Raw genomic sequence first — 49,051 nt, 5'->3', positions numbered from 1 at the left:
CACCGGCCTGGCCATCCCCGCGCTGTTCGGCTACAACCGCCTGACCACGCGCAACCGCGAAGTCAGTGCTGACATGCGGGTGTTCGTCGACGAGTTCATCACCCGCCTGGCCGAGCTGCACGGCGAGGGCCAGGCCGGTGAAGCGGCGCTGCGTCCGGCCGGGCGCAGCGTCAACCCGTCGACCCCGGCGTGAGGAGGCAGCCATGGCATCCGTGAACAACGCCCAAGACGACGACGCCGACGCCGCGGTCGACAGCATCAACATCACCCCGCTGGTGGATGTGCTGATGGTGGTGCTGGTGATGTTCATCCTCACCGCCACCGCGCAGGTCTCCGGGATCCAGGTGCAACTGCCCAAGGCCAGCGCCACGGTGTCGCTGGCCCAGCCCAAGACCAAGGCGATCTCGATCAACGATGCCGGCCAGGTATTCCTCGATGCCTACCCGGTGACGCTGCAGGAGCTGGAGGACCGCCTGCGCAGCGAAAAGGCGCGCAGCCCGGATTTCCCGTTGATCGTGCGCGGTGACGCGGGCGTGCAGTACCAGAAGGTGGTCGAGGTGCTCGACCTGCTGCGCCGTCTCGAGCTGGCCCAGGTCGGGCTGGTCACCGGCAAGCCGAACCAGGGGTGAGGGCAGGCATGGAATCTAAAGCCAACTTCCGCCGCCTGCTGACCTGGGCCGTGCTCGCCGTCGCTGGCGCGGGCCTGGCCTGGCTGCTGTGGCAGTGGGCCAACGACATGGCCGGGGTGCGTCGCGAGGCGCCCAAGGTGCCGGCGATCATCCCGCTGCCGCCGCCTCCACCGCCGCCTCCGCCCGAGCCGCCCAAGGAGCCCGAACCGCCGGTCGAGGAAAAGATCGTCGAGCCGCAGCCGGTGCCCGAGGCCGAGGAGGTCAAGCCCGCCGAGGACGCGCCGGACCCGGCCCAGGACCTGGCCGACCCCATGCAGATGGACGGCGACGCCCAAGCGGGCGGCGACAGCTTCAACGTCGGGGCCGGCAAGGGCGGCGGCATGGCCGGTGGCGGCGGTGGCGGCCTGGGCAGCGGCACATACAGCCAGTACCTGGCCTATGCCTTCCAGCGCCTGCTGCGCGACAACCCCGAGCTGCGCAACCTGGTGTTCAACCTGCAGGCCGAGATCTGGCTCAGCGCCGCCGGCGAGATCACCCGTGTCGAGCTGCTGCGCGGCAGCGGCGAGCCGGAGGTGGACGCCCAGGTGCTCGCCGCCCTGCGCGGCGCCCGCGCCCTCGACCAGCGCCCGCCGGCCAACCTGACCTTGCCGGTGAAGATCGCCCTGCAGGGGCGCCGGCCATGAACAACGAAGCACGACTGACCCACAGGAGCTGCAAACCCATGAAGTGCCCAGTCAACCGATTGACCCTGGCGCTCGGCCTGCTGGCCGCCGCCACCGCGGTCGGTCCGGCCGTCGCCCATGCCGCGCCGTCGGAGAACGCGACCGTCAACCTGATCCGCCTGCTGGTGGAACAGGGCGTGCTCAAGCAGGACAAGGCCGACGCGCTGATCGCCCAGGCCGAGCGCGAGGCCCAGCAGGCGCGGGCTGTCAGCGCCGCGCCGATCGTCGCCCAGGCCCCCGCGGCCAACGGCGAGGTGCGCGTGCAGTATGTGCCGGCCATCGTCCGCCAGCAGATCCGCGACGAGATCAAGGCCGAGGTGATGAACACCGCCAAGCAGGAAAACTGGGCCGCGCCCAACACCTTCCCCGACTGGGCCTCGCGCATCAGCTTCGACGGTGACCTGCGCCTGCGCTACGAATCGCGCGGCTACGCCGACGGCAACAGCAACGAGATCGTCGACTTCGCCAAGCTCAACGACAAGGGCCCGTACGACGTCAACGCCAACAGCGGCTCGAACCTGCCGCCGCTGCTCAACACCCGCGAGGACCGCGACAGCCTCCTGCGCCTGCGCGCGCGCTTCGGCCTCAAGGCCCAGCTGGCGGACAACTGGGTGGCCGGCATCCGCGTAGCCACCGGCTCCAACAACAACCCGGTGTCGACCACCCAGAACCTCGGTGGCGGCTTCGGCAAGAAGGACATCTGGCTCGACCAGGGCTATGTCACCTGGACGCCCAGCGAGCGACTGACGTTGACCGGCGGGCGCATCGCCAATCCGTTCATGTCCACCGATATCCTCTATTCCCACGACCTCAACTTCGATGGTGTGGCGGCGATCTTCGACCAGCCGCTGAACCGCGACCTCAGCCTGTTCGGCACCGTCGGCGCGTTCCCTGTGCAGTACAGCGACGACAGCGCCAGCAGCAACGGCCTGGACAAGGAGGACAGCGACAACAAGTGGCTGTACGGCGCGCAACTGGGCGCGAAATGGGCGCTCAACGACCATCACCGCCTCAAGGGCGCGATGGCCTACTACCGCTTCGACGACATCGCCGGCGAGCGCTCCAGCCCCTGTGCGCCCTGGGATGGCCAGCCGGCCTGTGACAGCGACGAAACCCGGCCGACCTTCATGCAGAAGGGCAACACGGTGTTCCTGCTGCGCGATATCACGCCCAATCCGGCCAACCCGGCGGCCACGCCGCAGCCGCAGTTCGTCGGCATCGCCTCGGAGTTCGAGCTGCTCGACCTGAACCTGGTGTGGGACGCCGACTTGCCTCATGACTTCAAGCTGCGCAGCCAGGCCAACTACATCCACAACCTGGCCTACGACGAGGGCGACATGCGCAAGCGTTCGGCCGGCCAGCTGGCCAACAACATCGACGAGAACGGCAACATCAAGAGCGGCGGCGACGCCTGGATGTTGCAGTTCACCCTGGGCAACGCCCTGGACATGCGCAAGGCCGGCGACTGGAACCTGTTCGCCGGCTACAAGCGCATCGAGCCTGACGCGCTGCCGGACGGGTTCAACGACTCGAGCTTCCACCTCGGCGGCACCAACGCCAAGGGCTATTTCCTCGGTGGCAACTACGGCCTGGCCGACAACGTCTACGCTACAGCCCGTTGGTTGAGCAGCGAGGCAGTCTACGGCGCGCCGTTTGACATCGATGTGCTACAACTTGAAGTCAACACGCGTTTCTAGGGAAGGAGCACGGGCATGAACAAGGGAGTCTATCGCCATCGTTGCGCCTGGTTGATGCTGGCGCTGGGCGCAAGCCTGGCCGCCTCGGCGTCGGCCGAAACCCTCGAAGAGCGCCTGCGCACCCAGCTGCGCAGCACCACGCAACAGTTGCAGGCCCTGCAGAGCGAGCAGGCGCAGGCCAGCGCCGCCCGTCAGGCGGCGGAACAGCAACGCGACGCGGCCCTGGGCCAGGTGCGCGAGCTGACCGCGAAACTGGCCAAGGCGCGCGGCCAGAGCGAACAGCTCGCCGGCCAGCAGCAGGCCGTGCACAGCCAGGCTCAGGCGCTGGTGGCCAGCAGCAACGAACAACTGCACAAGTACAAGCAGGCCTATGACGAACTGCTGGGCATGGCGCGCGCCAAGGAAAGCGAGCGTGCCGGCCTGCAGGCACAATTGGCCGAGCGCGATGGCCAGGTGCAGCAGTGCCAGGCGCGCAACCAGCAGATGTACGGGGTGGCCAAGGAGATGCTGGCCGCCTATGAAAAGGTCGATATCGCCGATGTGATGAAGATGCGCCAGCCCTTTGCCGGCTCGGCTCGGGTCCGCTTCGAGGAGCTGGCCCAGGCCTATGGCGACAGACTCTACGAAAGCCAGTTCGACGCCCCCAAGGGCTTGACCCAGTGACGTTTTCTCAACGCAAGGAAGTAAGCACATGACCGAAGTCACCCTGATCGAAACCGTTAGCGCCGACTCCCTGACCAAGCTGCTGCAGGATGCCGGCTGCCGGGTCAATCGCACCGAGCAGAATGCCGTGGTGCAGTTGCTCAGCGCCAGCCAGGGCGTGGGTTACGCCGTACGTTTCGGCAACCGGGCGCTGAACCAGGACGGCGAGTTCCTCGATTTCACTTTCAGTTGCGCGCTGCGCATCCAGGGCGAGCTGCCCGCGGGCCTGGCCGAGCGCTGGAACGCCACGCGGCGTTTCGCCCGCCTGTCGGTGCAGGGCGAGTTCCTGGTGATGGAGAAGGACGTGGTGGTTGCCGACGGCGTCAGCGAGAAACACCTGCTTGGCAGCCTGTTGCTTTGGGATCGCCTGCTGCAGGAGTTCATTGTCTACCTGCGCGACTACAGCCGTAATGTCGCCGAAACGGCGCCCGAGCAGGTGGCCAGCGACGCGGTGAGCGCTTCGTGACGGCGCGAACCCTGTGGGCTGGCGCTGGCGCGCTGGCCGTTGTCGCAGTGGCGGTCGCCCTGGCCTTGCGCCCGGGCGACGAGCCGGTGGCGGCGGCGCGCCCGGCTTCGCCCGCCACCCTGGTGGCCACCGACAACGGCCCGGTGCTGGCGCGCCTGGGCGAGCAACAGGTGGGCAGCGGCGAGCTCAAGGCGCTGTTCGCCCAGTTGCCCGAAGAGTCCCGCGCCAGCCTGCGCGGCGACCGGCCGGCACTGGAGGCCTGGATCCGCGCCCGCTTGGCGGAAAAGGCCCTGTACCAGCAGGCCGAGGCCCAAGGCTGGCTGCAGCGTCCGGAGATCCAGGTGCAGACCCGCGCGGCCACCGAGCAGATCGTCTTGCGCGACTACCTCGACTCGGTAAGCAAGGTGCCCGACGACTACCCCACCGAAGCCGAGCTCAAGCAGGCCTACGAGGCAGGCAAGGCCGGGTTGCAACTGCCGGCACGCTATCGCCTGAGCCAGATCTTCCTGCGGGTGGAAAACCCCAAGGATGACGAGGCCGTGCGCAAGCAGGCCGCGGCCCTGGCCAAGCAGGCCCAGGCCGCGGATGCGGACTTTGGCGCATTGGCCCGCGAGCATTCGCAGGATGCCGGCACCGCCGCCAACGGCGGCGATACCGGCCTGCAGGCCTTGGCGCAACTGTTGCCGGAGGTGCGCGGGGTGGTGCCGAAACTCAAGGTGGGCAGCGTCAGCGAGCCGGTGCAGAGCGCGGCGGGCTATCACATCATCAAGCTGGTGGAACAGCAGCCGGCCCGGGCGGCGACCTTCGACGAGGTGGCCCCGCGCCTGCGCCAGGTGCTGCGTGCCCAGCGCCAGGAGCAGGTGGCCAAGGCCTATGTCGAGGGCATGTTCGACACTGCCACCCTCAGCATCGACGGCGCGGCGCTCAACCAGGTGCTGGAAAGCAGCCGCTAGCCGCCTACAACCATGGAAGAAGCGGGCCTGCCGACGCGGGCCTGCGGGAGGCGAGGGATGCCTATCGATCTGTCCCGGGGGCGAGCCCCTGATACCAGCGTGCCCGTCGTTCGCCCCCAGGTGCCGCTGGCCCTGGACGAACAGACTCTGAACTGTTTTCTGGTCACAGCGCGCTGCGGTTGTTTCATGCAGGCGGCGCGGCGGCTCAACCTCAAGCCGGTGGCCCTGCGCAAGCGCCTGGCGGCGCTGGAGGCACGCCTGGGCTACAGCCTGTTCGTCAACCGCAACAACAACCCGGTGCTCAGCCAGCAGGGCGAGCGCCTGCAGCAGGTGCTCCAGGCCCGCGAACCGGTGGTGCCACCGGCGCGGGAAGCCAGCGCCAGTGTGCGCCTGGCCGTGGCCGAACCACTGCTGCAGGACCTGCTGGGCCGCAACCTGATCAACTTCGTGCGTCAGCATGCCGGCATGCGCCTGGAGGTGGCCACGCTCGATGGCCGCCAGGTACCCGAGCAGGCCGCGGATGTGGCGTTATGGCTGGGCGACCTTGACCAGGGCGCCCACAGAGGCTGTTTTGCCGACACCACCGCCGAAGCCCTGGCCACCCTCGAGTACCTGCCGCATATCGCCAAGCGCTATGCCCGCGAGGCCAACCGCCCGACCAGCCTGGCGCACCTGCAGGACTACATGCTGGTGCAATGGCAAGGTGAGGTCGGAGTGCAGGCGTTGACGCCCTGGCAGGCGCTGTTGAGCACCCGCTCGGCCGGCGTGACGCAGATCCAGGACTACGAGATGTACTGCCAGCTGATCAAATGCAGCGCCAGTGTCGGTTTGCTGCCGCACTACGCGGCGCATCTGGATCGTGGCCTGCTGGCCTTGCCGGGGTTGTTCCGCGAGCCGATGCGCCGGCGCGTGTGGCTGGCGGTCGATGAGCGTACCGAAGCCGATCCGTTGGTGCAGGTGATGGTCGGGGCGATCCGCGCCGCGTTCGAGGAGCGCCGGGAATGGTTTGCCGGCCGTTAGGGTCAGCCGGCCTTGCGCAGCGTCAGATTGATCCGCCGTTCGCCCATGCGCGGATGCACGCCAGGCTTGATAGGCAGCACGCCATGAAAGCGCAGGCGGTCCTCGCCGCCCCACACCAGCACGTCGCCGTGGTTCAGCGGGATGCGTCGGGTTCGGTCCGAGCGCTGCAGCCCGCCGAACAGGAACACTGCGGGCAGGCCCAGCGAGATCGAGACGATCGGATGGGCGTGGTCCTGCTCGTCGCGGTCCTGATGCAGGCTCAGGCGGGTACCCGGCAGGTAGTGGTTGATCAGGCAGGCATCCGCCACGAAGCCGTCGAAACCGGCCTGGGCAGCTGCGCGCGAGGCCAGCTCGAGCAGCACCTGGGGCAGGGCGGGCCAGGGCTTGCCACTGACCGGGTCGGTGGCAGAGTAACGATAGCCGCTTGCGTCGCTGACCCAACCCAGCGCGCCGCAATTGCTCAGCGCCACGGCCATGCGCAGGCCGCCGGGGGTCTGCATGTGGCGAAACGGCGCCGCGCGCAGCACCGGGCGCAAGGCATCGAGCAGGGGCTCGAGTTCCGCCAGGGCGAAACCTGGCAGCAGCGTGGTGTGCGCGGCCAACTGCTGGGGGTGTGCGTCGAACAGATCGAGATCGGACTGGATCATGCCAAGGGCTGCTTGGGGGTGTCCGCACAGTGTATCGCGATGCCCCGGCGCGTGGGGCATCGCGAGCCACTGCGCCGCCTCAGAGGCTGAGGGTCAGGCTGACACTGACATTGCGCGGCTCGCCCGGCAGCACCCATGAACTGTTGTATGAGCGCTCATAGTACTTGCGGTCGAACAGGTTGTTGAGGTTCAGGCCCACGGTGACCTGCTCGCTGGCCTTGTAGTGCGCCAGCAGGTCGACCGTGCTGTACGAGGGCAGGGTGAAAGCGCTGCCAGCCTGACCGGAGCGCTCGCCGACATAGTTGAACGCCGCCCCCAGGTCCGAACCGCGCAGGGCGCCATTCTGGAACTCATACACGCCCATCACGCTGCCGCTGTTACGGGCAATGCCCAGCAGGTCGCTGCCCTTGGGCAGGCTGGCATCGCCCTTGGTGACCTCGGCATCGATGTAGGCATAGGCGCCGATCACCCGCACCGCCTCGCTGAGCTGGCCGCTGAACTGCAGGTCCAGGCCTTGGCTGCGCGCCTTGCCGGCCGCGATGCTCTCGCCCAGGGCATCGGTGGTGATGACATTCTCCTTGTCGATATGGAACAGCGCCACCGTGGCGCCCAGGCGGCTGTCGAACAGGTCGAGCTTCAGGCCGGTCTCGTAGCCGATGCCTTTCTCGGGCTTGTACACCTGCCCCTGGGTGCCGATGGTGTTGGGCTTGAACGAGGTCGAGGCGTTGGCGAACACGCCGACCTGTGGCGTCAGCTGGTACAGCAGGCCGACGCGGGGCGTGGCGACATCCTTGGCCTGGCTGTTGCTGATACCGCTGCTGCGGTTCTGCGAGGTCTGCTCGATGCGCTCCAGGCGTACCCCGAGCAGGCCGCGCAGGCGTTCGCTGAAGGCGATCTGGTCCTGCAGGTTGAGGGCATGGCTTTCGGTGCGTTCGAAGAAGTCATTGGCGCGGGTGAGGGCCGGCTTGGGCTTGCCGTATACCGGGTTGCGGATATCCAGGCCGTAGCTGGCCAGGGTCGCGCTCTGCGGGTACTTCTGGCTGTTGCGGTAGTTCTCGTATTCCAGGCCGATCAAGCTCTGGTGCTGCCAGCCGAGCAGCTCGAACTGGCCGTGCAGTTCGGCTTGGGTGATGTTGTCGTTCCACTCGAAGTCGCGCTCGCGGTAGAAGCGCGTGAGCGTGTTGCCGACCAGGGCCTGGGGCTCGGAGCTGTTGCCCTTCAGTGTGCCCTGGGTGTAGTGGTTGGCCAGGCGCAGCTTCCAGTTGTCGTCGAGGAAGTGCTCCAGGGCCAGGTCGACGGTCTGGTTGTCGTTGCGGATCTTGCCGTCGTTGGGCTCGCCCATGAACGCCGAACGCGGCACCGAGCCCATCTGGCCATTGACCGCCGGGATGCCACGGTCGAACACCGATTCGGTGCGGGAGAACTCGGTGTCCAGCAGCAGGCGGGTGTCGGGCGACAGCTGCCAGCTCAGCGATGGGCTGACGATCCGTCGCTCGCTGTTGACGTGATCGCGGAAGCTGCCGTTGTCCTCCACCGCCAGGTTGACCCGGCCCAGCAGGTTGCCTTGGCTGTCCAGCGGCGCGTTGGCGTCCAGCGTGCCGCGGTAGCGGTCCCAGCTGCCGGCGCTCAGGTTCACGGTGCTGAACGTCTCGGCCTGGGGGCGCTTGCTGACGATGTTGACCAGGCCGCCGGGATCGCCGCGGCCATAGAGGCTCGCGGCCGGGCCCTTGAGCACCTCGATGCGCTCGATGCTGGAGGTGTCGGGCGCGCTGTAGCTGCCGCGGTTGACGGCGAAGCCGTTCTTGTACAGCTCCCCCGTGGTGAAGCCGCGCACGCTGTAGTTGAGAAAGGTCAGGCCGCCGAAGTTGTTCTGCCGCGACACGCCGCCGGCAAAGTCCAGGGCGCGATCGATGCGGGTGCTGTTGAGGTCCTTGAGTACCTGGGCCGGCACCACTTCGATGCTCTGCGGGGTGTCGCGGATATCGGTGTCGGTGCGCGTGGCGGTGGCCGAGCGGGTGGCCCGATAACCCTGGACCGGGCCGTCGGCGCGCTCTTCGAGGTAGGCGTCGGTGATCGAGGTTTCGTCCAGTACCAGGGGTTGGGCCGCAGCGAGCGGTTGACCGAACAGGCCCAGGGTCAGGCCGGCCAGAAGGGGAGCGCGAGGGTTCAAGGGGGATCTCCGATAAATATGTAATAACATTACATTATCGTTCCATTCATCGCCAGAAAAAGATCTGAGAGGGCGGTTGTGTGATGAGAATGATTTGCGTTAACGTTATGTTATTACGTATCTGGAGGTTCTCATGCAAGTCCTGTCCTCACTCAAGCAGGCCAAGCGCCGTCATCGTGACTGCCAGGTGGTCAAGCGCCGTGGTCGGATCTATGTGATCTGCAAGTCCAATCCGCGGTTCAAGGCCAGGCAGGGCGGGGTGAAGAAAAAGCGCGGGTAGCCGTCAATGGCTGTCAGTCAGGCGAAAGGGGCTGCACAGCAGCCCCAATGACGCTACCGAAGAGTCCTGCGCAGGCGTCGCCAGCCCAGTACCACACCACTGAGGGCTATCACCAGGCCGCCGCTACTCAGGCCGATGATCAACCCTTCGCGCAACAGCGGCCGCGCCAGCAGTGGTTGCCAATCCCAACTGTGCAACAGGTTGAACAACCAGCGCCCGGCACGTTGCGCCCGGTCGTGGCTGGCCACCAGCGTGCCGCTGGCAGGGTCCAGGTAGGCCCATGTGCCCGCCGCGTCGGCGAAGCGCACGCGCAGCACGGGCAGTGGGCGCGACTGGGATCCGTACATGCTCTGTGGCTCGCGGGCGAAGTAGTGGAAGTCGTAGGCGCTTTGCCAGTCATCCTCCACCGTCACCCCGGGAGCCATCGCTTGCGCGGCCGCCAGCAGCCTTTCCCGGCTGAAGGTACGCGCCGGCGCGGCGTGCGCTTCAAGGATGCGGCTGTCGCCGTCGGCGCTGCGGGCCACTGCATAGGTGACGCCGGCCAGGCGTTGCCACTGCAGCTCCACTGCATCGAACCCTGTTTCGTCGCGCAAGCGGGCCAGGGCCGTGGCAATCGGCAACTGCAGGTCGGCGGCGCGCAGCGGCGCTTGCTGCAAGGCGATCTGCGAGCGGCTGTCGGTCACGCCCCAGGGGCGCATCGACATCAACCCGCTGAACACCCACAGCACCAGCACCCCACCGAACAGCAGCCCGCCGATGTGGTGCCAGCGCAACCAGCCGCCGGGGTACGGGCTGCACGATCCGCTACGGTAAGGCTTGCGCAGCCGCAGGCGCAGGATGCCCACCGCGATGCCCATGAGCGCCATCAGCGTGCCGAGCAGTGACAGGCCGATCACCAGGGTGCGCCAGCCATTGTCGAAGCCCAGGCCGCCGCGCAACGGATAGAGCCAGTGCAACCAGGCGCCGACCCAGTTCCAGGCGCGCTCACGGCCGCTCGCATCGCGCACCACCTCGCCGGTGCGCCCGGACAGGTACAGCCAGGTGCCGGCCGCATCGTCCACTTGCACCCGGTGCAAGGGGCGATCGCTGTCCAGGGCCCGGGAGTGGGTCCACATGTCCTCGTCCAGTGTGCCCTGGTAAGCCAATGCCGCGCTGCCGGCGTACTGCCGGGCATTGGCCAGGGCCCAGGCCGCGTCGGCGATGGCCAGGGGCTCGCCGTTGGCGGCATCGAGGGTGACGCGGCGACCGTCCGCCAGCTCCAGCAAATAGTACGGTTGCCCGCCCAGGCTGGTCAGGCGCAGCGCCTTCACCGGCTGCTCAGCCCATTGCGCCGGCAACTCGGCGCAGCATCCCGCCGGCAAGGCCGGCAAGGCCGGCAGGTGGGCCAGGCGCTCGGCCGTGGTCAGCTTGGGGTAGCCGACATACAGCATGACCACCCCGGAGACGAACCACAGCGCCATGAACAGGCAGGCGACGATGCCCAGCCAGCGATGCCACAGGTACAGCTGGCGTTTCAGGCCCATCAGTAGCGCCACTGCACAGCGACTTCCAGGCTGCGCGGCTCACCCAGGTAGTACTGGGTGTTGGTCTGGTGGATGAAGCGGGCGTAGACCTCGTCGGTGAGGTTGCGCAGGCGGGCGCTGAGTTGCACGTGCTGGTCCAGGTCGTGGGTCATCGACAGCCCGTAGACGGTGTACGAAGGCACCCACTGGGTGTTGGCGGTGTTGGCGTATACCGACGACACATAGCGGGCGTCGGCGCCGACCTGCCAGCCCGGCGCCAGGTCGTAGGTCAGCCAGAGGTTGGCCACCCGGTCCGGGATGTTCACCGGGGTCTTGCCCTTGCGCGAGTACACCACGCCGCCGATGGTCTCGTTGAACTCGTCGTATTCGGCGTTGACCCAGCTGAAGTTGCCCGCTGCCAGCAGCTTGGGCGTGACCTTGAACGACGCCGCCAGCTCGATGCCGGTGGAGGTCTGCTGGCCGGCCTGCTCGGTGGTGTTGGGCACGGTCGAGGAGGGCACCGAGATGTTCTTGCGCACGATGCGGTAGGCCGCCGCGGTGGCCGAGCCGCGCCCGTCAAGGAAGTCGAACTTGCTGCCCACTTCCACCTGCCTGCCGGTGCTCAGGTCGAAGTCGCCGACCTGGCTGATCGACGCGCCGGTGAGCGAGCCGCCTGGCGGTTCGGCCGAGGTGCTGTACTGGGTATACAGGCTGATATTGGAGGTCAGGTCGTAGACCAGCCCCAGGCGCCCGGTAAAGGCATCCCAGCGCCGATTCAGCTTGGCCCGGGTCACGTGGTCGACCACGTCGAAGTCGATATGGTCATAGCGCAGCGCGGTGACCAGCGACAGCTGGTCGGTCAGGCGGGTACGGTTCTCGACGAAGCCCGCAGTGGTGTCGGTATTGGTGCTGCGGCCCTTGGCGCGTGGCGCGTCCATGCCAGGAATGTCGAGGAAGTGGTCTGGCTGGAAACCGTTGGGGTCGATGCTGTCGAACGCACCCTTGGACAACGGGTAGGCGGTCTGCTGGTTGCGGTTGTAGTCCACGCCGAACGCCCAGTCGCTGGCCAGGCCGAACAGCTGGCCCTGGTGGGTCAGCTCGACGCGGTTGCCGTTGACCTCCTGGTCGTGGCGCTGGCGGTAGCCGCCGGAGCGGGCGATGGCGGTGTTGCCGGGGTTGTAGCGGTACACCTCGAGGTTGCGGTAATCGCGCTGGCCGTTGTAGTGGTAGAAGGTGTTGCGCAACTGGTTGCTGTCGTCGATGCGGTAGTCGGTGATCGAGCGCAGCCAGCGGGTGCGCTGCTCGTAGCGGCCGTCCTCGACGTTGTAGTTGTTGAAGCGATTGTGCTTGTCGATGTGCAAGGTGCCGACCGCCGGCTGCAGAACCGGCGTGCCCCAGTACGGACTGTCCTCTTTTTCTTCCAGGTACTCGATGGCCAGGGTGTGCGACAGCTGGTCGTTGATGTCGCTGAGCAGCGAGAAGGCCAGGTTGCCGGCCCCGTTCTCCTGGCGGTCGATATAGCCATTGGTGCTGGTGCGGCTGTAGTCGAGCCGCGCGTAGTGGCGCGGGCCGTCACCGCTGTTGAGCGCCTTGTTGAAGCCGACCGAGGTTTCCATCGTGTCGTAGCGCCCATAGCTGACGCGGCCCTCGAAGGTGTCCTCGTCGCGGTTGGCCAGTTTGGTGATCATGTTCAGGCTGCCGCCGACGGCGCCGCTGCCGTTGAGGAACGACGACGGCCCGCCGAGCAGTTCGACACGGTCGTAGATCCATGCCCCGACCGGGCGCCCGGCGGCGCCATACTGCAGGTTGATGCCGTTGAACAGCTGGCTGACCTGGGCGCCGTTGAAGCCGCGATACGACACGTAGCCACCCCAGCCGGGCGGTGCCGAGGCGTTGACCCCGGGCAGCGCGTTGGCGGCGTCCTGGAAGTTGCGCGCGCCGATGCGCTGCATGGTCTTGCGGTCGGCGACGCTGATCGAGGCGGGGTTCTCGCGGGCGCTGAGGTTCAGGCGTGAGCCGCTTTCGATGGGCCGGTCGAGGTCGAGGCTGGTCGCCTCCTTGGGTTGCTCGGCGGTGGCCGTGACGTTGCTGGCGGGCAGTGTGAGGGTGTCGTCCTGCGCCCAGGCGCAGGTTGCGCTGCCAACGAGCAGCGCCAGAGTGGTCATGCGGAACATGCAAGGCTTCCTGGCTGAAATCAATGAGCGCACGCCCGCTGCCGATCAGGCAGTTCGAGGGCGTGGCGATGTCAGAACGCGAGAAGCGAAGCGGGGGAGGCGCGGGGGTTGACCAGTGGCCAGCGCTGCTTGGGCAGCCGTGGCGCGGGTTGTCTGGGTAAGGGTTTGCTCGACTCTCCGGCGAGCAGGGCCAGCAAGCCGAAGAACACCGCCAGCAGGATGGCGCTGAACAGGCTGGCGATCACGCAGTCGCCGCCGGCGGGCAGCACCGGGTCGGTGATGTCCTGGTCGCCCTTGAACACGCCGCTGCTGTCGGCCGCGCACCAGGCGGCGTCGTCCAGGCCGGCCAGGCGCAGCCCGGCCATCTGCCCATGGCCCATGGCGCACAGCAACGAGCCGAACAGGATGCTGAAATACAGCACCCAGGCGACTTGCGATCGTGTGTGGCGGGCCAGCTTCATCGGCAAAGCTCGAAGGGAATAGGTTAGGCGTGCGGATTCTACAACTTTTGACACATCTGCCTAGAGTGAACGGCCGATAAAAAACATTCGAAACGATTCACCCGCCTCGCTTGACGCCTCTCGGCGCCAGGTGTTCTGATGCCGACCGATTTCAGGTGTCCCATGCCGCCGCGCATGGGGTGAAACGGGAAACCGGTACGCGCTTCGCGCCAGTCCGGTGCTGCCCCCGCAACGGTATGCAAGTGATGCCTTCGACAGACCACTGTGGCCCGCGTGTCATGGGAAGGTGAAGGCATCTTGTCTTGCGAGCCCGGAGACCGGCCTGGAATGTAGTAGGCAAACTCCTGCGGTGGGCGGGCATGGGCCGGTATTGGCGTGTGCGCGATCCGTGCTCCTGCGTGCTTCTGCGAAAGTCACTTTCGAGAAGAGCATGATTGCTGTGATTCACTCCCGACGTCGTTTCCCCAAGGCCCGGACCTTGTTCCTGGGCTGCCTGGCCAGCCCCCTGGCACTGGCCGAAAACACCCCCCTGATCCTCGACCAGCAGATCGTCGCCGCGCCGTCGGTGGAGTCGACCACGGTCGCCGCCATGGCTCAGTACGGCAGCAAGGTCGAGATCGTCAGCCGCGAGCAGATCGAGCGCGCCGGCCCCGGCGCCGACATCACCCGGGTGATGCAGATGTTCATCCCCGGCTTCTACGTCGCGCCGAAGAACGGCCCGTTCGACTACGGCACCTACTCGCTGCTCGGCGGGCGCAACGACGACACCCTGATCCTGCTCGACGGTGTACGCCTGAACAACCGCCTGTACGGCGGCCTGTACCTGGACACACTGCCGGCCAACGCGGTGGAGCGCATCGAGGTGCTCAAGGGCGGCCAGAGCCTGTTGTTCGGTACCCAGGCCGTGGCGGGGGTAATCAACATCGTCACCCGCAGCCCGCAACGTCGTCAGGCTTCAGGTGAGGTCAACCTGGGCCTGGACAGCTTCGCCGGCAGCAGCAAGGACGCCCGCGTCGAGCGGATCTTCAGCAATGGCTTCGGCGACCTGGGCCTGCTGGCCTATGTCAGCCACAACGTCTCCGACGGTTACCAGCCGTTTCGCAACCGCGACTACAGCGGCAACGTCAGCGACAAGAAGCGCGGCTACGAGGTGACCACCTTCGGCGGCAAGGCGATCCAGGCCTTCGGCGACGATGCGCGGCTGGAGCTGTTCTACCAGTACACAGACGCCAACCTCGATTTCGCCCGACCGGTGAACAATTACAAGACCACCAATGACCGCGTGCAGCAGATCGCCACGGCTACCTTCGAACAGCGCATCAGCGAGCGCCTGAGCTACTTCGTCAAGGGCCACGTCAACGACTGGGACACCCGCTACACCCGCATCAACAACCGCGCCGACGGATCCCGCGACGTGGTCAACCACAACGACTACTGGGGCTTCACCGATTGGGGCGTGCAGGCCGAGGGCAAGGCCGAACTCGACGGCGGCCACGTCCTGGTGTTCGGTTCCGACAACCAGTGGTTCAAGGGCCAGGACGACGTGCTGGTGATCGACGACAACAAGGCCCAGGCCAATGCGTTGTACGCCCAACTGCGTCCCAGGATCGAGGCCTTGCCCAACTGGCACCCGAGCCTCGGCCTGCGCCACGAGGCCATGAGCGGCGGCGACAGCGCCACCGTCGGCATGCTCACCTCGCTGTACGACCTGAACGACAACTGGCAACTGCGCGGCCAGTATGGCAGCGCCTACAAGCTGCCCAATGCCGAGCAGTTGTTCGTCAACGAGCCTGGCGACGAGATCGGCAACCGCGACCTCAAGCCCGAGAAGAGCCGCAATGCCGAGCTTGGCCTGGACTACCACGGCCTGCTGCTGGAGCGTGAATTCAGCGCCAGCGTCACCGTGTTCCGACGCAAGATCACCGACTTGATCACCCTGGACGGCAGCCAGTGGGTCAACGGCCAAGGGCAGGTACAGATGCGTGGCTTCGAGGCCGATGCGCGTATCCAGCTTGACGATCAATGGAGCCTGCAGGCCGACATGACCCGCAACCTCACCGAGTCGCGCACCGGGGCAACGATCAACGACGTGCCGAGTTTCTTCGCCCGTTCGCGGCTCGGCTACGAATCGGCGGACCGCATGTGGGGGGGCGGCGGCGCCATTCGCTACATCTGCGACGTGGTCAGTTCCAAAGGTGTTGACTACGGCCATTATTCGGTGGTCGACGCCGATGCCTACCGCTACCTGGACGGCGCCCGCCAGCACCGGCTGAGCCTGCTGGTGGAGAACCTGTTCGACCGCGACTATGTCACCAGTCGGGCGAGCAATGTCGACAACCTCGGGCGGCCGTTCACCAGCGAACTGCGCTACACCTACACCTTCTGAGGGCGTGAGCATGGACTACCAGCGCGTGTTGTTCGTCGGCCCCGGCCTGGGTGGCGGCTCGGCGGCCGAAGCTTTCGGCGCCGAGATTCGCGACCTGCGTGGCCACGAGGCGGGCCGGGATATCGTCGACACCCTGGAGGGTTTCGACGGGCTCTGGGCGGTGATCCGCGAGGCCCTCGACCAGGGCGTGGGACGCCTGCTGGTGGTGGACCTGGAACCCACCTCGGACAGCGCCTACCTGGACTGGCTGCGCGATGAGCTGGGGCGCCTGGCGCAAGCTCGGGCCGGCGTCTGGGTCACGGCCCAGGCCCTGGGGCGGCGCGGCCTGGATGCGCGAGTGGCCTGTGCCAGCATCGGTGAACCTGCCCGTCACCTGGCGTGCGACCAGGTCAACGCGGTGGCCAGCGACCCGGACTGGTCGCGGGTGCCCGAACATGCCCGCCAGGTGTTCCTCTGCACCGGCCCTCGCTGCGTGCGGCGCGGTGCCTTGCCGCTGTGGAAACGCCTGCGCCGGCTGCTGCTGGAGCGTGACCTGATCGAGACCCCGGGCGGCGTGCTGCTGACCCGCACCGGTTGCCAGTTTCCCTGCAACCTGGGGCCCGTGTTGACGGTGCACCCGGACGGCTGCTGGTATCGGGTACGTGATGATCGGGAGGTGGAGGAATTGGTGGAAACGCATCTAGAGGGCGGAAGGGTCGCCAAAGCACTGTTGATCAAGGGAGGGACGTGCGATGCGTAAAGCCTGGCTGCTGTCGATGGCCTTGTGCTGTGGCACACCGGCCCTGGCCGACAGCTATCGCAACTGCGGGCAGGACTGGCAACGGCCCGCTGCGGCGCCTGCGCGTATCGTCGCCCTCAACCAGCACGCGGCCGACCTGCTGCTCGCCCTCGGCGCGGGGCCGTCGATGGTCGGGGTGGCCTACCTGGACGACAACGGCGCCGCCTACAAGCAGGGCCGCTACCAGGGTGTGCCGGTGATCGCCCGGGAGTATCCGGCCAGCGAAGTGTTGTACGCGCAAAGGCCGGATCTGGTGGTCGGCGGATTCGCCACGGCCTTTGGCGATGGGATCACCTCGCGCAGCAGATTGGCCGGCAACGGGATTGCCACCTACCTGCTCGAGTCGGCCTGTAACGGCCACTCGCTGGACTACTACGGCCATGTCCGGCGTGACCTGACTGTGCTCGGCGAGCTGCTGGGCAGGCAGGCGAGGGCGCAGGCATTGATCGGGGCGATGGAGACCGACCTGGCGCAGGCCAGGGCGATCGCACCCAGCGGCAAGCCACTGTCGGTGTTCTACCTCGACAGCGAGGTGCGGGGGCTGGACAGCGAGGGCGGGCGGGGGTTCGTCACGCCGCTGCTGGCCGCCGCCGGGGCGCGCAATGTGCTTGCCGGGATCGACCAGTACCGCGTGACGATCAACCGTGAGGCATTGCTGAGCAGCGACCCCGACGTGATCCTGCTGGCCGACGCCCTGTGGTCGCCGGCCAGCCGCAAGCGTCAGCTGCTGACCCGCGACCCGGTGCTTTCGAGCCTGCGGGCGGTGCGCGAGAATCGCATGATCGATATCCCGTTCACCCAGCTGATGCCCACGCCGGCCAGTGGGCGCGTGGCCCTGGAACTGGCGCGGCAGCTCAGGGGGATGGCTGTTCCATAGCCGGCCTACTCGCCGATGACCAACTGACGCGCCAACTGGTTATGACGCTCCAGCACTTTTGGCAGGTCGACGGTAGTGATGCGCCCGTCCTGAACCACCACACGTCCGTTGATCACACTGGTGTCGACGTGGGTCGGGGTGCAGAACACCAGCGCCGCCAGCGGGTCGTGGAGGGCGCCGGCATAGGCCACATGGCCAAGGTCGAAGGCGACGAAGTCGGCGACCATACCCGTTGCCAGGGCACCGATATCGTCACGGTTGAGCACCTTGGCACCACCCAGGGTGGCGATTTCCAGTGCTTCGCGGGCGGTCATCGCATCCGGGCCGAAGCCGACCCGTTGCAGCAGCAAGGCCTGGCGTACCTCGCCGATCATGCTGGCGCCGTCGTTGGATGCCGAACCATCGACCCCCAGCCCCACCGGCACGCCGTGGTCGCGCATCTTGCGGATCGGCGCGATGCCCGAGGCCAGGCGCATGTTCGAGCACGGGCAGTGGGCGACCCCGGTGCCGGTGCGGGCGAACAGCTCGATGCCGTGCTGGTCGAGTTGCACGCAGTGGGCATGCCACACATCGTGGCCGACCCAGCCCAGGTCCTCGGCGTATTCGGCCGGAGTCATGCCGAACTTCTCGCGGCTGTAGGCGATGTCGTTGACGTTCTCGGCCAGGTGGGTGTGCAGCGACACGCCGTACTCGCGTGCCAGGACCGCTGCTTCGCGCATCAGATCGCGGCTCACCGAGAACGGCGAGCAGGGCGCCACCACCACGCGCCGCATCGAGCCATGGCTGGCGTCGTGGTAGTCCTCGATCAGGCGCTGGGATTCCTTGAGGATGTCGCTTTCCTTTTCCACCACCGAGTCCGGCGGCAGGCCGCCCTGGCTGCGGCCGACGCTCATGCTGCCGCGGGCGGCGTGGAAGCGCATGCCGATTTCCTCGGCGGCGTGGATGCTGTCGTCGAGCTTGCAGCCATTGGGGTAGATGTACAGGTGGTCGCTGGAGGTGGTGCAGCCCGAGAGGATCAGCTCGGCCATGGCCGTCTGGGTCGAGACCGCGATCATCTCCGGGGTCAGCCGCGCCCAGATCGGATAGAGGTTGGTCAGCCAGTTGAACAGTTCGCCGTCCTGGGCCGCCGGCACCACGCGGGTAAGGCTCTGGTACATGTGGTGGTGGGTGTTGACCAGGCCGGGGATGACCACCTTGCCGGTCATGTCGAGGATCACGTCGGCGTTTTGCGGCAGCGTTTCGCTGGGGCCGACCTGGCGGATCACGTTGTCTTCGATGTACAGGCCGCCGCGTTTGATTTCACGGCGTTGGCCGTCCATGGTCACCAGCAGTTCGGCGTTCTTGACTAGTAGGGTCTTGGGCATGTGTGTCCCCTCCCGTTTGGGATGTGTTTTCTGATTGTAGAGAGGCGCCTGGTGCATGGGCCGGGCGCACCAGGGCCGTCAGGCGCCGCGGCGTGGCCGGGCGTCGATGACAGGGGCGAACGGTTCACCGCGCACGTGCCAAGGCTGCGCCATGGCGGGCGCATTGGGCAGGTGGGCAGACGGTGACAGGGCGAATGCGGCAAGTGGCATTCGCGAAGGATGCCCGGTGAAGGCGGGCGGCAGTGGATGTCGCATGGCTTGAGCCTGTCGCAATACGCAACGGCGATGACCGTTGTCGTAGGCGCGAGGCAGTGTAAACAGAATTCGCTTGTTTTGTATACGATGGATTGTCTCGGCAAACCGGGGCCTGCAATCGCTTCGAAAAAGTGCATGCAGTTTTATATGGCGTCGTGCCACTATCGGGTTGTCTCGCTGCCAGCGGATATCTCGGGCCGGCACGTTCGCATGGGCTGATTACACTGTGGAAATCGCCACACGGGGAGTACCTGGGATGGGCTGCGTGTTGAGAGGGCAGGCTGGACGGGCGTCCGCTCGAGGTAGACGGCCATGAACAACCGTGGCCGGAGCATTTCCCTGCAATGGCTGGTGGCATTGGCGATCATGCTGGGCATGCTGGCGCTGGGCGCGGCCCTGGCCTGGCAAGCCTACCTGGGCGTGCGCCAGGCCCTGGTGGCCGCCGCCGGCGATGCCGCCCAGCAGGTGGGCCGGACCATCGACGAGCGCGCCCGACGCCTGGTTGACCCGGTGCAGAGCAGCATTCGTCTGCTGGCCTTCAGCCCGGCGTCGGATACGTTGGCCGAGCGTCTCGAGCAATTGCCGCAACTGGCCGAGAGTCTGCGTGCCAACCGCATGCTCAGCGCTGCCTACGTCGGTTATCCCAACGGTGAATTCCTGCTGGTCCGCCGTTTGCGCGACCCGCAATTATTGCAGCGCTTCGCTGCTCCGGCAGACACGGCGTTCCTGGTCCAGACCGTCACCCAAGGCGAGGATGGCACGATGCAGGGGGAGTGGCGCTTCTATGACGCGGAACTGACCCTGTTGCAGCGCCAGAGCAAGTCCGACTATCAATACGATCCACGCCAACGTCCCTGGTTCATCGAAGCGAGCGCGCAGCCTGAAACCGTGCTCACTCGCCCCTACGTGTTCTTCACCACCCGCGAGATCGGCCTGACCATGGCCCAGCGCAGTGCCCAGGGCACGGCAGTGATCGGCATGGATGTCTCGGTCAGCGACCTGGCCAGCGAGAGCCGCGACCTGCGCATTACCGCAGGTACCGAGATCGCCGTGGTCGACGACCAGGGCAACGTGGTGGCCTATCCGGACCTGCAACGGGTGGTCGTGCGCGAGGGTGAGAGCGTGCGCCTGTCGCGCATTGGCGAGCTGGGCATCGGCAGCCTTGCGCATATCTACGCCGACATGCCCCAGGGCGCGAGCCCGCAGCCATACCAGGTCGAGGGGCAGACCTGGTATGGCATGCGCGTGCCGCTTACCTCCATGGCCGGACAGCACCTGCAGGTGCTGATCGCCGTGCCGGCCCACGAACTGCTGGCCGGCGCGCGCAAGGTGCTGCTCGAGCAATTGCTCTGGGCGGTGGCACTGGCCGCCGTGTTGCTGTTGCTCGGCGGGTTGCTTGGCCGGCGCATCGGCCGTCCGTTGCGCCGGCTGACCGAGCAGGTGCAGGGCCTGGCCAGTTTCGATTTCAGCCGTGAGGTGGGCGTTGTCTCGCGGGTTTCCGAAGTACGTGAGTTGAGTCGGGTGCTGAGCCGCATGTCCGGCACCATCCGCAACTTCCAGGCGATCACCCTCACGCTCAGCCGCGAGACCCAACTCGAAGGCATGCTCGACGGCGTGCTCAATCACCTGGTGGCGGCAGCGGGCGTCAGCGCCGGTGCGGTGTATCTGTACGACGACAACACCCGGTTGCGCCTGGCCGCCGCCAGTCGCGGCCATGACTACCCTGAGGAACTGGCGGTGCCTGAAAGCGAGCGGCAAGACCTGGCCAGCGCGGTGACCCAGGCCCTCGCATGGCAAGGGCGCAGCCTGGCGGTGGTGCTCAATGACCGCGGCCAGGCGCTGCTCGGCATCCTGGTGCTGCAACTCGCCGATGCGAACGCGGCCGTGGGCCAACCGTTCCAGCGCTTCGTCGAGGAACTGTCCGGTGCAGCCGCCGTGGCCATCGAGACCCGCCAGCTGGTCGAGGCCCAGCAGCGCCTGCTGGACGCCATGATCAAGTTGCTGGCCGACGCCATCGACGCCAAGAGCCCCTATACCGGCGGCCATTGCGAAAGGGTGCCGCAGCTGGCGCAGATGCTCCTGGACCAGGCCGTGCAGGCTGACAGCGGCCCCTATGCCGACTTCAGCATGAGCGAGGCCGAGCGTTACGAATTCCGCGTGGCCGCCTGGCTGCACGACTGCGGCAAGATCACCAGCCCCGAATACGTGGTGGACAAGGCGACCAAGCTCGAGACCTTGTACAACCGCATCCACGAGGTGCGCATGCGCTTCGAGGTGCTCTGGCGCGATGCCGAGGTCGCCTACTGGCAAGGCGTGGCCAACGGCGATGACGAGCCGGCGCTGCGGCGCACGCTGGAGGCATGCCGGGCAACCTTGCAGGAGGAGTTCACCTTCGTCGCCAACGCCAACATCGGTGGCGAGTTCATGCAGGAGGCCGATATCGAGCGCCTGCGCACTATCGGCCAGCGCCGCTGGCGGCGGCACTTCGACAACCGCCTGGGCATCTCCCGCGATGAGGCGGAGCGGTTCACCGACATCTCGGCGGCAACCTTGCCGGTGGACGAGCCCCTGCTTGCCGACCGCGATGAGCACCGGGTGCCCTGGGGCGATCGTACGCCGCCGGTGGCCAAGGACGACCCGCGCAACCACTGGGGTTTCGACATGCGCCTGCCGGCCCATGCCAGCAACCACGGCGAGCTGTACAACCTGTCGATCCGCCGCGGCACGCTCAACGACGAAGAGCGCTTCAAGATCAACGAGCACATCGTGCAGACCATCATCATGCTCAGCGCGCTGCCGTTCCCGCGCCAGCTCAGGCGCGTGCCGTCTATCGCCGGCAACCATCACGAGAAGATGGACGGCAGCGGCTACCCGCGCAGGCTTGGCCAGGAGGCGCTGAGCATCCCCGAGCGGGTGATGGCGATCGCCGACATCTTCGAGGCGCTGACCGCGGCGGACCGGCCCTACAAGGCGCCGAAGACCCTGTCCGAGTCGGTGAAGATCCTGGTGTTCATGGCGCGGGACAAGCATGTCGACGGGCAGTTGCTGCGCTTGTTCCTGAGTAGCGGGGTATACCGGCAATATGCCGAGCGCTTCCTGCGCCCCGAGCAGATCGATGAACTGGACGTAGCGTACTGGATGGAGCAGTTGCAGGGTTTCACGCCAGAGCAATCCACCTACACTTCTTGAGACCTGTTCGGCGGGATCTCTGGAGGCACCCGATGGAAGCATTCTGGCAAGCCTTTTTGGCGGCGTTGCAGACCGAATTCGCCGATGTCGCCGACGCGCGCGAGGTCTCGCGGATCCTCATCCGCCTTCTGATGGCGGCTTTGCTGGGGGCGGTGCTGGGTTTCGAGCGCGAGAGCAAGGGCAAGTCGGCCGGGGTGCGCACGCACATGCTGGTGTCCATGGGCGCGGCCTTGTTCGTCCTCGCACCGAGCATGGCCGGGGCGGACGAGCAAGCGTTGAGCCGGGTGATCCAGGGCATCGTCGCCGGGATCGGCTTTCTCGGCGCGGGCACGATTCTCAAGGGCAATGGCCGCGACACCAGTCACGTCAAGGGCCTGACCACCGCGGCCGGGTTATGGATGACCGCCGCCATCGGCACGGCCGCCGGCATGGGGCGCGAGGCCACGGCGCTGGTCAGCACGGTGCTGGCGCTGCTGGTGCTGGCGAGCATGCCGTTGCTGGTGGAAAAGGTCGAAGGCGAGCATGAGGACAAGCGCGAGGAGGAGGAGGGCAGGAAGCACTGAGGGGAGCCGAAGCTCCCCTCATAAGCGTTGTTGCCTGCTCTTTTCTTATTATTGGAGACTGGCCTGTTGTTGTTTTTGTCGGCTGTCGTCTCTGCACTGCGGGGCCCCCAACCGGGGCCAAGAGCAAACGTATTTTTTTGAGCGCTGACCTGCGTTCATCCAACGTGATCCAACCTTGACTGCCGCTACCTCGGAGGTAGTTTTATTGTTCTTGCCAGGTTGCGGGGCCGGAACCCCTGGAATGCACGTCGACTCCAAAAAAATCTGCTTGCTACGCCTCTGCCGTGTTGTTCTTGTTATGTCAGAGCCGTTTACTGTTGTTTTTATTGGGTATCGCGTTTTTTGTTCTTGTTATGCCTAAAGATATAGCAGGTGGCGTGCCAACTTTTGAAAGCCCTTTAAAATCAATGACTTGTTGATTTTGCAGAGTAGATTGGCACGTGAAAATCTGTCGAATTGTTTCCCTGTTACCCGATTTTCTTCTGCGCAGCGTGTAGGCGGTAACACTCCACCCACACCTGTGTGACAAGCGTGTGACTCAGCGAACGCCGCGGGCCTTCGCCACCCGCGAACCGGTGGCGCGCCCGAGCACTTCGCTGATACGCAGGCCTGCGGCGATCAGCCGGTTCAGGTCAATGCCGGTTTCGATGCCCAGCCCTTGCAGCAGGTACACCACATCTTCGCTGGCGACGTTACCGGTGGCACCCTTGGCGTAGGGGCAGCCGCCCAGGCCGGCCACCGAGCTGTCGAACACGCTGATGCCCTCGAGCAGGCTGGCATAGACGTTGGCCAGCGCCTGGCCGTAGGTGTCGTGGAAGTGCCCGGCCAGCTGCGCGCGGGGCACTTGGGCCGAGACCACCTCGAACAGGCGGCGGGTGTCACCGGCGGTGCCGGTGCCGATGGTGTCGCCCAGCGACACTTCATAGCAGCCCATGTCATGCAGGGCCTTGGCCACCGGTGCCACCTGCTCGGCGCTGATGCGTCCCTCGTAGGGGCAGCCGAGCACGCAGGAGACATAGCCGCGCACCCGCACACCCTGGCTGCGGGCAGACTCCATGATTGGCTCGAAACGCTTGAGGCTGTCACTGATCGAGCAATTGATGTTGCGCTGGGAGAACGCTTCGGACGCCGCCGCGAACACCGCCACTTCCTTCACCCCGGCGGCCAGGGCATCCTCGAAACCGCGCAGGTTGGGCGCCAGCGCCGCATAGGTGACGCCCTCGCGCTGACGGATACCGGCGAACACTTCGCCGGAGCCGGCCATTTGCGGGACCCATTTGGGCGAAACGAAGCTGCCCACTTCTATGTAGGCGAGCCCGGCGTCGGTGAGGTCATCCACCAGGCGCACCTTGTCGGCGACGCTGATGGGCTGGGCTTCGTTCTGCAGGCCGTCGCGCGGGCCGACTTCGACCAGGCGGACATTCTTGGGCAATGACATGGCGGGCTTCCTGTGGCGGATCAACGGTGGGTGTGCGGCGGGTTCAGGGTGGCGGCCAGGGCCTGCTCGCAACGCTCCTGGGCGGTGTCCAGCTCCAGGTGCATCTGCTGGATGTCGAGCATCTGCTGTTCGAGCTGGGCGCGGCGTTCGGCGATCTTCGCCAGCATGCTGGTGAGCTGTTTCTGGTTGCCGCCGGAGGGGTCGTAGAGTTCGATCAGTTCACGGCATTCGGCCAGCGAGAAACCGATGCGCTTGCCGCGCAGGATCAGTTTGAGCGTGACCTTGTCGCGGGCCGAGTAGATGCGTTCCAGGCCGCGTCGTTCAGGGCTGAGCAGACCCTGCTCCTCATAGAAGCGGATGGCGCGGGTGGTGATGTCCAGTTCGCGGGACAGGTCGGAGATGCTGTAGGTCTGGCTGCTCATGCTTGCGCTCGGGGGAGGGAATGCGAGTAACCTAATGCCAGGTTGACGTATACGTCAAGCAAGCGCTGTTCTTGCAGCCCCGCTCAGACACTCACGGATTTGCGGTATGCCTTGGGCGTCTGCCCGTCGAGCCGTTTGAAGAACCGTGCAAAGTAGGTCGGGTCGCTGAACCCCAGGCTGTCGGACAACTGGCTGATGCTCATGCGCGTGTAGGCAAGATTGCGCCGTGCTTCGAGCAGCAGGCGCTGGTGGATCACCTGCAACGCCGATTGCCCGGCCAGCGCCCGGCACAGCTGGTTCAACAGCAGGCTGGTGATGCCCAGGCGCGCGGCGAAATCGTCCACGGCAAGGTGCTCGCGATAATGCGCCTCGACCAGGCGCAGGTAACGGCCGAGCAACTGCTGGTCCCGTTCGTCCTGGCTGCGCGCTGGCAAGGCGGCTTGTTGGCGGTTGATCCACACCATCAGCGCGGTGACCAGTGCCTGCAGCATGGGGCCGCGGGCCGGGGCGCTGCCCTGGTACTCCTGCTGCAGTGTGTCGATCAGGCCGTGCAGGCGCATGCGGTCCTTGCCCAGCGGGTAGCACCGCGCCGCCGCCAGCACGCTCAGGGGCGCGCCCAGGCGCTTTTCCAGATCGACCAGCAAGGCTGTGCCGAACGTCAGCACATGCCCCTGGATATCGGCGCTGAAGCGAAAGCCATGGACAGTCAGCGGCGGCACCACCTGGATCGCCGCCTCGCGAATCATCCGGCGTTCGCCCTCGATCTCCACCTGTGCCTCGCCGCGCTGCACATAGAGCAGCTGGAACAGTTCGGCGTGCCGGTGCGGCTTGATCTCCCAGTGGTGCAGACGGCTGCGCGCCGGGATCGACTCGCAGTGCAGCAGGTCGGTATCCGGCCAGGCGCGGTGCTCGCCATACAGCTGGAACAACGGGATGCCGGGAAGGGGGCTGTGCATGGGGTAGGGTCTGTCCGTTAATCGAACGAATTTCAAGAAAGTGCAGTTTTCAGAACGGATTTCTCACGTTCTGCACATTTTTCAGCAGTAAAAATACAGGTGCAAACCCTAACAGCAGATGCGTGGCCTTTGCCAGTGCAAAGCCGGCATCGTCATCGTGAGACAACAACAATGAAGACTCAGGTTGCAATCATCGGCGCCGGCCCGTCCGGCCTGCTGCTCGGCCAGCTGCTGCACAACGCTGGCATCGATACGCTGATCGTCGAGCGCCAGACCCCGGACTATGTGCTGGGGCGCATCCGTGCCGGCGTGCTCGAACAGGGCACGGTCGAGTTGCTGCGCGAAGCCGGCGTGGCCCAGCGCATGGATCGCGAAGGGTTGGTCCATGAAGGGGTCGAGTTGCTGGTCGGTGGTCATCGCCAGCGTCTTGACCTCAAGGCACTGACCGCTGGCAAGACGGTGATGGTCTACGGCCAGACCGAGGTCACCCGCGACCTGATGCAGGCTCGCGAGCAGAGTGGGGCGCCGATCATCTATGCGGCCAACAATGTCCAGCCCCATGACATCGAGGGGCCGCGGCCTTACCTGACATTCGACAAGGACGGTCGCCAGCACCGGGTCGAGTGCGATTACATCGCCGGCTGCGATGGCTTCCATGGCGTGGCCAGGCAGAGCATCCCGGCCAGCGTGCTGAAGGTGTACGAGCGGGCCTATCCGTTCGGCTGGCTGGGACTGCTGGCCGATACCCCGCCGGTCAACCATGAGCTGATCTACGCCCATCACGAACGCGGTTTCGTGCTGTGCAGCCAGCGCTCGCAGACGCGCAGCCGCTACTACCTGCAGGTGCCGCTGCAAGAGCGGGTCGAGGACTGGTCCGACGAGCGCTTCTGGACCGAACTCAAGGCGCGCCTGCCACAGGCGGTGGCCGAGCAACTGGTGACCGGGCCTGCGCTGGAGAAAAGCATCGCGCCGCTGCGCAGCCTGGTGGTCGAGCCGATGCAGCATGGCCGCCTGTTCCTGGTCGGCGACGCCGCCCACATCGTGCCGCCCACCGGCGCCAAGGGCCTGAACCTGGCAGCCTCGGACGTCAACTACCTGTACCGGATCCTGGTCAAGGTCTACCGCGAGGGGCGCACCGACCTGCTGGCGCAGTATTCGCCCATGGCGTTGCGGCGGGTATGGAAGGGTGAGCGCTTCAGTTGGTTCATGACCCAGCTGCTGCATGACTTCGGCGAACACCAGGATGACTGGGACCGCAAGATGCAGGCGGCCGATCGCGAGTACTACATGGGGTCGGCGGCGGGGCTGGCGAATATCGCCGAGAACTATGTGGGTCTGCCGTTCGAAGCTGTGGAATAACTGCCGCGTCAGCGGCGCTTGGGGCTTTCCAGCAAGGTGACCATCTCGCGATAACCGCGTTGGCGCGCATGCTCCAGCGCAGTCACGCCGTCCTTGTCGGCAATTAGCGGGTCCGCCCCGGCCGCCAGCAACTGGCGCACGATTTCCACATGCCGCGGGCCGCCATCGCCGAGGATCACCGCCTCGAGCAACGCGGTCCAGTGCAGGCGGTTGAGGTGGTTCACATCGACACCGGCCGCGATCAGCAACTGCACGGTGCTCACATGCCCGCGTTCGGCGGCCGGGATCAGCGCGGTACCACCGTAGCGGTTGGTGCTCTTCAGGTCGGCGCCATGGGCCAGGGTCAGGCGCAGGATGTCGTCCAGCCCCCGTGCGCCCGCGTACAGGTAGGGGCTGTCGTTGATATTGTCCTTGGCGTTGACGTCAGCGCCGGCCTCGATCAGCACCTTGGCGGCTTCCACTTCATTGGCGTGGGTGGCCACCAGCAACGCGGTCTGGCCCTGGTCGTTGCGGCTATCGGCCTGCGCGCCCCGATCGAGCAGTTGGCGCACGGCAGGGGCATCGCCGCGGCGAGCGGCATCGAGCAACGCAGTGTTCATGGCAGGGATCTCGGCATGGCTGGCAAGGCTGGTGAACAGGGTCAGCAGCAAGGCGGTGAACGGCAGGCGCATGGTGGTCGGCTCCTGATAGGACGAGGGTCCATGCTAGGCGGCCTGTATTTGTAGCAGAAGTGAATAATCTGGATGGATCCCAGTGTATTTGCGCATGTTGCCGGGTATCGGTACCCGTGGTAGAAGTCAGGTTTGTCATTCAGAAGTTGAATATCAAGATGTCTGCCAGCGTAAAACCAAATAGGGCCCTGTTCGACCTCGACCTGCTGCGCGCCATCGTCGTGGTGGCTGACTGCGGCAGTTTCACCACCGCCGCGGCGCGCCTGCATTCCACGCAGTCGACCATCAGCCAGAAGGTCCGCCGCCTCGAGGACATGGTCGGCCACCGCCTGCTGGTGCGTGGCAACCGCGATGTGCTGCCCACTGATGCCGGGCAGACCCTGCTCGGTTATGCGCGGCACATGCTGGCCCTCAATGACCAGATGCTCGAGGCGTTGGCTGGGGCCATGGTCGGGGTAACCGTGCGCCTGGGCGTTCCGGAGGATTTCGTCGGCGGGCGCACCACCAATGCGTTGTCCGCGTTCAGCCGGCAGCACCCCCAGGTCAAGCTGGAAGTCACCAGCGGGCTATGCCGCGATCTCAGCCAGGCCTATGACAATGGCGAGCTCGACCTGGTATTGCTCAAGCAGCGGCGCAACAGCCGCGAGGGCGTGGCCTGCTGGCCGGAGCGCCTGCAATGGATCGACAGCGCGCGCATGCCGTCCTTCGATCTCGACCCGATTCCCTTGGTGACCTTTCCGCCCCGCGGGCTGTACCGCGATGACATGATCAGTGCGATCGAAGGCATGGGCCGGCGCTGGCGCATCAGCTTCACCAGCTCGAGCCTCAGCGGTATCCAGGCGGCGGTGGCCGACGGCATGGGCATCAGCCTGCTGCCGCCGCGGGCAGCGCTGCTCGAGCACCGGGTGCTGGGCATCGAGCAGGGGCTGCCGGAGGTGGACAGCTACGAGATCGTCATCGTGCATCGTCCCACGGCAGATGTGATGGTCAAGGCACTGGCCGAGGTCTTGACGGAGTTGCTGGCGGTGCAGGCGATCTGACCTGCCGGAAACTCACTCCTTGCAGCAGTGCGGCTTGCCACTGGCACCTTCATAGCAATCATGATGCCGCACCCAGTCCATAGTCCCGTCCTCGTTGCGCCCCAGGGGCGCGAGGTCGAGGAAGTTGTACGCATTGACCAGGATGTCCAGCCCCCGGGCATAGGTGGAGTAGGTGTGGTACAGGCTGCCGTCGCTATCGCGGTAGAACGCGCTGAGCCCGGGCAGCTCTGTTTCGTCGCCGGTGTAGGGTTCGTAGTTGTACTGGGCGCTGCCATCGGTGGCGACGGTGACGCCGAAATCCTGGTTGAAGCGGCTGCCGTGCGAGGAGAACCATGGGAAGTGCCAGCCCATGCGCTTGCGGAACGCCTGGAACTCGGCATAGGGCGCCCGCGAAACCGCCACCAGGGAAACATTGTGGTGGGCCAGGTGCAGGTTGGCGCCGTCGAAGTGGTCGGCCAGGAACGAGCAGCCCGGGCAGCCTTCGTGCCAGCCGTCGGCGAACATGAAGTGATAGACCAGCAACTGGCTGCGTCCGGCGAACAGCTCGCCCAGGCTTAGTTCGCCGCCCGGGCCCTGGAAACGGTAATCCTGCTCCACCGCTACCCAGGGCAGGGCGCGGCGGGCGGCGGCGAGCTCGTCGCGTTGATGGGTGAAGGCCTTCTCGTGCAGCCAGAGCTGCTGGCGGGCGGCGAGCCATTGGCTGCGGGTTGCCACGGGGTGTTTGGGGGCTGGATGGCTCATGGGCGTGACTCCACGCTTGGGGGTTCACCCCGTAGTCGGATGGCCTTTAGGTAATTCGACAGTTTGTATCCGTTATCGACGAATGGTTGATCCGGAACCGGGAGTTTGCATTTACCGTTGATCACGAGCAGTTTGCTCTCGCTCTCGCTCTCGCTCTCGCTCTCGCTCTCGCTCTCGCTCTGCTTTTGCTTCTAAGCGCGCGATAGTTCAGGCGACACAAATTGCGACTTCAGGAGGCCGAACGCAGGTCTCCTGAAGTCGCGAAGTTACGGGCGGCGCCTGGGCTGACGCAGCTGTCGCTAGCTGGGTAGGGCGCTAGACTCCTGATCGGCAACGGCAACGGCAACGGCAACGGCAACGGCAACGGCAACGGCAACGGCAACGGCAACGGCAACAATTCGAACGTTTGCAAAACTCAGGTCGACCTGCCAATGGAGCCATGAGGTGTCAGTTGATCAGGCCGTCTCTTGCATCCGCGCGATCACATCCCACAACCGCGGATCGTCATAGTCTTCGATCACCAGCCGCGCCCCAGCTTCCAGCAGTCGTTCGGCCGGCTGGGTAGTGGCCAGGCCCACGGTAAAGATGCCGGCATCGACAGCCGCCTTGACGCCAGGCAGCGAGTCCTCGAAGGCCAGCGCCTGCCCGGCCTGGGCCTGCAGGCACTGCAGCCCGGTGAGGTAGGGCAGGGGATCGGGCTTGGGCCGTGCCAGCTCATCGGCGACCAGCACATGGCCGAAACGCTCGCCAAGGCCCATGGCCCCGAGCATGTGCTCGGCGTTCAGGCGCGGCGCGTTGGTCACCACGCACATGCCGATGCCGTGCTGCTCGGCATGTGCCAGCAGATGCAGCAGGCCGGGCATTGGTGTCAGGGTTGGCGACAGTTCGCGGAACAACGCCTCCTTGCGCTCGGCCAGGACCTGGCGGTGGGTGGCATCGGCCTGGGGAAACAGCTCGGCGAACAACAGGCCGTTGGAGCGTCCGCTGACCTGGGTGTTGAACTGCTCCTGAGTCAGCTCGCGGCCATCGTAGTCGTACAGCAGCTTGCGGAAGGCTTGCAAGTGCAGTGTGTCGGTATCGGTGAGGGTCCCATCGAGATCGAACAGCAGGGCGGTCAGCATCGGGCATCCTTAAGGGGGAGAAACCATTCAGCAGCATCTTATGCCATCAGCATTGGAAAGTGCAGTTGGCCGGTTCTTTCGCGTTTTCGGCACAAGTCTCACAGGCAGTGGGGCTGCCGAGCAAACGCTCCAGCCCCAATAGACCCTGAACGGTTACTATCGGCTGCCAGGCATCCACTGCACGGAGCACCCACCCCATGCCTTTCGTCACCACCCGCAAGATCCTGTTCGGCGATTGCGACCCCGCCGGGATCGTCTACACGCCGCGTATCAGTTACTTCGTCATCGAGGCGATCCACGAGTTTCTTTCCCACCAGCTGGGCGGCGAAGGCCTGCGCAAGCTGTTCGCCATGGGTGTCATGCCGCCGGCACGGGCATTGTCCATCGAGTTCCTGGCGCCGATGGCCTGGGACGACCTGATCCGCGTGCACGTCAGCAGCGGGCCGCTCGGCCGCACATCGTTCAGTTTCAATGTGGAAGGGGTAGGAGCCAGTGGCGAGTCATGTTTCCGCGCCAGCATGACCCAGGTATGCGTCTGCCCCGATAGCAAGCAACCGGTTGATCTGCCCGAGGCACTGCGCCGGGCACTGAGCAGCGCCACAGACTGATGTGCATCACTACGGATAGATATGTCATCAACCAACAAACGTTTCAGCATCAATTGGATATAAAGTCCAAACGTGACCGGTTATTCAGTTGCGTTTTTCCGTTTAATTGAGGCTGTTGCCACTGGTTGCTCCTGTTGAAAGCTGTTAGCTTTCGCCCCGCTCCGGAATTAAACAAGCAGGCCTGCAACGCGCCGCTTGCGGCCACCCGAAAAAACAACGGGTGACCGAACAGGGAACGATAATAAAAATCCTAGGGAGGGATAACTGGATGAATCTCTACATCCGTCTGTTGCTGGCTATTCTGCGCGGTTTCTTCAAGCCGCCGATGGCCCTGACCGAAACGCTGCAGCGTACGCTGCGGGTCTGGCCGAACGATATAGACATCAATAAACACATGAACAACGGCCGTTACATGACGATTGTCGATCTGTTCATGCTGGAACTTTGCCTGCGTGCGAAGATCCTTATTCCTGCCTTCAAGTTGGGTTGGAAACCCATGCTCGGCGGTAATTTGGTCGTCTATAAAAAGCAACTTTCCATGTTCGAACAATACACCGCCGAGTTCAGCATCTGCTGCCTCGACGAGAGCTGGACCTACTTCCAGTACACCTTCTTCAACCGTGCCGGTGAAGTGGTGGTGACTGGTTATTCCAAGGGCGCCTGGGTCGGTCGCAAAGGCCTGGTCGCCAACGCGGTGATCGCCGAAAAGCTCAAGGTCGAACCCACTACCGCGCCGATGCCCGAAGCCATCAGGAAATGGCTTGAGGCTGAGGCCCACGTGCTCGGCAAGGCCTGAGCCAGGTCGCGTCTCGGCCCACTTGGCAAACACCACACCCACGTAATCCGTCCATTGCTCCACGGCACCGGGCCTCTGGCCTGGCGCCGCGCGCGGCAGGCTTTGCCGTGCCCGCCATTTGCGCCTGGCCCACGTCGATCCATGAATGAGTAGGGAAACACCTCATGCCGAACACCTTGTTGTTGATGTTGGTTCTTTTCGCGGTCTTGCTGCTGGTCGCCGAGCTTTTCAGGCGCTACCGCCTGGTGGGCCTGACCTTCTTCGTGCTGTCGCTGCCGGCGTTACTGGTGCCCAACGCCAACCTGTTCATGCGCATCAAGACCATCAGCGTGCTGCTGCCCATGTGCTTCCTGGCTTACGCCAGGTACAGGCCGAAAATCGAAGGTTTCATCTACAAGCTCATCTACCTGGTGATCGTGCTCAACATCATCGAAGCCTCAGTGATCGACTGGCAAACCGGCAACGTCCTCAACATCGTCGCCGCCGTGGGCCTGATCCTGTGCCTGCCGTACTCGCGCCAACACTGGGAGATCTCAGGCCGCCACAGTGATTTCGTGGTGCGCGTCCCGGCCTACTGGCCCTACCTGTACACCACCTGGAACCTGTGTTTCCTGTACTCGGCGCGGATCACCACCTTCGGCTACGCACTGCCGCTGTTGCTGGCGCCGGTGGCCTACGCCTTGCTCCTGCGCCGCTCCGACCTGTACTTCCAGGCCCGCGCCTACACCTTCGGCTTCTACCTGTTCGTGCGCACTATCGCCGGCGACGCCCCGCTGATGAACCTGCCGGCCTTCGATCTGACGACTTGGTACAGCCCCGACGCCGCGCTCATCTGGAGCGTCGTCAACGTGATTTTCACAGGCGCCTGCCTGTACAGCTACGGCGCAAGCCGCAAGAAGAACAAAGCGATCGAACAAGGAGTTTGAAGCATGCTGGAAGTTATCCTGCTGGCGTTTTTCATCACCGCCAGCCCGGTGATCCTGTTGATGAGCAAGACCCGGGCCGAGCCCTTGAAGCATGTGTACATCGGCCTGTATTACGTAAAATTCGTACCACTGCTGCTGTCGCTGTACGCGATCAGTCTCAGCGCCAGTTTCCTGGCCTGGAAGTGGGTGCAGTTGAAATGGCTGCTGCCGCGCTACTTCGGCTACCGCCACTACAACCGCGACTCCATCTCGATGGAGAGCACGGCGATCCCGGGCACTGACTACCACATGGGCTACATCCCCAAGAAACTGCCCGCCGAACTGGTCTATCGCTGGAGAAAAGACAAGGTCTACCATAACTACATCCAGTCGATCATCAAGGCCAACCGCGACTACTACAAAGTACCGCTGGGCCAGTTCCCGCAACCGACGGCGATTTCCGACGAGGACCTGAAAGTCTTCCTGATGTCGTCGCAGATCACCCATTACCTGCAGACGGTCGATGGCGTATCGACCTTCGACATGCGTGATTTCACCCGCGAGATCCGCCTGTCCAGCTCGGTGTTCGACGTGGCCAGCATTTCCATCGCCCAGGACTTCGCCACCGACAGCATGCGCATCACCCTGCGCGACGGCTTCAGCGTCGGCCCGGGCGAGCCGCACTGGGACCTGGCCAAGGTCTACTTCATGTCGAACACCATGGTGTTCTTCATCCTCGGCGCGCACCTGCACCACCACCTGTTCTTCGCCGAAATGGGCGCGGCGTTCCTGTTCAACCTGGTGCCCAAGGATTGCAACTTCCACAAGCTGATGGACCCGCACACCGCCTATATCCTGATGCTCAACCACCAGTTCAAGGAATCGCCGCTGTCGCTGCGCGAAACCACCGGTATCGCCGACAAGTTCCTCTACAGCTGCATCGGCTACTACTCGGCGCAGACCTTCTACAAGGTTGGCTATGAAAACGCCCTGAACATGTACAACAAGCGCGACACCGAAGACCAGGCGCTGACCCAGAAATTCGAGATCAAGTTCGCCATCCCATTCGACCAGTACCTCAATGGCCAGCACGCACTCAACGCCCAGTACCGCGACTACTACGCGGCGGTGCTGAAGTTCGTCACGGCCAGTTACGACGACCTGCTGCGCGACGGCTCCGAGCCCTACATCAACAACTGGGTCGCCGAGCTGTGCCGCTATGTCAACCTGCCGTGCCAGGCCAATGACAAGGCCTTCAACATCGAAGTGATCGCCACCTATATCTGGTACGTATCGTTCGTCCACTCCCTGGAGCACTACCAGTTCCACAAGTACAAGATGAACTACTGCCTGCTGACCCGGCTGCCGTTCGCGGTCGCCAAGCACTTGCCCGCGGAACAGGTGTTCAGCCAGTACGACATCTGGAAGTCCAAGCACATCGTGCACACCTTCGGCAAGAACCACCTCAATGCCGGTGTCTCGGAGAGCTATGCCGACCTGGACTACAAGTTCCGCGACCTGCCGCTGATCGACAAGCAGGCGCAACTGAAGAAGGACGTACTCGCGCTACTGGAGAAACACCAGACGCCAAACGAGGCGATCGCTTTGTCCATTCGCTACTGAGCCTGGGCGCGGAAGGCCGGCGACGAAGGGGTCTGTTCAGTTTTCGCAGAAAGGAGTACAAATGTGCTCCATGGACAATTTATCCCCCAAACGCCGCGCCATCCTCGAATTCATCCGCGAGCGCATCACCGATCAAGGCCAGCCGCCGTCGCTGGCCGACATCGCCGAGCGCTTCGGTTTCGCTTCGCGCAGCGTGGCGCGCAAGCACATCACCGCCCTGAGCCAGGGCGGCTTCATCGACGTCACCCCCAACCAGGCGCGGGGCATCCGCCTGGCCGAGCCGCTGCGCCGGCCCGAGATCCTCGAAGTGCCGGTGCTCGGCCAGGTCGCCGCCGGTGCGCCGATCGGGCCCGACCTCGATATCCACGAGCAGTTGCTGCTCGACCCCAGCCTGTTCCGGCGTACCCCTGACTACCTGCTCAAGGTGCGCGGCGACTCGATGGTCGACGACGGCATCTTCGACGGTGACCTGGTCGGCATTCGCCAGCAGGGCGAGGCCCGCGACGGGCAGATCGTGGTCGCCCGGCTCGACGGCGAGGTGACCATCAAACGCCTGCAGCGCATCCGCGGCGGTTATCGCCTGCTGCCGCGCAACCCGGCCTATGCCCCCATCGATGTGAGCCCCGAGCGCGAGTTCTTCATTGAAGGCGTGTTCTGCGGCTTGCTGAGGCGTGACTGATGGGCGCGGTGGTCGAACTCGACCGGCTGCTCGACCAGCGCCAGGTATGGCGCGGGCGGCAGGCCCGGGCGCGCCCGCAGGGCCTGCAGCCCACCGGGCATGCCACCCTCGATGGTCGGCTGCCGGAAGGCGGTTGGCCGGCGGCGTCGCTCAGCGAGCTGCTGCTGGCCAGCCCCGGCTGCGGTGAGTTGCAGTTGCTCTGGCCCACGCTTGCCCGGCTGAGTGGGGAAGGGCAGCGGGTGGTGCTGGTGGCGCCGCCGTTCATCCCTTATGCACCGGCCTGGCAGGCTGCCGGAGTCGACCTGCGCTGGCTGGTGCAGGTCGACGCCGAGGCCGGCGATGCCCTGTGGGCGGCCGAGCAGTGCCTGCGCTCGGGCAGTTGCGCCGCGGTGTTGTGCTGGCCGGAGCGTGCCGATGATCGGGCGCTGCGGCGTTTGCAAGTGGCCGCGGAAACCGGCAACGCGCTGGCGTTCGCCTGCCGCCCGCGACAGGCCGCGCTGAACCCTTCGCCCGCCGCCCTGCGCATCGCCCTCGACCTGCGCCCGGCACAGTGGCGCGTGCTCAAGTGCCGGGGTGGCCTGCCGCCTGCCGCACCCATCGCCTGCCCAGGGCAGGGGTGATGCGCCATGCTCTGGGCCTGCATCCTGTTTCCCCAGCTGGCGCTGGACACTGTCCTGCGCGAGCGCGACGACCCCGAGGCACCGCTGGTGCTGCTTGGCGGGCCGCCCCAGCGCCGCGTGCTGCGGGCGGTCAACCCGGCAGCCAGTGCGCTGGGCCTGCGCGCCGGCCAGGCATTGACCGCCGCCCGTGCCCTGGCCGACGGTTTCGCCTGCGTCGATGTCGAACCGGCGCGTATCGAGCAACTGCAACAGTTGCTCGCGGCCTGGGCCTACCGTTTCAGCGCCCAGGTCAGCCTGCACTATCCCCGTGCGTTGTTGCTGGAAGTGGGCTCGAGCCTGCAACTGTTCGGCCCGTGGCCGTCGTTCGAGGCGCGCCTGCGCGAGGAACTGGCGGCACTCGGCTTGCGCCAGCGCATCGTGCTGGCCAGCAACCCGGTGGCGGCGAGAATGCTCGCCAACGGCCATGATGGCCTGGCGCTGAACTGCCCGCAGGCAACCCGCGACGCCTTGCTCGACATGCCCGTCGAGCGTGTCGGCCTGCCCAGCGAGGCAGCCGAAGCCTTCGCCCGCATGGGCCTGCGCCGCCTCGGGCAGGTACTGGCGTTACCCCGGGATGCCCTGGCCAGGCGTTTCAGCGCCCAGGTGCAGTTGCACCTGGACCAACTGCTCGGCCTGCGTAGCCTGGGGCTGGATTTCTACCAGCCGCCCGACCGTTTCGAGGCGCGGCTGGAGCTGAACTTCGACGTCGAGTCGCACCAGGCGCTGCTGTTCCCCCTGCGTCGTCTTATCCACGACCTGGCGGCTTTCCTCGCCGGGCGTGACTGTGGCGTGCAGCGGTTCGAGTTGCACCTGGAGCATGCCGAAGGCGCCGACACCGTGCTCAAGGTCGGCCTGCTGGCCGCCGAGCGCGACGCCTCGCTGTTGTTCGAGCTTGCCCGTGGCCGCCTGGAGCCGCTGCGCATCCCGGCGCCGGTGCGCAACCTGCGGCTGCTGGCCGCCGACCTGCCACCGTTCGTGCCCCAGCACCAGGCGCTGTTCGACCCGCGTGCGCAGCAGGCCCAGCCTTGGGACCAACTGCGCGAGCGCCTGCGCGCGCGGCTGGGCGATGACGCGGTCAAAGGCTTGCGTGCCGAGGCCGATCATCGCCCCGAGTGCGCCTGGCAAGGAGTGGAGCAGGGTGGGCAGGGCCATTTGGTGATGGCCCCTGGTCGACGCCCCGGCTGGTTGCTGCCGGTGCCTCAGGTGCTGGCCGAGACCGGCCTGCAACTGCTCGGACAGGCCGAGCGCATCGAGTCCGGCTGGTGGGACGGTGGTGATGTGCGGCGCGACTACTACCGCATCGAAACCCGTGATGGCCTGCGCGGCTGGGCCTTCCGCGACCTCGCGGCCCCGGGGCCGTTGTGGCTGCAAGGCTGGTTCGCATGAGCGCTCCCGGCTACGCCGAGCTGCACTGCCTGTCGAACTTCAGTTTCCAGCGTGGCGCCTCCAGTGCCGACGAGCTGTTCCGTCGCGCCCGCGAGCAGGGTTACCAGGCCCTGGCGATCACCGACGAATGCACCCTGGCGGGCATCGTCCGGGCCTGGCAGGCGGCAAAGCAGCATCAGGTGCGGTTGATCGTCGGCAGCGAGGTGCGGGTGCACCAGGGGCCGAAGCTGGTCCTGCTGGCACAGGACCTTGCCGGCTACCAGAGCCTCTGCGCCTTGATCACCCGCGCCCGGCGGCGTTCGCAGAAAGGCAGCTACCAGTTGCTCGTCGAGGACCTCGAGGCCCATCACCAGGGCTTGCTGGCGCTGTGGGTGGCCGAGCCGGACGACGGCGCCGGGGCCTGGCTGCAGCCGCTGTTCGCCGGGCGCCTGTGGCTGGCGCTGCACCTGCACCGCGGGGCCGACGACGCCCAGCGCCTGGCTTACCTGCGCGCGCTAGGGGCACGGCTCGATATTCCGCTGGTGGCCTGCGGCGATGTGCACATGCACGTGCGTGGCCGGCGGGCGCTGCAGGACTGCATGACCGCCATCCGCGAACATTGCGCGGTCGCCGAGGCGGGGCGGTACCTGTTCGCCAATGGCGAGCGTCACCTGAGGTCGCTCGAGCAGTTGCGCGAGCTGTACCCCGACGATCTGCTCGCGCAGACCTCGCAGGTCGCGGCGCGCTGCACGTTCGACCTGTCGCAGTTGCAATACCGATACCCGCGTGAGCTGGTGCCCGACGGGCAGACCCCGGCCAGCTGGCTGCGCGAACTGTGCCGCCGAGGGTTGCCCGAACGCTGGCCCCAGGGCCCGAGCGACAAGGTGAACACGGTGCTGGAGCGGGAGCTGGCGCTGATCGAGGAACTGGGCTACGAGAGCTACTTCCTCACCGTCCACGACATCGTCGCCTTCGCCCGCCGCCAGCGCATCCTCTGCCAAGGGCGCGGCTCGGCGGCCAACTCGGTGGTGTGCTTCGTCCTCGGCATCACCGAGCTCGACCCGATGGAACACCGCCTGCTGTTCGAACGCTTTCTTTCCCGCGAGCGCAACGAGCCGCCGGACATCGACGTGGATTTCGAGCATGAGCGCCGCGAAGAGGTGATCCAGTACGTGTTCCAGCGCTACGGCCGGCACCGGGCGGCGCTCACCGCGGTGGTCAGCAGCTACCACGCCGCCGGCGCGGTGCGCGATGTGGCGCGAGTGCTCGGCCTGCCGGCCGACCAGGTGGACGCCCTGGCCAAGTGCTGCGGGCGCTGGAGCGACCGCATCCCGGATGCCGCCCGCCTGGCCGAGGCCGGGTTCGATGCGCACAGCCCGTCGCTGCGGCGCATCCTGGTGCTGGCGGGGGAGCTGATCGGCTTTCCCCGGCACCTGTCGCAACACCCGGGGGGCTTCGTCATCTCCGAACAGCCACTGGACCAGCTGGTGCCGGTGGAGAACGCGGCGATGGCCGAGCGCACGGTGATCCAGTGGGACAAGGACGACCTGGACATGGTCGGCCTGCTCAAGGTCGACGTGCTGGCGCTGGGCATGCTCAGCGCGCTGCGCCGCTGCTTCGACCTGATCGCCCGGCACCGGGGCCGTGAGTACACGCTGGCGACCCTGCCCAAGGAAGACCCGGCCACCTACGCCATGATCGGCCGCGCCGAGACCATGGGCGTGTTCCAGATCGAGTCGCGGGCGCAGATGGCCATGCTGCCCCGGCTCAAGCCGGTGAAGTTCTACGACCTGGTGATCGAGGTGGCCATCGTCCGTCCGGGGCCGATCCAGGGCGACATGGTTCATCCATATTTACGCCGCAGGTTGAAGCAGGAGCCGGTCACCTACCCATCGGAAAAGCTCAAGGCCGTTTTCGAGCGCACCCTGGGCGTGCCGCTGTTCCAGGAGCAGGTGATGGAGCTGGCCATGGTCGCCGCCGACTACAGCCCTGGCGAGGCCGACCAACTGCGCCGCAGCATGGCCGCCTGGAAGCGCCATGGCGGCCTGGAACCGCACCGCGAGCGGCTGGTCGCGGGCATGTTGCGCAATGGCTACGAGCATGCCTTTGCCGAGCGTATCTTCGAGCAGATCAAGGGCTTTGGCAGCTACGGTTTCCCCGAGTCCCACGCCGCCAGCTTTGCCCTTTTGTGCTACGCCAGCAGCTGGCTCAAGTGCCATGAGCCGGCGATCTTCACCTGCGCGCTGGTCAACAGCTGGCCAATGGGCTTCTACAGCCCCGACCAGTTGCTGCAGGAGGCGCGCCGCCAGGGCATCGAGGTGCGCCCGGTGGATGTATTCCACAGCGAGTGGGATTGCACCCTGGAGGCACTGGGCGAGAGCGAACTGGCCATCCGCCTGGGGCTGCGCCAGATCCGCGGCTTCAGCGAAGGCGATGCCCGGCGCCTGGAGCAGGCGAGGGCGCAGCGCCCCTGGCGGGATGTCGAGGACCTGTGCCTGCGCGCCGGGCTCGATGGCCGGGCCCGGGCGCGCCTGGCCGATGCCGGGGCAATGCGCGGGCTGGCTGGCGACCGCCACCAGGCGCGCTGGCAGGTGGCGGCGGTGCAGGCGCAACTGCCGTTGTTCGCCGAGGTTGAATCGACACTTGAACAGGCGGTGGCCTTGCCTGCACCCAGCATTGCCGAAGACCTGGCCGCCGACTACGACACCCTGGGCACCACCCTCGGGCCGCACCCCCTGACCCTGTTGCGGACACGCTTGCGCGCGCTGGGGTGTCGCAGTTCAAGGGAGCTGGCAGGGGTCGAGCATGGCGACAGCATCGCCGTCGCCGGCATCGTGGTCGGGCGCCAGCGACCACAGACCGCCAGTGGCGTGACCTTCGTCACCCTCGAGGACGAGCATGGCATGGTCAACGTAGTGGTCTGGCGCGACCTGGCAGAGCGCCAACGGCGCGAACTGGTAGGTTCGAAGTTGCTCAAGGTGAGCGGGCAGCTGGAGCAGGAGAGCGGGGTGCGGCACCTGATCGCCCGGCGCCTGGAAGACATCAGCCCGCTGTTGCAGGGGCTTGATGTGCGCAGCCGGGACTTTCATTAAGCCTCAGACCATCGCCAGTCGCTGCTTGCGTGTCGGAGCCGGAAACGCCTGCTCGATGGCTTGCAGGTCCTCTTCGGCAAGCACCAGGTCGGCCGCCGCCGCATTCAAGCGCACATGCTGCGGATCCACCGCCTTGGGAATCGCGATCACCCCATCATTGCGCGTGACCCAGGCCAGGCTCACCTGGGCCGGCGTGGCGCCATGGCGCTCGGCGATCTGCGTCAGCACCGGGTGACCCAGCAAGCGCCCGGCCTGGGCCAACGGGCAGTAGGCCATGGTTGGCAAGCCCTGCTCGCGGCTCCACGGCAGCAGGTCGAATTCGATGCCACGCTCGGCCGGGTTGTACAGCACCTGGTTGGTGGCGCAGGCCCTGTTATCCAGTTCGCGCAGGTCGTCGAGGTCGAAATTGGACACGCCCCAGCGGCGAATCTTGCCCTGCTCGATCAGCCGCTCGAAGGCTTCCACCGTCTCGTCCAGCGGGTACTGGCCGCGCCAGTGCAGCAGGTATAGGTCGATGCAGTCGGTGCCCAGGCGCTGGAGGCTGCGCTCGCAGGCGGCCGGCACACCGCGTCGGCTGGCATTGTGCGGATAGACCTTGCTGACCAGGAACACCTGGTCCCGGCGCCCAGCGATGGCCTGGCCGACCACCTGTTCGGCGCCGCCCTCGGCGTACATTTCAGCAGTGTCGATCAGGCCCAGGCCCAGGTCGATGCCTTGTTGCAGCGCCGCCACTTCGGCGGCCCTGTGGCCCGGGTCCTCGCCCATGTACCAGGTACCCTGGCCGATGGCCGGAACGCGGGAGCCCGCCAGATTCACGTAACGCATGTCACCTCCTGTGGATGGGTATGGGTCAGCAGCACATCGAGCAGCGCCTCGGCGGCCTTGGACAGCTTGTGATCGCCCAGGGCGATCACGCCGATGCGCCGCTCCACGGTGGGATCGACCAGCGGCACGCAACGGGCGCCGAGCTCCTGCATCTGCTCGATGCACAGCGCCGGCACCGCGCTGACTCCCAGACCACTGGCGACCATGCGGCCGATGGTCGACAACTGATGGCTCTCGAAGGCCACCGCCAGCTTGCCATGGTTGGCGGCCAGGTGCTGTTCGAGCAGCAGGCGCACCGCCGATGGCCGCTGCAGGGCGATGAAGTCCTCGGCCAGCAGCTCCTGCCAACGCACCTGGGGCTGCTGGGCAAGGGGCGAGTCGGCAGGCACCACGGCGACGAAGCGATCCATGTACAGCGTGTGGAAACGCAGCGCCTCGCTGCTTTCCGGCTCGAAACCGATGCCCAGTTCGACGCGGCGATGGCGCACCAGTTCCAGCACCTGCTCGTTGATCACGTCGTGCACGGTGACATTGACCTTGGGGTAGCGCTGGCGAAACACCTTCAGCGACCGTGGCAGCAGGTTGCCGGCGAACGCCGGCATTGCCGCCACCGACACCCGGCCCAGTTGCAGGGTGAAGCGCTGGCGCAACATTTCCTCGGTATCGTCCCAATCGGCGAGCAGGCGCTTGGCCAGGGGCAGCAGCACCTCGCCCTCGGGGGTCAGGCTGACGCTGCGGGTGGTGCGGGTGAGCAGGGCGCCGCCGAGGTTGTCCTCCAGGGCCTTGATGGTCAGGCTCAGGGCCGGTTGCGACACGTGCAGGTGCTCGCCGGCCTGGGCGAAGCTTTGGTACTTGGCCACGGTGACGAAGGCCCGCAGCTGCTTGACGTTCATGAGGGGCTGACCCTTTGTTTTGGAAAAGTTATCAATCGATGACGAAAACAAAATTAACAAATCAGTCGGCTACAGTGAAGATGACCGTACGGTTCCAACAACTACAAAAGGCGACTGAGCATGGCCGGACTGGACAAGCGTGTAGCAACTTACGAAGAGGCCCTGGCGGGCCTGACCGACGACATGACCGTGCTGGCCGGCGGCTTTGGCCTGTGCGGCATCCCCGAGAACCTCATCGCCGAAATCAAGCGCCGCGGCGTCAAGGGCCTGACCGTGGTCTCCAACAACTGCGGCGTCGACGGCTTTGGCCTGGGCGTGCTGCTCGAGGACCGGCAGATCCGCAAGATGATCGCCTCCTACGTCGGCGAGAACGCCGAGTTCGAGCGCCAGCTGCTCAGCGGCGAACTGGAAGTGGAGCTCACCCCGCAAGGCACCCTGGCCGAGAAGATGCGCGCCGGCGGCGCCGGCATCCCGGCCTTCTTCACCGCCACCGGCTACGGCACCCCGGTCGCCGAAGGCAAGGAGGTACGCGAGTTCAACGGTCGCAAGTACATCCTCGAAGAGTCCATCACCGGCGACTTCGCCATCGTCAAAGGCTGGAAGGCCGACCACTACGGCAACGTGGTGTACCGCAACACCGCGCAGAACTTCAACCCGCTGGCCGCCACCGCCGGCAAGATCACCGTGGTCGAGGTCGAAGAGATCGTCGAGCCTGGCGTGCTGCTGCCCAGCGAGATCCACACCCCGGGCATCTATGTCGACCGGGTCATCGTCGGCACCTTCGAGAAGCGCATTGAAAAGCGCACCGTCAAGGCCTGAGCGCCGCCCTCAAGAACAACAAAGAGATCCTGACCATGGCATTGACCCGCGAACAAATGGCGCAACGCGTCGCCCGTGAACTCAAGGACGGCTACTACGTCAACCTCGGCATCGGCATCCCCACCCTGGTGGCCAACTACGTGCCCGACGGCATGGAAGTGATGCTGCAGTCGGAGAACGGCCTGCTGGGCATGGGCGAGTTCCCCACCGAAGCCACCATCGACGCCGACATGATCAACGCCGGCAAGCAGACCGTCACCGCCCGCCGTGGCGCGTCGATCTTCGATTCGGCGCAATCCTTCGCCATGATCCGTGGCGGCCATGTCGACCTCACCGTGCTCGGAGCCTTCGAGGTGGACGTGCAGGGCAACATCGCCTCGTGGATGATCCCCGGCAAGCTGGTCAAGGGCATGGGCGGCGCCATGGACCTGGTGGCCGGCGCCGACAACATCATCGTCACCATGACCCATGCCTCCAAGGACGGCGAGTCCAAGCTGCTGCCCATGTGCAGCCTGCCGCTGACCGGTGCCGGCTGCATCCGCAAGGTGCTGACCGACCTGGCCTACCTGGAGATCGAAAACGGCGCCTTCATCCTGCGCGAGACCGCGCCGGGCGTGAGTGTCGAGGAAATCGTCGCGAAGACTGCCGGCAAGCTGATCGTGCCGGACGATGTGCAGGAAATGACCTTCTAAGCAGCACCGTTGCAAGCGCCCCATCGCGGGGCAGGCCCGCTCCCAAGAAGGACCACGCATCCTTCATGGGAGCGGGCCTGCCCCGCGATGGGGCGACGCCGTTTCAGTCCTATAAAAATCAGAAAAAGGAAAACATCGTGGCCGCTGATATCCAAGACAGCCGCTCCGCCCGCTTTGCCCTGCGCTGCTCCAACTGGGCCGAACGCTGGTTCCCCGATTCCTGGGTGTTCGCCGCCCTGGCCGTGATGCTGGTGGCCCTCGGCGCCCTGGCCATGGGCGGCAAGCCCACCGACACCGCCAAGGCCTTCGGTGACGGCTTCTGGAGCCTGATCCCGTTCACCATGCAGATGGCCTTCGTGGTCATCGGTGGCTATGTGGTGGCCAGCTCGCCACCCGCCGCCCGGCTGATCGACCGCCTGGCGCGGCTGCCGAAGAACGGCCGCTCGGCGGTGTGCTGGGTGGCGCTGATCTCGATGCTCGCCTCCTTGCTCAACTGGGGCCTGTCGCTGGTGTTCGGCGGCCTGCTGGTGCGCGCCCTGGCGCGCCGCACCGACCTGAAGATGGATTACCGCGCCGCCGGCGCCGCCGCCTACCTGGGCCTGGGCGCGGTGTGGGCGCTGGGCCTGTCGTCGTCGGCCGCGCAGTTGCAGGCCAACCCGGCCAGCCTGCCGCCGTCGATCCTGTCGATCACCGGGGTGATCCCGTTCACCGAGACCATCTTCCTCTGGCAGTCCGGGGTGATGCTCGCCGCCCTGGTGATCGTCTCGCTGATCGTCGCCTATGCCACCGCGCCCGGCCCGAACAGCGCCCGCAGCGCGCAGGATTGTGGAGTGGACCCGAGCTTCAGCGCACCACCTTCGCCCCAGCGCACGCGTCCGGGTGAGTGGCTGGAATACAGCCCGATCCTGATCCTGCTGCTGGTGGCCCTGGCCGCTGGCTGGCTGTACCAGGAGTTCGCCACCAAGCCGGCGATCACCGCGATTTCCGGGCTGAACACCTACAACCTGTTGTTCATCATGCTCGGTGCCTTGCTGCACTGGCGCCCGCGCAGCTTCCTCGATGCCGTGGCTCGCGCCGTGCCGACCACCACCGGGGTGCTGATCCAGTTCCCGCTGTACGGCTCGATCGCCGCCATTCTCACCCAGGTCAAGGGCGCGGACGCCCAGACCCTGGCCCACCATATCTCGCTGTTCTTCACCCAGATCGCCACCCATGACACGTACGCCTTGCTGATGGGCGTGTACTCGGCGGTGCTCGGCTTCTTTATTCCGTCCGGGGGTGGCAAGTGGATCATCGAAGCGCCGTACGTGATGCTGGTGGCCAACGACCTGCAATACCACCTGGGCTGGGCGGTGCAGATCTACAACGCCGCCGAGGCGCTGCCGAACCTGATCAACCCGTTCTACATGCTGCCGCTGCTGGGGGTGTTGGGGCTCAAGGCGCGTGACCTGATCGGCTTCTCGTTCGTGCAGTTGCTGGTGCATGTGCCACTGGTGCTGGTGTTGCTGTGGGCCCTGGGCACCACGTTGCAATATGTCCCGCCAGTAATGCCCTGATCAGGCAGGCCCATCAGACGCTTGCCTGGGAGGTTGTCTGATGGGCGTACGGTGGTCGGCTGCAAGCGCTATGGATCGGCGCTTGTGCAGCTTCCTACCGAAGTCTCCGAAAAAGCTGACTGATGGCAAATTGACGTCAATATGATGGCCACTTACTATGCGCGCCACTTTGCGTTGATCACCAGGGACAGGTATGCCGGTACGTCTTCACTCAGCGCGCAATTATGCGCGCTTCGCATTTGTTGCAACATTGTGCAGCCCGTTGGCCTGGGCCGTTTCACCGGGTGACCAGGACCTGATCCGCGAACGCCAGAACCGCCTGCTCGAAGAGCAGCAACGGCGCCTTGAGGACCTGCGCAACCTGCCCGGCGAAAGCGCGCAACCTACCCAGCAGCAACGGCCCGAAGATGCCCGCTGTTTCGATATCCACACCATCGAGCTCAAGGGCGCCGACAGCCTGTCCGCCGCCGACCGCGACAGCCTGCTCAAGCCTTTCATCGACCAGTGCCTGGGCGTCACCCAGCTCAATGCTTTGCTCAAGGCCATCACCGACCATTACCTGGGCCGTGGCCTGGTCACCAGCCGCGCCTACCTGCCGCAGCAGGACCTGTCCTCGGGCCACCTGCAGGTGCTGGTGGTGGAAGGGCGCCTGGAAGGGCTACGCCCGGACCCGGCCAGCGGCCTGAGCGAGCGCGAGCTGGCCATGGTTTTCCCCGGCGAAGTCGAACAGCGCCTGAACCTGCGCGAAGTCGAGCAGATGGTCGACCAGCTCAACCGCCTGCCGTCGAACAAGGCGCAGATGGAGCTGACCCCCGGCAAGGCCGTCGGCGGCAGCGAGGTGCTGGTGCGCAACACCCAGCAGAAGCCCTGGCGCGCATCGCTGTCGCGCAACAATGAAGGCCAGCGCAGCACCGGCGAGCAGATGCTCAACCTCGGCCTGGAGTGGGACAGCCCGCTGGGCCTGGCCGACCAGCTGATGCTGCGCGGTGGCCACGACGTGGTCAGCGACCACACCCAGGGTTCGAAGAACGGCGTGCTGTATTACAACCTGCCGTGGGGCTGGTGGAACTTCACCTACAGCTACAGCGAGAGCGAATACCGCTCCCTGGCCCAGGCCAACGGCTTTGCCTTCAAGCAGACCGGCGACAGCCAGAACCACCAGCTGCGCGCCGAGCGCGTGGTGCACCGCGATGCCACCAGCAAGACCTCGCTGAATGCAGGCGTGGCTCACCTGCGCACCAACAACTACATCGAGGACAGCCGCCTGGAGGGCAGCAGCAACCGCCTGAGCGAGGCGCAGTTCGGCATCAACCACGGCCGCCGCCTGGGCAATGCTTTCGTCAACATCGACCTGGGCACTCAGGAAGGCATCGGCGCCTTCGACGCCCAGGACAATGCCCACCCGCGCCCCGGCCAACCAGTGGCGCGCTACCGCAAGTACAGCGCCACCGTCAGCTATGTGCAGGGCTTTGAAGTGCTCGGCGAGCGCCTGAGCTTCAGCAGCCTGGCCACCGGCCAGCGCAGCGAGGACGTGCTGTTCAGCCCGCAGCGCATCAGCCTTGGCGGGCTGTCGTCGGTACGCGGCCTGAAGGACCAGTCGCTGTCCGGCGACAGCGGCGGCTACTGGCGCAACGACCTGCGCTGGACCCGCCCGGTGAGCTGGCCGCTGCTGCAGCCGCTGGTGGCCGAGTACGGCCTGGGCCTGGGCTACGACCTGGGCGTGATCCGCAATGACCGCTACAACGGCCAGTACCACGGCCGTGCCAGCAGCCACTCGTTGGAGTTGTTCGCCCGCGGCCAGCATATGGCTGCCAGCGTGACCTTCGCCCACAGCTTGGAACGCCCCGACGTGCTGACCGAAAAGGAACGCCCGGTCTACTTCCGCCTCGACTTTTTCATCTGATCACCTGATTCACGAGATTTGACATGGATGTTCGCCTGTTTGCCTTCCTGGCCCGCCAACGCTCGGCCGTAATTCAGCCCCGTGAGCAGTTCTGCGGGTTGCCCAAGCGCGGCGTGTCGAGTCGGCGGCCAAGGCCATTGCCATCGGGGTCAATGCGCCTGTGGCCCAGGCAGTGGATAGCGACGTTCGACCGCCAAACCCAGGTGCGCAGGCGCTTGAACTGGGCGCGCAGGATGCCGGAGTCAGTGCCCTGCCACGGATATCGGGCATCACCGCCTGCCCGACAGCCAATATACGAGCAAGCCGCACAAGTACATGATTGAAACCAATCCGGTGCTGACCGACCTCAAGCAGTTCATGAGCTCCGACTACCTGCTCGGGAATCTGGGGGATGACCCGGACAAGAGTTGGAAGCGCCTGGGTGACGGCTTCTACGAGCAGCGCCTGATCCAGCAGGCGGTGGTGGCGCGTACCGGCCAGCAGTTCATCGATGGCAGACCTCCGGCGAGCAGTTGTACAAGCACCTGATGGACAATGCCATCGGCAGCAAGGATGCGCTTGGCCTGAGCGTTGGCGTCGGCCTGAGCTCTGCCCAAGTGCCGGCGTTGACGCACGACATCGTCTGGCTCGAAGCACGCGAGATCAATGGTGAGCAGGTACTTGCGCCGGTCTTCTACCTGGCCCATGCCAACGGCCGCCTGGCACCTGACGGCGCGTTGACCCGTGGGCGAAAATCTACGAAGGGATGCTGGCTGAGCAAAATCGCGAGAACCCGTCCAGCGGAGGGTATGCGGAAGGCGGGCATGTGACTGTGACTCCGCATACTGGCGGCAAGCAGCTTGATGGGCAAACGGCTAGTGGAAATTACGAGACTCCAGGGCATCAGTTGAACCCAGGGAACGTTTATGGCGAAAGTAGTGATAGCGATAGAGTCATCGGGATTGATATTCCGTTTCGTCCGGTCAACCCTGGCTTTGCGCCTAAGCACTTGGTTGTGGCTTCACGGTAAGGGCAGGGGAGGCTTCTCGATTAACCCGTTCGATACCAAAACGGTATATGAAAATCCAGCCGCGCGAGATGGGAAACATCCAGTCACTGATGGCTACAATGGTGCTGATCAGCGTGACATCATCACGCATACGGGGGGCAGAAGTTGGATGGCGTCGTCGTCAATGGAAGTTATGTAGCGCCGATTGACCAGCTCAATCAAAACGCGACCTGTCAGGTACGGTGACGCCCTTGATAACAGTGGCAAGAACAGAGCACCAACCGAGAAAGAGCTGAGTTGGTTCTTGGGATACATGCAAAATAAATCGGTTGAGTTTGTGGTGGTGAACGATGAGGTAAAAAATGATTGACTGCATTACTAAGGAGCGAGTTCAGGTTCTTATTGATCCTCGTTATGGGCCTTATATAAGGATTTTTTCCTTTCAGGACAGTGGGGCGCTCAGGGATCTGTTTGATGATGAGCTCAATGTGCTCTATTGGCTGGGGCCGTGCCCAGATCTTAGTGTTCATGGTGGGGTCGAGTACTATTTTGGTACCGTTGCTGATCCGATCAAACTTCAAGAGCTGCTCGACAGTATCGAGTTGTAGGTGGTTCTCGAGGTGTTTGGATAACGAAGGTGGTTATGATTGACACAATGACCGGTGAGAAAATTCAAGTTTGTTTGGATCCGGAGCAGGGGCCTTTCGTACGTGTTGCAGGTCTTGAAGATTGCAAGAGGTTGGAGTATTTGTTGGATGCTGAGTATTTTGTCCCTTATCTGAAGATGAAATCGCCGGATTTTTCGGCGACTGGGGGAGTCTACTGCTTCGGTACTGTCGCTGACCCGCTAAAGCTCCAGGTGCTTCTGGATGGTATGTGACTGCTCCATATATATGGCTGGGTTGGGTGCGGAAAGGACATGGTTTTATTTGTTTTGCTCTACTTTCTGCTGTTGCATGGCCAAGACGACGGCTATGGGCTGCTCCGTTAGTTAAAGCAGTATCCTTGCTCGGCTTCAAGAGCATCCACTAGGTTGATGGAGCTGTAGCAGTTGAAAAAGCGGAG

44 protein-coding genes, 2 pseudogenes and 1 riboswitch are annotated in these 49,051 nt (G+C 65.3%); of the genes and pseudogenes, 31 read left to right on the top strand and 15 right to left on the bottom strand.

Features of this window, described 5'->3' with window-relative positions:
* The 8 genes and pseudogenes from R5C80_RS04920 to R5C80_RS04885 all read left to right on the top strand — a co-directional run.
* A pseudogene (locus tag R5C80_RS04920) lies at positions 1 to 193 on the top strand (DUF2341 domain-containing protein); the annotation flags it as partial.
* A gap of 10 nt (positions 194 to 203) precedes the next feature.
* Positions 204 to 629, top strand: a complete 426-nt coding sequence (locus tag R5C80_RS04915; RefSeq protein WP_046855393.1) for an ExbD/TolR family protein — start codon at positions 204 to 206, stop codon at positions 627 to 629.
* A gap of 8 nt (positions 630 to 637) precedes the next feature.
* Positions 638 to 1,312, top strand: a complete 675-nt coding sequence (locus R5C80_RS04910) for an energy transducer TonB (RefSeq protein WP_318865814.1) — start codon at positions 638 to 640, stop codon at positions 1,310 to 1,312.
* A gap of 38 nt (positions 1,313 to 1,350) precedes the next feature.
* Positions 1,351 to 3,048, top strand: a complete 1,698-nt coding sequence (locus R5C80_RS04905) for a putative porin (protein WP_046855395.1) — start codon at positions 1,351 to 1,353, stop codon at positions 3,046 to 3,048.
* A gap of 15 nt (positions 3,049 to 3,063) precedes the next feature.
* Positions 3,064 to 3,711: a DNA repair protein gene (locus R5C80_RS04900; RefSeq protein WP_319049879.1), complete on the top strand. Its 648-nt coding sequence runs from the start codon at positions 3,064 to 3,066 to the stop codon at positions 3,709 to 3,711.
* 28 nt (positions 3,712 to 3,739) lie between these two features.
* Positions 3,740 to 4,216, top strand: a complete 477-nt coding sequence (locus R5C80_RS04895; protein ID WP_319049878.1) for a YbjN domain-containing protein — start codon at positions 3,740 to 3,742, stop codon at positions 4,214 to 4,216.
* Complete coding sequence (locus R5C80_RS04890; RefSeq protein ID WP_160291309.1) at positions 4,213 to 5,169, top strand: peptidylprolyl isomerase; 957 nt, start codon at positions 4,213 to 4,215, stop codon at positions 5,167 to 5,169. Before R5C80_RS04895 ends, R5C80_RS04890 begins: the two co-directional genes overlap by 4 nt.
* A gap of 57 nt (positions 5,170 to 5,226) precedes the next feature.
* On the top strand, positions 5,227 to 6,189 hold the full coding sequence (locus R5C80_RS04885; RefSeq protein WP_094012578.1) for a LysR family transcriptional regulator: 963 nt from the start codon (positions 5,227 to 5,229) through the stop codon (positions 6,187 to 6,189).
* Between the two features lie 2 nt (positions 6,190 to 6,191).
* On the opposite strand, the gene alkB is transcribed toward R5C80_RS04885, so the two are convergent.
* Positions 6,192 to 6,836: a DNA oxidative demethylase AlkB gene (alkB, locus tag R5C80_RS04880; protein ID WP_263157977.1), complete on the bottom strand. Its 645-nt coding sequence runs from the start codon at positions 6,834 to 6,836 to the stop codon at positions 6,192 to 6,194.
* Positions 6,837 to 6,915: 79 nt separating this feature from the next.
* Complete coding sequence (locus R5C80_RS04875) at positions 6,916 to 9,006, bottom strand: TonB-dependent siderophore receptor (RefSeq protein WP_046855399.1); 2,091 nt, start codon at positions 9,004 to 9,006, stop codon at positions 6,916 to 6,918.
* Positions 9,007 to 9,139: 133 nt separating this feature from the next.
* On the opposite strand from R5C80_RS04875, the gene ykgO reads away from it, so the two are divergent.
* On the top strand, positions 9,140 to 9,286 hold the full coding sequence (gene ykgO / locus R5C80_RS04870) for a type B 50S ribosomal protein L36 (RefSeq protein ID WP_023632134.1): 147 nt from the start codon (positions 9,140 to 9,142) through the stop codon (positions 9,284 to 9,286).
* A gap of 53 nt (positions 9,287 to 9,339) precedes the next feature.
* On the opposite strand, the gene R5C80_RS04865 is transcribed toward ykgO, so the two are convergent.
* The 3 genes from R5C80_RS04865 to R5C80_RS04855 all read right to left on the bottom strand — a co-directional run bounded on the left by R5C80_RS04865 (position 9,340) and on the right by R5C80_RS04855 (position 13,423).
* On the bottom strand, positions 9,340 to 10,803 hold the full coding sequence (locus R5C80_RS04865; RefSeq protein WP_319049883.1) for a PepSY domain-containing protein: 1,464 nt from the start codon (positions 10,801 to 10,803) through the stop codon (positions 9,340 to 9,342).
* Between the two features lie 5 nt (positions 10,804 to 10,808).
* Positions 10,809 to 12,962 (bottom strand): TonB-dependent receptor, encoded by a 2,154-nt coding sequence (locus R5C80_RS04860; protein ID WP_319049877.1) that lies wholly within the window; start codon positions 12,960 to 12,962, stop codon positions 10,809 to 10,811.
* 71 nt (positions 12,963 to 13,033) lie between these two features.
* A complete protein-coding gene (locus R5C80_RS04855) occupies positions 13,034 to 13,423 on the bottom strand; it encodes a DUF2946 family protein (protein ID WP_038706229.1) in 390 nt (129 codons plus the stop codon).
* A 136-nt stretch (positions 13,424 to 13,559) separates the two neighbouring features.
* A riboswitch (cobalamin riboswitch) is annotated at positions 13,560 to 13,764 on the top strand.
* An 89-nt stretch (positions 13,765 to 13,853) separates the two neighbouring features.
* Here R5C80_RS04855 and R5C80_RS04850 point away from each other — a divergent pair.
* From R5C80_RS04850 to R5C80_RS04840, 3 genes are read left to right on the top strand one after another with little or no spacing between them, the layout of a single operon-like run.
* Complete coding sequence (locus R5C80_RS04850; protein ID WP_319049876.1) at positions 13,854 to 15,809, top strand: TonB-dependent receptor; 1,956 nt, start codon at positions 13,854 to 13,856, stop codon at positions 15,807 to 15,809.
* On the top strand, positions 15,751 to 16,548 hold the full coding sequence (locus R5C80_RS04845; protein WP_413470262.1) for a (2Fe-2S) ferredoxin domain-containing protein: 798 nt from the start codon (positions 15,751 to 15,753) through the stop codon (positions 16,546 to 16,548). Before R5C80_RS04850 ends, R5C80_RS04845 begins: the two co-directional genes overlap by 59 nt.
* Positions 16,541 to 17,464: an ABC transporter substrate-binding protein gene (locus tag R5C80_RS04840; RefSeq protein WP_319049875.1), complete on the top strand. Its 924-nt coding sequence runs from the start codon at positions 16,541 to 16,543 to the stop codon at positions 17,462 to 17,464. Before R5C80_RS04845 ends, R5C80_RS04840 begins: the two co-directional genes overlap by 8 nt.
* Positions 17,465 to 17,469: 5 nt before the next feature.
* Here R5C80_RS04840 and R5C80_RS04835 read toward each other — a convergent pair whose 3' ends face one another.
* Together R5C80_RS04835 and R5C80_RS04830 are read right to left on the bottom strand one after the other, a co-directional pair.
* A complete protein-coding gene (locus R5C80_RS04835) occupies positions 17,470 to 18,828 on the bottom strand; it encodes an 8-oxoguanine deaminase (protein ID WP_319049874.1) in 1,359 nt (452 codons plus the stop codon).
* 78 nt (positions 18,829 to 18,906) lie between these two features.
* Positions 18,907 to 19,083: a hypothetical protein gene (locus tag R5C80_RS04830; RefSeq protein ID WP_313049895.1), complete on the bottom strand. Its 177-nt coding sequence runs from the start codon at positions 19,081 to 19,083 to the stop codon at positions 18,907 to 18,909.
* 312 nt (positions 19,084 to 19,395) lie between these two features.
* Here R5C80_RS04830 and R5C80_RS04825 point away from each other — a divergent pair, with 312 nt between their 5' ends.
* Both R5C80_RS04825 and R5C80_RS04820 read left to right on the top strand, forming a co-directional pair.
* Positions 19,396 to 22,272 carry an HD domain-containing phosphohydrolase gene (locus tag R5C80_RS04825; RefSeq protein ID WP_319049873.1) on the top strand — a complete coding sequence of 959 codons (2,877 nt, stop codon included), beginning with the start codon at positions 19,396 to 19,398 and terminating at the stop codon, positions 22,270 to 22,272.
* A gap of 32 nt (positions 22,273 to 22,304) precedes the next feature.
* Positions 22,305 to 22,835, top strand: a complete 531-nt coding sequence (locus R5C80_RS04820) for an MgtC/SapB family protein (RefSeq protein ID WP_038706226.1) — start codon at positions 22,305 to 22,307, stop codon at positions 22,833 to 22,835.
* 538 nt (positions 22,836 to 23,373) lie between these two features.
* Here the strand turns inward: R5C80_RS04820 and R5C80_RS04815 are convergent.
* The 3 genes from R5C80_RS04815 to R5C80_RS04805 all read right to left on the bottom strand — a co-directional run bounded on the left by R5C80_RS04815 (position 23,374) and on the right by R5C80_RS04805 (position 25,651).
* On the bottom strand, positions 23,374 to 24,273 hold the full coding sequence (locus R5C80_RS04815; RefSeq protein ID WP_094012571.1) for a hydroxymethylglutaryl-CoA lyase: 900 nt from the start codon (positions 24,271 to 24,273) through the stop codon (positions 23,374 to 23,376).
* Between the two features lie 20 nt (positions 24,274 to 24,293).
* A complete protein-coding gene (locus tag R5C80_RS04810) occupies positions 24,294 to 24,695 on the bottom strand; it encodes a MerR family transcriptional regulator (RefSeq protein WP_023631568.1) in 402 nt (133 codons plus the stop codon).
* 83 nt (positions 24,696 to 24,778) lie between these two features.
* Positions 24,779 to 25,651 (bottom strand): helix-turn-helix domain-containing protein, encoded by an 873-nt coding sequence (locus R5C80_RS04805; protein ID WP_110605754.1) that lies wholly within the window; start codon positions 25,649 to 25,651, stop codon positions 24,779 to 24,781.
* Between the two features lie 171 nt (positions 25,652 to 25,822).
* Between R5C80_RS04805 and pobA the strand changes: the two genes are divergently transcribed.
* Positions 25,823 to 27,010 carry a 4-hydroxybenzoate 3-monooxygenase gene (gene pobA, locus R5C80_RS04800; RefSeq protein ID WP_110605753.1) on the top strand — a complete coding sequence of 396 codons (1,188 nt, stop codon included), beginning with the start codon at positions 25,823 to 25,825 and terminating at the stop codon, positions 27,008 to 27,010.
* A gap of 8 nt (positions 27,011 to 27,018) precedes the next feature.
* On the opposite strand, the gene R5C80_RS04795 is transcribed toward pobA, so the two are convergent.
* A complete protein-coding gene (locus tag R5C80_RS04795) occupies positions 27,019 to 27,681 on the bottom strand; it encodes an ankyrin repeat domain-containing protein (protein ID WP_023631571.1) in 663 nt (220 codons plus the stop codon).
* Positions 27,682 to 27,839: 158 nt separating this feature from the next.
* On the opposite strand from R5C80_RS04795, the gene R5C80_RS04790 reads away from it, so the two are divergent.
* Positions 27,840 to 28,721 carry a LysR substrate-binding domain-containing protein gene (locus tag R5C80_RS04790; protein ID WP_023631572.1) on the top strand — a complete coding sequence of 294 codons (882 nt, stop codon included), beginning with the start codon at positions 27,840 to 27,842 and terminating at the stop codon, positions 28,719 to 28,721.
* A gap of 12 nt (positions 28,722 to 28,733) precedes the next feature.
* Here R5C80_RS04790 and R5C80_RS04785 read toward each other — a convergent pair whose 3' ends face one another.
* Both R5C80_RS04785 and R5C80_RS04780 read right to left on the bottom strand, forming a co-directional pair.
* Positions 28,734 to 29,462, bottom strand: a complete 729-nt coding sequence (locus R5C80_RS04785; protein ID WP_319049872.1) for a thioredoxin family protein — start codon at positions 29,460 to 29,462, stop codon at positions 28,734 to 28,736.
* A gap of 455 nt (positions 29,463 to 29,917) precedes the next feature.
* Complete coding sequence (locus R5C80_RS04780; RefSeq protein ID WP_038706223.1) at positions 29,918 to 30,583, bottom strand: HAD family hydrolase; 666 nt, start codon at positions 30,581 to 30,583, stop codon at positions 29,918 to 29,920.
* A gap of 197 nt (positions 30,584 to 30,780) precedes the next feature.
* Here R5C80_RS04780 and R5C80_RS04775 point away from each other — a divergent pair, with 197 nt between their 5' ends.
* The 8 genes from R5C80_RS04775 to R5C80_RS04740 all read left to right on the top strand — a co-directional run bounded on the left by R5C80_RS04775 (position 30,781) and on the right by R5C80_RS04740 (position 40,310).
* Entirely contained in the window at positions 30,781 to 31,191 is a 411-nt protein-coding gene (locus R5C80_RS04775; protein ID WP_319049871.1) for a thioesterase family protein, read from the top strand.
* Between the two features lie 268 nt (positions 31,192 to 31,459).
* Positions 31,460 to 31,987 carry a thioesterase family protein gene (locus tag R5C80_RS04770; RefSeq protein ID WP_052062209.1) on the top strand — a complete coding sequence of 176 codons (528 nt, stop codon included), beginning with the start codon at positions 31,460 to 31,462 and terminating at the stop codon, positions 31,985 to 31,987.
* A 164-nt stretch (positions 31,988 to 32,151) separates the two neighbouring features.
* Positions 32,152 to 32,913: a hypothetical protein gene (locus tag R5C80_RS04765; protein ID WP_023630672.1), complete on the top strand. Its 762-nt coding sequence runs from the start codon at positions 32,152 to 32,154 to the stop codon at positions 32,911 to 32,913.
* Positions 32,914 to 32,916: 3 nt separating this feature from the next.
* Complete coding sequence (locus R5C80_RS04760) at positions 32,917 to 34,515, top strand: hypothetical protein (RefSeq protein WP_319049870.1); 1,599 nt, start codon at positions 32,917 to 32,919, stop codon at positions 34,513 to 34,515.
* A gap of 61 nt (positions 34,516 to 34,576) precedes the next feature.
* Positions 34,577 to 35,194, top strand: coding sequence for a transcriptional repressor LexA (gene lexA, locus R5C80_RS04755; protein WP_177182959.1), 618 nt, complete (start codon positions 34,577 to 34,579; stop codon positions 35,192 to 35,194).
* Positions 35,194 to 35,814: a translesion DNA synthesis-associated protein ImuA gene (gene imuA / locus R5C80_RS04750; protein ID WP_038706221.1), complete on the top strand. Its 621-nt coding sequence runs from the start codon at positions 35,194 to 35,196 to the stop codon at positions 35,812 to 35,814. Before lexA ends, imuA begins: the two co-directional genes overlap by 1 nt.
* 6 nt (positions 35,815 to 35,820) lie before the next feature.
* Positions 35,821 to 37,239, top strand: a complete 1,419-nt coding sequence (locus tag R5C80_RS04745) for a Y-family DNA polymerase (protein ID WP_038706220.1) — start codon at positions 35,821 to 35,823, stop codon at positions 37,237 to 37,239.
* Positions 37,236 to 40,310, top strand: coding sequence for an error-prone DNA polymerase (locus R5C80_RS04740; RefSeq protein ID WP_110604593.1), 3,075 nt, complete (start codon positions 37,236 to 37,238; stop codon positions 40,308 to 40,310). Before R5C80_RS04745 ends, R5C80_RS04740 begins: the two co-directional genes overlap by 4 nt.
* Positions 40,311 to 40,313: 3 nt before the next feature.
* Here R5C80_RS04740 and R5C80_RS04735 read toward each other — a convergent pair whose 3' ends face one another.
* The gene (locus tag R5C80_RS04735) at positions 40,314 to 41,135 is read right to left on the bottom strand and encodes an aldo/keto reductase (RefSeq protein ID WP_104443783.1); all 822 of its coding nucleotides are present in this window, start codon (positions 41,133 to 41,135) and stop codon (positions 40,314 to 40,316) included.
* On the bottom strand, positions 41,123 to 42,028 hold the full coding sequence (locus R5C80_RS04730) for a LysR family transcriptional regulator (protein ID WP_319049869.1): 906 nt from the start codon (positions 42,026 to 42,028) through the stop codon (positions 41,123 to 41,125). The genes R5C80_RS04735 and R5C80_RS04730 overlap by 13 nt, the downstream gene beginning before the upstream one ends.
* Positions 42,029 to 42,148: 120 nt before the next feature.
* Between R5C80_RS04730 and R5C80_RS04725 the strand changes: the two genes are divergently transcribed.
* The 7 genes and pseudogenes from R5C80_RS04725 (at position 42,149) to R5C80_RS04690 (ending at position 48,866) form a co-directional block, all read left to right on the top strand.
* A complete protein-coding gene (locus R5C80_RS04725) occupies positions 42,149 to 42,847 on the top strand; it encodes a CoA transferase subunit A (protein ID WP_023632552.1) in 699 nt (232 codons plus the stop codon).
* Positions 42,848 to 42,882: 35 nt separating this feature from the next.
* Positions 42,883 to 43,539: a CoA transferase subunit B gene (locus R5C80_RS04720; RefSeq protein ID WP_313652254.1), complete on the top strand. Its 657-nt coding sequence runs from the start codon at positions 42,883 to 42,885 to the stop codon at positions 43,537 to 43,539.
* A gap of 137 nt (positions 43,540 to 43,676) precedes the next feature.
* Positions 43,677 to 45,095: a short-chain fatty acid transporter gene (locus R5C80_RS04715; protein WP_094012630.1), complete on the top strand. Its 1,419-nt coding sequence runs from the start codon at positions 43,677 to 43,679 to the stop codon at positions 45,093 to 45,095.
* 193 nt (positions 45,096 to 45,288) lie between these two features.
* Complete coding sequence (locus R5C80_RS04710) at positions 45,289 to 46,998, top strand: ShlB/FhaC/HecB family hemolysin secretion/activation protein (protein WP_319049868.1); 1,710 nt, start codon at positions 45,289 to 45,291, stop codon at positions 46,996 to 46,998.
* A 333-nt stretch (positions 46,999 to 47,331) separates the two neighbouring features.
* Positions 47,332 to 47,729: pseudogene (locus R5C80_RS04960) on the top strand (hypothetical protein); the annotation flags it as partial.
* Positions 47,730 to 48,348: 619 nt separating this feature from the next.
* Positions 48,349 to 48,594, top strand: a complete 246-nt coding sequence (locus R5C80_RS04695) for a hypothetical protein (RefSeq protein ID WP_110604598.1) — start codon at positions 48,349 to 48,351, stop codon at positions 48,592 to 48,594.
* 29 nt (positions 48,595 to 48,623) lie between these two features.
* On the top strand, positions 48,624 to 48,866 hold the full coding sequence (locus tag R5C80_RS04690) for a hypothetical protein (protein WP_319049865.1): 243 nt from the start codon (positions 48,624 to 48,626) through the stop codon (positions 48,864 to 48,866).
* The last annotated feature ends 185 nt before the right edge of the window (positions 48,867 to 49,051 follow it).

The sequence above is a fragment of the Pseudomonas sp. On1 genome, assembly GCF_033783325.1.
Note: the sequence above shows the minus strand (reverse complement) of the source record. Positions and strands in the feature narration are given on the sequence as shown.

What these genes read in the sequence shown, in the direction of transcription:
- ykgO (WP_023632134.1), top strand. Translation starts at nt 9,140, where the DNA reads ATGCAAGTCCTGTCCTCACTCAAGCAGGCCAAGCGCCGTCATCGTGAC.
- lexA (WP_177182959.1), top strand. Translation starts at nt 34,577, where the DNA reads ATGTGCTCCATGGACAATTTATCCCCCAAACGCCGCGCCATCCTCGAA.
- R5C80_RS04860 (WP_319049877.1), bottom strand. Translation starts at nt 12,962, where the DNA reads ATGTTCCGCATGACCACTCTGGCGCTGCTCGTTGGCAGCGCAACCTGC.
- R5C80_RS04795 (WP_023631571.1), bottom strand. Translation starts at nt 27,681, where the DNA reads ATGCGCCTGCCGTTCACCGCCTTGCTGCTGACCCTGTTCACCAGCCTT.
- R5C80_RS04820 (WP_038706226.1), top strand. Translation starts at nt 22,305, where the DNA reads ATGGAAGCATTCTGGCAAGCCTTTTTGGCGGCGTTGCAGACCGAATTC.
- R5C80_RS04785 (WP_319049872.1), bottom strand. Translation starts at nt 29,462, where the DNA reads ATGAGCCATCCAGCCCCCAAACACCCCGTGGCAACCCGCAGCCAATGG.
- R5C80_RS04730 (WP_319049869.1), bottom strand. Translation starts at nt 42,028, where the DNA reads ATGAACGTCAAGCAGCTGCGGGCCTTCGTCACCGTGGCCAAGTACCAA.
- R5C80_RS04815 (WP_094012571.1), bottom strand. Translation starts at nt 24,273, where the DNA reads ATGTCATTGCCCAAGAATGTCCGCCTGGTCGAAGTCGGCCCGCGCGAC.
- R5C80_RS04775 (WP_319049871.1), top strand. Translation starts at nt 30,781, where the DNA reads ATGCCTTTCGTCACCACCCGCAAGATCCTGTTCGGCGATTGCGACCCC.
- R5C80_RS04780 (WP_038706223.1), bottom strand. Translation starts at nt 30,583, where the DNA reads ATGCTGACCGCCCTGCTGTTCGATCTCGATGGGACCCTCACCGATACC.
- imuA (WP_038706221.1), top strand. Translation starts at nt 35,194, where the DNA reads ATGGGCGCGGTGGTCGAACTCGACCGGCTGCTCGACCAGCGCCAGGTA.
- pobA (WP_110605753.1), top strand. Translation starts at nt 25,823, where the DNA reads ATGAAGACTCAGGTTGCAATCATCGGCGCCGGCCCGTCCGGCCTGCTG.
- R5C80_RS04895 (WP_319049878.1), top strand. Translation starts at nt 3,740, where the DNA reads ATGACCGAAGTCACCCTGATCGAAACCGTTAGCGCCGACTCCCTGACC.
- R5C80_RS04810 (WP_023631568.1), bottom strand. Translation starts at nt 24,695, where the DNA reads ATGAGCAGCCAGACCTACAGCATCTCCGACCTGTCCCGCGAACTGGAC.
- R5C80_RS04740 (WP_110604593.1), top strand. Translation starts at nt 37,236, where the DNA reads ATGAGCGCTCCCGGCTACGCCGAGCTGCACTGCCTGTCGAACTTCAGT.
- R5C80_RS04695 (WP_110604598.1), top strand. Translation starts at nt 48,349, where the DNA reads ATGATTGACTGCATTACTAAGGAGCGAGTTCAGGTTCTTATTGATCCT.
- R5C80_RS04900 (WP_319049879.1), top strand. Translation starts at nt 3,064, where the DNA reads ATGAACAAGGGAGTCTATCGCCATCGTTGCGCCTGGTTGATGCTGGCG.
- R5C80_RS04910 (WP_318865814.1), top strand. Translation starts at nt 638, where the DNA reads ATGGAATCTAAAGCCAACTTCCGCCGCCTGCTGACCTGGGCCGTGCTC.
- R5C80_RS04855 (WP_038706229.1), bottom strand. Translation starts at nt 13,423, where the DNA reads ATGAAGCTGGCCCGCCACACACGATCGCAAGTCGCCTGGGTGCTGTAT.
- R5C80_RS04825 (WP_319049873.1), top strand. Translation starts at nt 19,396, where the DNA reads ATGAACAACCGTGGCCGGAGCATTTCCCTGCAATGGCTGGTGGCATTG.
- R5C80_RS04760 (WP_319049870.1), top strand. Translation starts at nt 32,917, where the DNA reads ATGCTGGAAGTTATCCTGCTGGCGTTTTTCATCACCGCCAGCCCGGTG.
- R5C80_RS04845 (WP_413470262.1), top strand. Translation starts at nt 15,751, where the DNA reads ATGTCGACAACCTCGGGCGGCCGTTCACCAGCGAACTGCGCTACACCT.
- R5C80_RS04840 (WP_319049875.1), top strand. Translation starts at nt 16,541, where the DNA reads ATGCGTAAAGCCTGGCTGCTGTCGATGGCCTTGTGCTGTGGCACACCG.
- alkB (WP_263157977.1), bottom strand. Translation starts at nt 6,836, where the DNA reads ATGATCCAGTCCGATCTCGATCTGTTCGACGCACACCCCCAGCAGTTG.
- R5C80_RS04805 (WP_110605754.1), bottom strand. Translation starts at nt 25,651, where the DNA reads ATGCACAGCCCCCTTCCCGGCATCCCGTTGTTCCAGCTGTATGGCGAG.
- R5C80_RS04770 (WP_052062209.1), top strand. Translation starts at nt 31,460, where the DNA reads ATGAATCTCTACATCCGTCTGTTGCTGGCTATTCTGCGCGGTTTCTTC.
- R5C80_RS04790 (WP_023631572.1), top strand. Translation starts at nt 27,840, where the DNA reads ATGTCTGCCAGCGTAAAACCAAATAGGGCCCTGTTCGACCTCGACCTG.
- R5C80_RS04720 (WP_313652254.1), top strand. Translation starts at nt 42,883, where the DNA reads ATGGCATTGACCCGCGAACAAATGGCGCAACGCGTCGCCCGTGAACTC.
- R5C80_RS04710 (WP_319049868.1), top strand. Translation starts at nt 45,289, where the DNA reads ATGCCGGTACGTCTTCACTCAGCGCGCAATTATGCGCGCTTCGCATTT.
- R5C80_RS04735 (WP_104443783.1), bottom strand. Translation starts at nt 41,135, where the DNA reads ATGCGTTACGTGAATCTGGCGGGCTCCCGCGTTCCGGCCATCGGCCAG.
- R5C80_RS04850 (WP_319049876.1), top strand. Translation starts at nt 13,854, where the DNA reads ATGATTGCTGTGATTCACTCCCGACGTCGTTTCCCCAAGGCCCGGACC.
- R5C80_RS04745 (WP_038706220.1), top strand. Translation starts at nt 35,821, where the DNA reads ATGCTCTGGGCCTGCATCCTGTTTCCCCAGCTGGCGCTGGACACTGTC.
- R5C80_RS04885 (WP_094012578.1), top strand. Translation starts at nt 5,227, where the DNA reads ATGCCTATCGATCTGTCCCGGGGGCGAGCCCCTGATACCAGCGTGCCC.
- R5C80_RS04905 (WP_046855395.1), top strand. Translation starts at nt 1,351, where the DNA reads ATGAAGTGCCCAGTCAACCGATTGACCCTGGCGCTCGGCCTGCTGGCC.
- R5C80_RS04835 (WP_319049874.1), bottom strand. Translation starts at nt 18,828, where the DNA reads ATGCCCAAGACCCTACTAGTCAAGAACGCCGAACTGCTGGTGACCATG.
- R5C80_RS04830 (WP_313049895.1), bottom strand. Translation starts at nt 19,083, where the DNA reads ATGCGACATCCACTGCCGCCCGCCTTCACCGGGCATCCTTCGCGAATG.
- R5C80_RS04765 (WP_023630672.1), top strand. Translation starts at nt 32,152, where the DNA reads ATGCCGAACACCTTGTTGTTGATGTTGGTTCTTTTCGCGGTCTTGCTG.
- R5C80_RS04725 (WP_023632552.1), top strand. Translation starts at nt 42,149, where the DNA reads ATGGCCGGACTGGACAAGCGTGTAGCAACTTACGAAGAGGCCCTGGCG.
- R5C80_RS04915 (WP_046855393.1), top strand. Translation starts at nt 204, where the DNA reads ATGGCATCCGTGAACAACGCCCAAGACGACGACGCCGACGCCGCGGTC.